Source organism: Paenibacillus sp. H1-7, from assembly GCF_022354825.1.
Classification (GTDB): domain Bacteria; phylum Bacillota; class Bacilli; order Paenibacillales; family NBRC-103111; genus Paenibacillus_S.
In genome coordinates, this window is the sequence record NZ_CP031168.1 from 2,592,837 (window position 1) to 2,650,507 (window position 57,671).

General features: G+C 52.4%; 47 protein-coding genes and 1 other annotated feature (2 of these 48 cut by a window edge). Of the genes, 38 read left to right on the forward strand and 9 right to left on the reverse strand.

Going from position 1 to position 57,671, the window contains the following annotated elements:
* From gap to DVH26_RS11645, 6 genes are all read left to right on the forward strand, one after another.
* Nucleotides 1-939, forward strand: the 3' portion of a protein-coding gene (gene gap / locus DVH26_RS11625) for a type I glyceraldehyde-3-phosphate dehydrogenase (RefSeq protein WP_239633848.1). It extends 102 nt beyond the left edge of the window; the window shows 939 of its 1,041 coding nt (coding positions 103-1,041); its start codon lies beyond the left edge, outside the window; it ends in the stop codon at nucleotides 937-939.
* On the forward strand, nucleotides 912-1,106 hold the full coding sequence (locus DVH26_RS11630) for a GapA-binding peptide SR1P (protein ID WP_239633849.1): 195 nt from the start codon (nucleotides 912-914) through the stop codon (nucleotides 1,104-1,106). Before gap ends, DVH26_RS11630 begins: the two co-directional genes overlap by 28 nt.
* Nucleotides 1,107-1,121: 15 nt before the next feature.
* On the forward strand, nucleotides 1,122-2,717 hold the full coding sequence (gene pckA, locus DVH26_RS11635; protein ID WP_239633850.1) for a phosphoenolpyruvate carboxykinase (ATP): 1,596 nt from the start codon (nucleotides 1,122-1,124) through the stop codon (nucleotides 2,715-2,717).
* A 466-nt stretch (nucleotides 2,718-3,183) separates the two neighbouring features.
* Nucleotides 3,184-3,306, forward strand: coding sequence for a hypothetical protein (locus DVH26_RS37090; RefSeq protein WP_275590467.1), 123 nt, complete (start codon nucleotides 3,184-3,186; stop codon nucleotides 3,304-3,306).
* 97 nt (nucleotides 3,307-3,403) lie between these two features.
* Entirely contained in the window at nucleotides 3,404-3,571 is a 168-nt protein-coding gene (locus tag DVH26_RS11640) for a hypothetical protein (RefSeq protein ID WP_239633851.1), read from the forward strand.
* A 15-nt stretch (nucleotides 3,572-3,586) separates the two neighbouring features.
* Nucleotides 3,587-3,748: a hypothetical protein gene (locus DVH26_RS11645; protein WP_239633852.1), complete on the forward strand. Its 162-nt coding sequence runs from the start codon at nucleotides 3,587-3,589 to the stop codon at nucleotides 3,746-3,748.
* A 726-nt stretch (nucleotides 3,749-4,474) separates the two neighbouring features.
* Here DVH26_RS11645 and hrpB read toward each other — a convergent pair.
* The 3 genes from hrpB to DVH26_RS11660 all read right to left on the reverse strand — a co-directional run bounded on the left by hrpB (nucleotide 4,475) and on the right by DVH26_RS11660 (nucleotide 8,240).
* Nucleotides 4,475-7,015, reverse strand: a complete 2,541-nt coding sequence (hrpB, locus tag DVH26_RS11650; protein WP_239635341.1) for an ATP-dependent helicase HrpB — start codon at nucleotides 7,013-7,015, stop codon at nucleotides 4,475-4,477.
* A gap of 236 nt (nucleotides 7,016-7,251) precedes the next feature.
* The gene (locus tag DVH26_RS11655) at nucleotides 7,252-7,479 is read right to left on the reverse strand and encodes a 3-dehydroquinate dehydratase (RefSeq protein WP_239633853.1); all 228 of its coding nucleotides are present in this window, start codon (nucleotides 7,477-7,479) and stop codon (nucleotides 7,252-7,254) included.
* A 332-nt stretch (nucleotides 7,480-7,811) separates the two neighbouring features.
* Nucleotides 7,812-8,240: a cell wall hydrolase gene (locus tag DVH26_RS11660; protein ID WP_239633854.1), complete on the reverse strand. Its 429-nt coding sequence runs from the start codon at nucleotides 8,238-8,240 to the stop codon at nucleotides 7,812-7,814.
* 487 nt (nucleotides 8,241-8,727) lie between these two features.
* Here DVH26_RS11660 and DVH26_RS11665 point away from each other — a divergent pair, with 487 nt between their 5' ends.
* The 12 genes from DVH26_RS11665 (at nucleotide 8,728) to DVH26_RS11720 (ending at nucleotide 24,964) form a co-directional block, all read left to right on the forward strand.
* Nucleotides 8,728-9,774, forward strand: a complete 1,047-nt coding sequence (locus tag DVH26_RS11665) for a glycoside hydrolase family 88/105 protein (protein ID WP_239633855.1) — start codon at nucleotides 8,728-8,730, stop codon at nucleotides 9,772-9,774.
* A 236-nt stretch (nucleotides 9,775-10,010) separates the two neighbouring features.
* Nucleotides 10,011-12,356, forward strand: coding sequence for a helix-turn-helix domain-containing protein (locus DVH26_RS11670; RefSeq protein ID WP_239633856.1), 2,346 nt, complete (start codon nucleotides 10,011-10,013; stop codon nucleotides 12,354-12,356).
* A gap of 297 nt (nucleotides 12,357-12,653) precedes the next feature.
* A complete protein-coding gene (locus tag DVH26_RS11675; RefSeq protein WP_481857603.1) occupies nucleotides 12,654-13,559 on the forward strand; it encodes an ABC transporter permease in 906 nt (301 codons plus the stop codon).
* Between the two features lie 18 nt (nucleotides 13,560-13,577).
* Nucleotides 13,578-14,462, forward strand: a complete 885-nt coding sequence (locus DVH26_RS11680; RefSeq protein WP_239633857.1) for a carbohydrate ABC transporter permease — start codon at nucleotides 13,578-13,580, stop codon at nucleotides 14,460-14,462.
* 154 nt (nucleotides 14,463-14,616) lie between these two features.
* Nucleotides 14,617-16,161: an extracellular solute-binding protein gene (locus DVH26_RS11685; protein ID WP_239633858.1), complete on the forward strand. Its 1,545-nt coding sequence runs from the start codon at nucleotides 14,617-14,619 to the stop codon at nucleotides 16,159-16,161.
* A gap of 223 nt (nucleotides 16,162-16,384) precedes the next feature.
* Nucleotides 16,385-17,086, forward strand: a complete 702-nt coding sequence (locus tag DVH26_RS11690; protein ID WP_239633859.1) for a DUF1961 family protein — start codon at nucleotides 16,385-16,387, stop codon at nucleotides 17,084-17,086.
* 4 nt (nucleotides 17,087-17,090) lie between these two features.
* Nucleotides 17,091-17,783, forward strand: a complete 693-nt coding sequence (locus DVH26_RS11695) for a rhamnogalacturonan acetylesterase (protein ID WP_239633860.1) — start codon at nucleotides 17,091-17,093, stop codon at nucleotides 17,781-17,783.
* The gene (locus DVH26_RS11700; RefSeq protein WP_239633861.1) at nucleotides 17,741-20,413 is read left to right on the forward strand and encodes an exo-rhamnogalacturonan lyase family protein; all 2,673 of its coding nucleotides are present in this window, start codon (nucleotides 17,741-17,743) and stop codon (nucleotides 20,411-20,413) included. The genes DVH26_RS11695 and DVH26_RS11700 overlap by 43 nt, the downstream gene beginning before the upstream one ends.
* Before the next feature lie 110 nt (nucleotides 20,414-20,523).
* Nucleotides 20,524-21,861 carry an ABC transporter substrate-binding protein gene (locus DVH26_RS11705; protein WP_239633862.1) on the forward strand — a complete coding sequence of 446 codons (1,338 nt, stop codon included), beginning with the start codon at nucleotides 20,524-20,526 and terminating at the stop codon, nucleotides 21,859-21,861.
* A 160-nt stretch (nucleotides 21,862-22,021) separates the two neighbouring features.
* Nucleotides 22,022-23,527 (forward strand): spore germination protein, encoded by a 1,506-nt coding sequence (locus DVH26_RS11710; RefSeq protein ID WP_239633863.1) that lies wholly within the window; start codon nucleotides 22,022-22,024, stop codon nucleotides 23,525-23,527.
* A 31-nt stretch (nucleotides 23,528-23,558) separates the two neighbouring features.
* The gene (locus DVH26_RS11715; protein WP_239633864.1) at nucleotides 23,559-24,716 is read left to right on the forward strand and encodes a Ger(x)C family spore germination protein; all 1,158 of its coding nucleotides are present in this window, start codon (nucleotides 23,559-23,561) and stop codon (nucleotides 24,714-24,716) included.
* Nucleotides 24,713-24,964 carry a hypothetical protein gene (locus DVH26_RS11720; RefSeq protein ID WP_239633865.1) on the forward strand — a complete coding sequence of 84 codons (252 nt, stop codon included), beginning with the start codon at nucleotides 24,713-24,715 and terminating at the stop codon, nucleotides 24,962-24,964. The genes DVH26_RS11715 and DVH26_RS11720 overlap by 4 nt, the downstream gene beginning before the upstream one ends.
* A gap of 12 nt (nucleotides 24,965-24,976) precedes the next feature.
* On the opposite strand, the gene DVH26_RS11725 is transcribed toward DVH26_RS11720, so the two are convergent.
* Nucleotides 24,977-25,660 carry a ThuA domain-containing protein gene (locus DVH26_RS11725; RefSeq protein WP_239633866.1) on the reverse strand — a complete coding sequence of 228 codons (684 nt, stop codon included), beginning with the start codon at nucleotides 25,658-25,660 and terminating at the stop codon, nucleotides 24,977-24,979.
* 149 nt (nucleotides 25,661-25,809) lie between these two features.
* On the opposite strand from DVH26_RS11725, the gene DVH26_RS11730 reads away from it, so the two are divergent.
* Nucleotides 25,810-26,901, forward strand: coding sequence for a GerAB/ArcD/ProY family transporter (locus DVH26_RS11730; protein ID WP_239633867.1), 1,092 nt, complete (start codon nucleotides 25,810-25,812; stop codon nucleotides 26,899-26,901).
* Nucleotides 26,902-26,924: 23 nt separating this feature from the next.
* On the opposite strand, the gene DVH26_RS11735 is transcribed toward DVH26_RS11730, so the two are convergent.
* Nucleotides 26,925-28,106 carry an aminotransferase class I/II-fold pyridoxal phosphate-dependent enzyme gene (locus tag DVH26_RS11735; RefSeq protein ID WP_239633868.1) on the reverse strand — a complete coding sequence of 394 codons (1,182 nt, stop codon included), beginning with the start codon at nucleotides 28,104-28,106 and terminating at the stop codon, nucleotides 26,925-26,927.
* 229 nt (nucleotides 28,107-28,335) lie between these two features.
* Nucleotides 28,336-28,548, reverse strand: a binding site (T-box leader).
* 126 nt (nucleotides 28,549-28,674) lie between these two features.
* Between DVH26_RS11735 and DVH26_RS11740 the strand changes: the two genes are divergently transcribed.
* The 3 genes from DVH26_RS11740 to DVH26_RS11750 all read left to right on the forward strand — a co-directional run bounded on the left by DVH26_RS11740 (nucleotide 28,675) and on the right by DVH26_RS11750 (nucleotide 32,256).
* Nucleotides 28,675-30,210 carry a GMC oxidoreductase gene (locus DVH26_RS11740; RefSeq protein ID WP_239633869.1) on the forward strand — a complete coding sequence of 512 codons (1,536 nt, stop codon included), beginning with the start codon at nucleotides 28,675-28,677 and terminating at the stop codon, nucleotides 30,208-30,210.
* An 84-nt stretch (nucleotides 30,211-30,294) separates the two neighbouring features.
* On the forward strand, nucleotides 30,295-31,125 hold the full coding sequence (locus DVH26_RS11745; protein ID WP_239633870.1) for an amidohydrolase family protein: 831 nt from the start codon (nucleotides 30,295-30,297) through the stop codon (nucleotides 31,123-31,125).
* Between the two features lie 21 nt (nucleotides 31,126-31,146).
* Nucleotides 31,147-32,256 (forward strand): lactonase family protein, encoded by a 1,110-nt coding sequence (locus DVH26_RS11750; RefSeq protein WP_239633871.1) that lies wholly within the window; start codon nucleotides 31,147-31,149, stop codon nucleotides 32,254-32,256.
* 124 nt (nucleotides 32,257-32,380) lie between these two features.
* Here the strand turns inward: DVH26_RS11750 and DVH26_RS11755 are convergent, their stop codons facing one another.
* A complete protein-coding gene (locus DVH26_RS11755) occupies nucleotides 32,381-32,851 on the reverse strand; it encodes a MarR family winged helix-turn-helix transcriptional regulator (protein ID WP_239633872.1) in 471 nt (156 codons plus the stop codon).
* Nucleotides 32,852-33,206: 355 nt separating this feature from the next.
* On the opposite strand from DVH26_RS11755, the gene DVH26_RS11760 reads away from it, so the two are divergent.
* From DVH26_RS11760 to DVH26_RS11790, 7 genes are all read left to right on the forward strand, one after another.
* Nucleotides 33,207-34,547, forward strand: a complete 1,341-nt coding sequence (locus DVH26_RS11760; protein WP_239633873.1) for an extracellular solute-binding protein — start codon at nucleotides 33,207-33,209, stop codon at nucleotides 34,545-34,547.
* Nucleotides 34,548-34,653: 106 nt separating this feature from the next.
* Entirely contained in the window at nucleotides 34,654-35,538 is an 885-nt protein-coding gene (locus tag DVH26_RS11765) for a carbohydrate ABC transporter permease (protein ID WP_239633874.1), read from the forward strand.
* Nucleotides 35,535-36,365, forward strand: coding sequence for a carbohydrate ABC transporter permease (locus tag DVH26_RS11770; RefSeq protein ID WP_239633875.1), 831 nt, complete (start codon nucleotides 35,535-35,537; stop codon nucleotides 36,363-36,365). The genes DVH26_RS11765 and DVH26_RS11770 overlap by 4 nt, the downstream gene beginning before the upstream one ends.
* A gap of 44 nt (nucleotides 36,366-36,409) precedes the next feature.
* Nucleotides 36,410-38,242: a cache domain-containing sensor histidine kinase gene (locus DVH26_RS11775; RefSeq protein WP_239633876.1), complete on the forward strand. Its 1,833-nt coding sequence runs from the start codon at nucleotides 36,410-36,412 to the stop codon at nucleotides 38,240-38,242.
* Nucleotides 38,232-39,857: a response regulator transcription factor gene (locus DVH26_RS11780; RefSeq protein ID WP_239633877.1), complete on the forward strand. Its 1,626-nt coding sequence runs from the start codon at nucleotides 38,232-38,234 to the stop codon at nucleotides 39,855-39,857. The genes DVH26_RS11775 and DVH26_RS11780 overlap by 11 nt, the downstream gene beginning before the upstream one ends.
* A 25-nt stretch (nucleotides 39,858-39,882) precedes the next feature.
* A complete protein-coding gene (gene nagZ / locus DVH26_RS11785; RefSeq protein ID WP_239633878.1) occupies nucleotides 39,883-41,490 on the forward strand; it encodes a beta-N-acetylhexosaminidase in 1,608 nt (535 codons plus the stop codon).
* Nucleotides 41,491-42,490: 1,000 nt separating this feature from the next.
* Complete coding sequence (locus DVH26_RS11790) at nucleotides 42,491-43,264, forward strand: type III pantothenate kinase (protein ID WP_239633879.1); 774 nt, start codon at nucleotides 42,491-42,493, stop codon at nucleotides 43,262-43,264.
* A 421-nt stretch (nucleotides 43,265-43,685) separates the two neighbouring features.
* Here the strand turns inward: DVH26_RS11790 and DVH26_RS11795 are convergent, their stop codons facing one another.
* Nucleotides 43,686-44,357 carry a DUF2642 domain-containing protein gene (locus tag DVH26_RS11795; RefSeq protein ID WP_239633880.1) on the reverse strand — a complete coding sequence of 224 codons (672 nt, stop codon included), beginning with the start codon at nucleotides 44,355-44,357 and terminating at the stop codon, nucleotides 43,686-43,688.
* A gap of 289 nt (nucleotides 44,358-44,646) precedes the next feature.
* Between DVH26_RS11795 and DVH26_RS11800 the strand changes: the two genes are divergently transcribed.
* The 6 genes from DVH26_RS11800 (at nucleotide 44,647) to DVH26_RS11825 (ending at nucleotide 52,548) form a co-directional block, all read left to right on the forward strand.
* On the forward strand, nucleotides 44,647-45,702 hold the full coding sequence (locus DVH26_RS11800) for a CotH kinase family protein (protein ID WP_239633881.1): 1,056 nt from the start codon (nucleotides 44,647-44,649) through the stop codon (nucleotides 45,700-45,702).
* A gap of 142 nt (nucleotides 45,703-45,844) precedes the next feature.
* On the forward strand, nucleotides 45,845-48,037 hold the full coding sequence (locus DVH26_RS11805) for a RelA/SpoT family protein (protein WP_239635343.1): 2,193 nt from the start codon (nucleotides 45,845-45,847) through the stop codon (nucleotides 48,035-48,037).
* Nucleotides 48,038-48,075: 38 nt separating this feature from the next.
* Nucleotides 48,076-48,516 carry a D-aminoacyl-tRNA deacylase gene (gene dtd / locus DVH26_RS11810; RefSeq protein WP_239633882.1) on the forward strand — a complete coding sequence of 147 codons (441 nt, stop codon included), beginning with the start codon at nucleotides 48,076-48,078 and terminating at the stop codon, nucleotides 48,514-48,516.
* A 124-nt stretch (nucleotides 48,517-48,640) separates the two neighbouring features.
* Entirely contained in the window at nucleotides 48,641-48,817 is a 177-nt protein-coding gene (locus DVH26_RS11815; protein ID WP_239633883.1) for a hypothetical protein, read from the forward strand.
* 195 nt (nucleotides 48,818-49,012) lie between these two features.
* Nucleotides 49,013-50,497, forward strand: a complete 1,485-nt coding sequence (locus DVH26_RS11820) for a coproporphyrinogen III oxidase (RefSeq protein ID WP_481857604.1) — start codon at nucleotides 49,013-49,015, stop codon at nucleotides 50,495-50,497.
* A gap of 92 nt (nucleotides 50,498-50,589) precedes the next feature.
* A complete protein-coding gene (locus DVH26_RS11825) occupies nucleotides 50,590-52,548 on the forward strand; it encodes an FAD-dependent oxidoreductase (protein WP_239633885.1) in 1,959 nt (652 codons plus the stop codon).
* Nucleotides 52,549-53,360: 812 nt separating this feature from the next.
* Here DVH26_RS11825 and DVH26_RS11830 read toward each other — a convergent pair.
* On the reverse strand, nucleotides 53,361-53,498 hold the full coding sequence (locus DVH26_RS11830; RefSeq protein WP_239633886.1) for a hypothetical protein: 138 nt from the start codon (nucleotides 53,496-53,498) through the stop codon (nucleotides 53,361-53,363).
* Nucleotides 53,499-53,614: 116 nt separating this feature from the next.
* Between DVH26_RS11830 and hisS the strand changes: the two genes are divergently transcribed.
* From hisS to DVH26_RS11845, 3 genes are all read left to right on the forward strand, one after another.
* Entirely contained in the window at nucleotides 53,615-54,871 is a 1,257-nt protein-coding gene (gene hisS / locus DVH26_RS11835) for a histidine--tRNA ligase (RefSeq protein ID WP_239633887.1), read from the forward strand.
* A gap of 39 nt (nucleotides 54,872-54,910) precedes the next feature.
* Entirely contained in the window at nucleotides 54,911-56,686 is a 1,776-nt protein-coding gene (gene aspS / locus DVH26_RS11840) for an aspartate--tRNA ligase (protein WP_239635344.1), read from the forward strand.
* 85 nt (nucleotides 56,687-56,771) lie between these two features.
* The gene (locus DVH26_RS11845; protein ID WP_239633888.1) at nucleotides 56,772-57,530 is read left to right on the forward strand and encodes a tRNA threonylcarbamoyladenosine dehydratase; all 759 of its coding nucleotides are present in this window, start codon (nucleotides 56,772-56,774) and stop codon (nucleotides 57,528-57,530) included.
* 73 nt (nucleotides 57,531-57,603) lie between these two features.
* Here the strand turns inward: DVH26_RS11845 and DVH26_RS11850 are convergent, their stop codons facing one another.
* Nucleotides 57,604-57,671 carry the end of an AraC family transcriptional regulator gene (locus DVH26_RS11850; RefSeq protein ID WP_239633889.1) on the reverse strand. The gene runs 910 nt beyond the window's last position, so the window shows 68 of its 978 coding nt (coding positions 911-978); its start codon lies beyond the right edge, outside the window — the gene reads right to left on this strand; the stop codon is at nucleotides 57,604-57,606.

Below are 57,671 nucleotides of genomic sequence, written 5' to 3' on the forward strand. Positions count from 1 at the left end.
AATTCCATTTATCCGGCAGAAACGGTTGCTCATTTATTGAAGTATGATTCCGTTCACGGTACCTGGGATGCTCAAATCTCCGTCGAGGAACAAGGGCTTGTCATTAACGGGCACAAGGTGAAAGTGGTCTATGAGCGTGATCCTGTCCATATTCCATGGGCCAGCTTGAATGTTGATCTTGTAATGGACGCTACCGGAAAATTCAATGATCGCCAAGGAGCTTCCAAGCATTTGGAAGCCGGAGCGGCCTCCGTCATCGTAACCGCGCCGGGACAGCAAATGGATTTGACGGTCGTCATGGGCGTCAATGATAAGCAATATGATCCTTCGCGCCATACCATTTTGTCCGCGGCGTCCTGCACGACCAACTGCGTTGCGCCGGTTCTAAGCATTCTCGATCAGGCGTTCCAAGTGAAGCGCGGATGGATGACCACGATTCACGCGTTTACATCCGATCAGAATCATCTCGATAACCCGCACAAGGATTTGCGCAGAGCGCGTGCCTGCACGCAATCCATTATTCCTACGACAACCGGAGTAGGGAAAGCGCTTGCGGATGTGATCCCGCATTTGGCGCCTCATATTGAGGGCATCTCGATCCGGGTTCCTACACAGGACGTATCGTTAATCGATTTGACCGTTCAAGTAGCGAAGCCGGCTGAGCTCGATGAAGTCAAAGCGCAGCTGCGCAAAGCGGCCGAAGGCCCGTTCGCCGGCTACGTTCAATATATAGAAGATCCATTGGTATCCGCCGACTTTGTCGGATGCTCCAAATCCGCTGTTATCGACGGCCTTTCCGTCATGGTGTCGGGCGACCAGATCAAAGTGCTTGCCTGGTACGACAATGAATGGGCCTATGCATGCCGTGTTATTGAATTATCACATACTGTTAGTGAAAGGATGGGACAATTATGCGAAGCATCTCTGGCGGCCATTTAAATTTGGGGGTTATTCTGTGCAAGCATTGCGGAGAAATGATCGACACGGTCGATACGGACAGAGTTATCGTTTACTATAGCCAATGCGAACAGGAGCTATGCAAGCAATCGGCATGCATGAAGCAGCTGAACGATACGAATGACACGACAAAAATGAAAACAGCGTAGGAGAGGGTCCGCATTATGGCAAAAAGCAGAGAAGCAATATTGGAACCGACGGATTTTATGAATACGGAGCTTGTGCACCGCAACTTGTCCGTCAGCCGTCTCATCGAAACCGCTATTCACAAAAAGGAGGCAACTCTTGCCTCTTCCGGTGCGCTGCGCGCCACTACAGGCACTTATACAGGACGCTCTCCGAAGGATAAATATATCGTGCAGGAACCGTCCGTTATGAAATCGGTCGCATGGGGACCGGTGAACCGGCCGATATCCGAGGCTCAGTTCGACAAGCTGTATCATAAGGCACTGGATTATATGCACGAGCGCGAGCTGTTTGTATTTGACGGTTTCGCCGGTGCCGACAACGAGTACAGGCTGCCGATTCGCGTCGTTAACGAGCGGGCCTGGCACAATCTGTTCGTCCGCCAGCTGTTCATTCGTCCAACGAAGGAGCAATTGGAGCTGCATGTACCGGAATTTACCGTCATTGCCTTGCCTGGCTTGAAGGCGGATCCGGCGGTTGACGGAACGAGATCGGAAACGTTCATTATCATTTCCTTTGAGAAACGGGTCGTCCTTATCGGCGGAACCGAATATGCGGGTGAGATGAAAAAATCGATCTTCAGCGTCCTCAACTACCTGCTGCCTTTTGAAGGCGTATTTCCGATGCACTGCTCGGCGAATGTCGGCGAGAAAGGCGATGTCGCCTTGTTCTTCGGCTTGTCCGGCACGGGCAAAACGACGCTCTCGGCCGACCCGAACCGCCGTTTGATCGGCGATGACGAGCACGGCTGGTCGGACCGCGGCGTGTTCAATTTCGAAGGCGGATGCTATGCCAAATGCATCGGCTTGACCGAGGAAAAGGAGCCGCAAATATGGAATGCCATCCGCTATGGCACCGTATTGGAAAATGTCGTCCTTGATCCGGACAGCAAGCAGGCGGATTATGCCGACAATTCGATTACCGAAAATACGCGAGCCGCATATCCGGTCGAGTTTATCGCTAACGCCGTAATCCCGGGAGCAGCCGGACATCCCGAGGTCATCCTGTTCCTGACAGCCGACGCTTTTGGCGTACTTCCGCCGATTGCCAAGCTGACCAAGGAACAAGCGATGTATCATTTCCTGTCCGGCTACACATCCAAGCTCGCGGGAACCGAGAGAGGCGTTACGGAACCGGAAGCGACGTTCTCCTCCTGCTTCGGCGCTCCGTTCCTGCCGCTTAGTCCGAGCGTGTACGCCGAAATGCTGGGCAATAAAATCGACCGGCATCAAGCGCGCGTGTATCTGGTCAACACAGGCTGGTCCGGCGGCAGCTACGGCGTAGGCAAGCGCATGAATCTGGCCTATACAAGAGCTATGGTTACAGCAGCCTTAAACGGTACCTTGGAGCAAGCCTCATTCACCGCCGATCCGATCTTTGGCGTGTGGATCCCCGATCATGTGGACGGAGTGCCTGCCGACGTATTGCAGCCCCGCGGGACATGGACGGATCACACGGAATACGAAACCAAGGCCCGTGATTTGGCGAGCCGCTTCGCTCACAACTTTGAAAAGTTCACAGATGCAGCGGATGCGGTTCGTAATGCCGGACCTAAGCCGGACGCTTTGCTTTGATAAAACAACTCAAAAAGGCCCTTGAGTGCCGCTGCGGCACTAAGGGCCTTTTGCATGTCGCCGTAAGGAACGGTTCCTGTTGTGATGCTGCGAGAGGCGGCCGTATGATAGGATAACCGCTGCTGTCTAGGAGGATGAATCGATGAATATCCAAGCATCGCAAGCTGCATTTACTCAGCTGCTTATTTCGGGAACACTGGCGAAGCTAATTTCAACGAAATGAAGCGCCAGCTCGGGATAGAGCTGAATCCGCATATCGCCATTTGTTTTACGTGGACCGCTATATGATCTGGCTGTAGGCCAGCCTTCCATCTGGCGCGCCGACATCGGGCAAAAGCTTGTTCAATCGATGTACAAGGCGATTACCGTACCGTTTCTGTGGGTATGGGTATCCGAAGGCGTATTGGCCGCCTAGCTGGAGCCGGACCCCGTTCCGAAGGACAAGTACCGGGAGCTGACAGTCCAGATGGTTCGCGATACGCAAAGCATGACCGACCTTCACGGGTTTTCCATATTCACAGGAATCGGCACCTACTATGACAACCCTTACCTGCTCAATTATTCCTTCGAGGAGGATGGGAGTCGATGATCGACCGGTTTTTCCAAGGAAACCGGCTTATTTTTTTTACGAAAAACGGGCAAAAAACGAGAAGAAATGGATAAAAGTCATCTCTCACGAGGAGAGGATGGAGCTTCTGTGGCGGGTCCGAATCGGCGATGAGGAAGGGTCTGTAGCTTATTTGAAAATACTACTGGAGCGGCTGGCCCAAGCATACAAGCATAACATCGACATGTTCAAGTCGGAGACGTTCGATTTGATTATGACCGTGTCCAGACTCGTGCTTGAGGTCTGAGGCGATGCATCTGAGATGCTGAGCGACAGCGCCCGGGTCATTCAAGATTTATACAACACGATCCGTTATGCCAAATACGTGCTGAAGGTATGCGATTATTCTAGCAAGCTGGCCCGTCAAGTAGCAGTAGCGCATGCCCGCGGGGCTTCTCCGGTGATCCGCTCAGCCATCGTATAATCGTATATATGAAGGAGCATTTGCAGCACAAAATCTCTCTGGATGAGATAGCACAATATTGTTATTTGAGCACCTATCATTCTAATGCGGCATTATATCTATAAAAGGAGCGATAGAGCCTCCTTATATTTTCTGGAAATTGCCGTTGGAAAGCGACAATGAAACATGTTCCGTAAGGAAGTCCCCATCGGGATACCCCACTAACTTGATTCAGTTACATAGGGTTCACGCCAAGCGAAGTTAATTAATTCGTTAGTGCATCGTCCGTCGAAGATCGTTCTCATGCTTATTCGGACCGTAGATCCGTTATTTTACCAAAAATGGTTCAAATTGCAGAGTGATCGGACAACAGATCTCTTATTACCCCATAAAACACGGTTTTTTCAGGTGAAATTGGCAAATAACGGACTCCCTGTCCGATCACTACGCAAAAGAAGCATCATTTCAGAAAATAACGGATTTCCTGTCCGATAGGTAGTAGGCCAAACAGTCAGATGGCAGCCGACACGGCACCCTTGACCAAAGAATTCTAGAACCAACAAGTTAGGATCACAAAAAGCCCGATGTCCTGCACTTTTGTGCAGGACGCTAATTTTAGCACGCTAGTTTTATAAGATTCCGAGGTCCTTGGATTTTAAGGACGCTCATCTTTGAAGCGCTTAGTAGAAGTTTTCGCACCAGGAAGCCTTAAGTTCGGCAAAGTGATTCGAGACGCGCATTTGACGATTACGTTCTCGGCTTAGCCCGGTTGGTCGGCATCGCGACGAGAGGGTCATCCGGCCAATAATGCTTCGGATACCGGCCTTTCAAATCTTTTTTCACCTCGAAATAGGCGTTGGACCAGAAGCTCGCCAAGTCTTTCGTTACCTGCACCGGCCGCTGCGCAGGGGAGAGAAGGTGCAGGGTGAGCGGGACCTTGCCGCGTCCGATACGCGGCGTTTCGGTCAGCCCGAACATCTCCTGGAGCCGGACGGCCAGCGTCGGCGCATCCGGGTCGCTGTAGTCGATAGGGATACGCGAGCCGCTGGGGACGACGATATGGGTCGGTGCGTACGCATCGAGCTCCCGCCGCTGATCCCAGGTGATCCACGCCTCGAGCATATCGGCGACGTGCAGCCGCTCCAGCTCGGCGCGGCTCCGCACGCCGTAGAGGTGCGGCGCAAGCCATTGGTCCAGCGCAGCGAGGAGCGCTGCATCGGACGCATCCGGCCATGCCGGATCGACCCGGTGCATGAAGCAAAGCCGCTGCTGAAGCTGCCTGGCGGCGCGAGTCCACGTGAGCAGCGACAGCCCCTCCTGGGCGATGCCTTCGAGCATCGCGGTTAATGCCAGCTGCGGATCGGGATTCGCCACCTGAGCGTCCTTCAGCAGCAGAGCGCCCAAATAGAGGCGCTTCCTTGCGCGGACGGACTGCGTGGCCGAATCCCACCGGACCGCGGTCTCTTCCATGAGCTGGTCGCTCAGATGGCGCTCCAGCTCATGCTGCTCTACCGGAGCCGCCAAATAAATGCGGCTCTCCGCCCCGTGGTCGTCCAGCTCCGCGGCGACCAAATATGACGTGCTTGCCAGCGGCTGCACGTCCAGGAAAGCGGCCCCCCTGCCGTTACGCAGCAGGAAGCGCCCGTTCGGCCTTCGCTGCCCGATGCGGTCGGGGTAGGCGAAGGCCAGCAGGATGCCGCAGGCGTCGATGTCGCCATCCCCATCGCCATCGGCGCCTGCGGGGTAGAGCCTAAGCGAGCGCTGCCACTGCGCGGCTTCGGCCAAGATGCGCCGGCACGCCGCGGTGTCGACGCGGAAGCCCTGGTAAGCGGCAGGCTGCTGCCGTTCCGTGCGCTCGCGGGCGTGCCGCCGGAGCGCCTCGATCCGAAGGCGCAGGTCCGCGTCGGGCGCGGCGCCCTCGGATCGCAGAATGTCGCGCTCGTTCAAGAGCGCGGCAAGCTCGCAGGCCAGCCGGCCGAAGCCAAGGCTTGCAGCCTGCAGGAGCATGTGCGCAAGGCGCGGATGCAGGCCGAGCTCGGCCATGCTCTTGCCGTGCGGCGTGATGGCGCCTCCGTCGCCAAGGGCGCCAAGCCCTCGCAGCAGCTCGCGCGCCTGGGCGTAAGCGGCAGCCGGCGGCGGATCGATCCAGAGCAGCTCCTCTGGATCGGTCACGCCCCATTGCGCCAGCTCCAGCGCGAGCGGCGCCAGATCCGCCTCCGCAATCTCAGGCACGCTGCGCGGGTCCAGATTGCGGTCGTCCTGCTCCGTCCAGAGCCGGTAGCAGACGCCGGGCGCTGTACGCCCGGCGCGGCCTCGGCGCTGATCCGCAGAGGCGCGCGAGACGGGGACGGTCACGAGGCGCGTCATCCCCGTCCGCGGCGAGAAGCGGGGGACGCGCGCAAGCCCCGCGTCAATGACGATCCGCACGCCCTCCACCGTCAAGCTTGATTCGGCTATGGCCGTGGCAAGCACGATCTTGCGCTCGCCGGGCTTGCTCGGCGCGATGGCGACATCCTGCGCTTCCTGCGCGAGGTTGCCGTACAGCGGAGTGATTCGAACCGAACGGCTGCGCAGCGATGCGGTTTCGTTGAGAAGTGCCTCTACCCGGCGAATTTCCCCTTCTCCGGGCAGGAAGACGAGCAGGTCGCCGTCATCGTTCTCCAGCGCCTCGGCGATGCATCGTGCAGCCGCAGGCTCGATGCGGCCTTCCGGTTTTCTCGCGGCATATCGCGTTTCCACCGGAAAGCTGAGGCCCTCGCTCGTAATCACAGGCGCATCGTTCATCAATGAGGCCACCGGCTCCGCCTCCAGAGTAGCGGACATCACCAGGATGCGAAGATCTTCTCTTAACACAGCCTGGGATTGCAAGCAGAGCGCCAGTCCCAAATCGGCATGGAGGCTTCGCTCATGAAATTCGTCGAAAATAACGGCACCGACATCCTCCAGCGACGGGTCCTCCTGCAGCATTCGGGTCAATATCCCTTCGGTAATAACCTCGATCCGCGTCCGCGGTCCGACCTTGGTATCGAGCTTCACCCGATATCCGACGGTTTCCCCGACGCCTTCTCCCAAAGAGGCGGCCATATAACGCGCGGCGGAGCGCGCCGCCAGTCTTCGCGGCTCAAGCATCAGGATTCTCCGTCCTCCAAGCCATGGCTCGTGCAGCAGCGCAAGAGGAATGCGGGTCGTTTTCCCTGCTCCAGGCGGTGCGACAAGCACCGCGTTGGTATGGATCATCAGCGTCTCCTTAAGAGACGGCAGTACGGCTTCTATTGGCAGCTTTGTCATCATTCCACATCTTCCTTACCAGTTTCAGTGCATAACGTCTGAGTTCATAGCGTATATTATACCGTTACTATCGGAGATAGAAAAATAAGAATCTTACAAGCCCGACCCTTTCTATCAAGCTAGCATTCATGAACAGCTTTCGGGATGGCAGCAAAAAGAAAAACGCATGCACCAACAACTCGGGCGTATGGCTACGTACGAGCAGTTGATTCATGCGTCTATGAGAGACTTGCCGATTAATAAAGCGACAGAGCGAGAGTATCCCGTTCGTTGAATGAATGCAGGATCGCTTCACAGCCTACAATTTCAATGCTGATGATAGAATCCAGACATTTCTTGATGGCTTTTCGTCCTTTGCTTACTTTCGCTTCCAAGGCGGATTTCAGCAAATTGAATTTTTTACTTGTTTTATCATCGGTGTAAACGGGAATTGTTTTGTTATGGATAGTAATAAACAGCTTCATCAATGATCACCAACCCTAATATTGGATATGTAAATAGGATATATTACGATTATTAAAATAACATTAAAAAAGTTTTACAATTTGGCTACAGCCTCTACTTTTTTTTGTTATTTTACTAGTAAGACGGATAATAGCGGAAAAAGGTTACAGATTGTAGAAATATTTTTCGCTAATATCCCCACTAAGTGGAGCATTGGCATCGAAGTCAATCAGATACTTTGCGGGGAGCCCCGATTATAAATTCTATAGAAGTAAAAAACCCGGGAAGCCGGCGGGGAGGCAACAGCTCCGATATGCCGCTTAACGGGTATTCGCTTTTTGAACCTTCGGCTCTAAAACGTATTGTAAATATCGTCACATTCTCCCGGCTTCGGCTGGTAAAAGCAATGCTTCTTAAACCGTCCGACCAGCGGCTGATTATACCATGTGTCCGGACAATCACCCTGAGGGCGAAAATACCATAGGCTGAATTTGGACGGCCACACCCGTTCGCCGTTAACGGCTCTGCGGGCAAGCCGTCTCTCCCTGTCTCTCGGCGACTGATAGAAATACCCGTGCTGCACCGCTTCGAACGCATGCTCCTGATATATCATTTGGGGAATCGTTCGAATCCCTTTAAAATCGGAGCAGTCCCCGCGAATCCGGTTGATTCCGACATTTCCCACCATCAGCATTCCCTGCTCGCCTTCACCCTCGGCTTCCGCACGAAGCAGTCTGGCCAGCAAGTCGATATCCTGCTGCCTGGCTTTGACAACGGCCATCGCTGCACCTCCCTGAAGTTGATGTATCCCTATCCTATGTGGGCTAAGACTGAATTATGTGATATGGTACAGCCTTATATCGACACGTTTCTTGGCAAGGAAGTCTTAAGCATTACAAAATAGTACAAACGCGTTTTGCTCCGTAAGCAAAAGAGTGCGATTGTAAACCAGCTCTCGTTCGAATAAGGTGGAAGCAGGCAAGATGCGGTTAGTAAACACAACGGCAGTTCGCTTGGAACTGCTTTGTGCTTCGAGAAACCATTTCAAAATTTGTACAAGAGTAGGTGTGGGAATGTCCTGGAGGAGTTTACGTCCGCCTTTGAAATCTGTGAAAATACCTTTAATTCTAATCGAATTCACAGGTTTCAACAGCGGCCGGAGGGGCATCCCACACCGGAGCGTGCTATCAAATTACGACATACCGGTTTTCTCAAAGCACGGCAGTTCCAAAGAACTGCCCCACAGCACAAGGAGAGGAAGATACAAGTTGCCATTACTACAATTTGACGAACAGCTTATTAAAGAAACCATCGACCGGATCGTACATCGTACGAGCAATATGGATTTCACATGGGACTGGCCGGCAGGCGTTGCCTTCTACGGGATCAGCCGCGCTTACGCCGCTACGAAGAACGAGGCGTATTTAGAGATTATGACCCGCTGGGTCGATGAGCAGCTCGAAGAGGGGATTCCGCCGCTTACCGTGAATGCGGTATCGATCGGCCATACGCTGCTGAGCCTGTATGAGGAGACGAAGCAAGAGAAATATTTGGAGACGGCCATCGAAATGGCGGAGCATTTGAAGAACGATGCGGTTCGTTTCGCCGACGGCATTTTTCAGCATACCGTATCCCAAAATTACTATTTCCCGGAGCAGGCGTGGGTCGACACGATGTTCATGGCCGGCTACTTCCTGATTAGGATCGGAACGCTGCTGGGCCGCGAGGATTACCTGGAGGACGGGCTGCTTCAATACCACGGGCACGAGAGATTTTTGCAAAATGCGGACACGAATCTGTATTTCCACGGCTGGGATCACACGGTGCAAAACAATATGTCGGCCGTCTATTGGGCGAGAGGCAACAGCTGGGCGGCTTATACGATGGGACAAGCTCTGGCTATCGTCGAGGTTACGCATCCGTCCTACATGAAGATGTACGATTCCCTGAGAGACCAGCTTAGCACAGTCGTACGTTTGCAGGCGGAAGACGGACTGTGGCATACGGTGCTGAACGATACGTCCGCCTATACCGAAACCTCCGGTTCGGCTGGCCTGGCTGCAGGGCTTGTCCGGTTCAACGAAGCAATCGGATCGCCGCTGTATAACAAGCAGATTCAAAAAGCGATCGCAGGCGTGCTTGGACGCGTAAGCGCCAACGGAACGGTAACAGGCGTCTCCGCAGGAACGGCAGTCATGAAGGATGCGGAAGGCTACAAAGGGGTTGCGCATCAACGAATTCAAGGCTGGGGACAAGGACTTGCGCTTGTATTCCTGTCATCGCTGTTGACGTACAAATGGAAAGATAACGAATAATTTTCCATCAAATCCTGCCGTGATAATCCGAGTAGAATAGTGTATATTAAAAACCTACGACTTTCGTAGGTTTTTCTATTTTTCTGGAAATCAATCATTTTCAGACATCATAGATTATTTTTCAAAATAAAACGGTTGAAAACAAAAACAAATAAAGGTATGTTTATAATGCACATGTTTGTTTTGCGATATTTCATTATTTAACAGATAGATTCTACTATATGGCTTGGTGGTGAATGGCATTGTTCGGTTCGATCAAATCACGGCTTGGCAGCTGGGGATCTCATTTTTATGGCGGCAAAGGAACACATTACCGAAAAATGCTCATCATGATCCTGCTGATCGCCAGTATCCCTGGTTTAATTACAGGCGCGATCATATACTGGTTCGTCGGCGGCCGGATTGAGAATGAACTGCTGCAGCTGCATAAAAATCAAATTATCAAGAGAGCGGAGAACATAGACGGACAGTTCGCCAACATGGAGCTTTCGATGTCTCACGGCGCTCTGGATACCAAATTCGATTACAGTCTGAAGGAAGTGGACTTCTTTCGTCAATTTTCCATAAGCCGCGATATTTCCAAAACGATAGTACTGATGCAGGGCGCTATGCCGCTGGCCAAACGGCTCGATTTGTATATCGACGGCATGCTGCCGGTCCATTTCAACCCGGAAATCAGTGTAACAAGCGAGAATACGGCGGAATGGAACGAATTTAAGCAGCTAAAGGATAACGGTCCGAACGTGTATTGGACGAACGTGTCCTCTCTTAGCAAAAATCCGGATGACAAGGATTTGGCCCTCGTTCATAAAATTCCTGGCGGCACCTCCGAGCCGTTCGGCTTGATGGTCGCCCGGCTGGATCACGATAACGTCGTTTCATTGCTGAAAACGGTTGCTCCCTACGATGAAGGCGAAGCCTTCATGATGCAGGAGGACGGCAGCATCCTTGTTTCGACGGGGGAGAAGAGCGATGCTTCTCCATTGATCGAAGCCGTTAAGCAGGAGGTGCTGAGCAAACATTTCCAACAAACGTCCTTTTTGTTCAAATGGGAGAAGAATACGTATTCCGTTTCCGCCGGCGCGCTGGAGAGGATCGGAAACAAATGGATTTACGTATCCATTGCGCCAACAAGCGCGATCAAACGGCCGATCGTGTTTATGTCCCAAGCCATCGTCCTAGTAAGCTGCGTAGGATTATTGCTGGCCGCGGTGCTGGCCTGGATAGCTTCCAGACGAATTTATTCCCCGGTCAATCAGCTGGTTCGGCTGTTAAGCGGCGGCAAATCGACCCAAGGCAATGAATTCGAGCTGATCGAGAAGCATTGGGAGCATTTGAACCGCGAAAGTCTGGAGCTGCAGAGCAAGCTCGCGAATCAGCTGCCGCAGGTGAAGGAAGGCTTCCTGCTCCAATTGATTCAAGGCTATTTGACGGCGTATTCCGAAGAAGATTTGATCGACCGCATGAATCATTACGGCTGGAATACGGCCGACAGGCAGTATAGCGTGCTGTATATTCAATTAATCGGCATGACGCAGCTTGATACCGTAGGGCGTTTTTCCCATGGGGACGAAGGACTGATTACGTTCGCGGCGGCCAATATGGTGGAGGAGCTTGCCAAAGAACGGTTCGAGGATTGCCATGTCATTAACTTCCACGATCTGACCGTCGGATTGCTCGTCAGCATGCCGCGCGGACAAGCCTATAAAACGGAAATGTACCAATTAAGCGATACGCTGATGCAGACGATCAACCAAATTCTCAAAATGCAGGTGACCATTACTTTAGGCAAAGCGACGCCTTGCGTAAGAGAAATTCCACTGTTGTTCGAGGAATCCAAGCTGGCCCTCAGCTACCGCAACTTCGGCAACGAGAATCAGATCATCGATCTGGAGGCGCTGAGCAAGATGGAAGAGCAGCAGCCGTTCCAGTACCCGTTCTCGCTGGAGAGGGAAATCATTCAGTCGATGCGGATGGGGCAAGAAGAAGAGACGGACCAGCACATTCAAACGTTCATGGAAGCTCTGACGGCGGGAGGCGCCAAGGAGATGGACGTGCAGCAGGGAATCATGAATTTGTTAGGGTCTCTGGAGCATGCCATCATGCAGTCGGGGATGAATCCGAACCAGCTGTTCAAGTCCTCGAACATGTTCGAGCAGCTGTCTGCGCTGAAGGAACCGGAGCAAATCCGGGCATGGTTCATGAATAAAGTGATCCGTCCGTTCATTACGGCCATGGAGAACCGCGCCGACTTCCAGCTCAAGAAGATGATCGAGCAGGCGATGCTGTATATTCAGGCGAACTATATGAGCGATATCTCTTTGGACAGCTGCGCAGAGCATTGCGGCACGAATGCTTTCGTCATGAGCCGGACGTTCAAGCAGGTGTCCGGCAAAAACTTCATCGATTATTTGACCGATCTGCGGATGGAGAAGGCCAAGGAAATGCTGCGCAACTCCGAGCTGAAAATCAACGAAGTGTCGGAGAAGGTAGGCTATCAGCACAGCTATTTCAACCGTATTTTCAAAAAGTACGAGGGTGTCACTCCAAGCCAATATCGTGAGATGAGCCGCAAGGCATAACGCTAAAAACCCGCTCTGTGAGCGGGTTTTTAGCTCCTTATCAAGAAAATAGTAGTTCTGCAAAAGAAGCGCAACCGCCCTAAATCTCCGAAACAAGAATGTCTAATTGCAAACAAATGGCCCATGCAACACAATGTGGCTATAGCACAACCGAATGACGAATCGAGTCGAAAGAGAGCGTTGTACATCGGAAAATGTCGTCACCGGAATTAGACTTTTGAATCAAGGAGTGAAACTATGGGGCAAACAACTATGACTGACAGCATCCGTATGCGGGAGCAAAATAAGGACAGCGCGATGTCGCGATTCCTCAAAAGACTGAAACGGGACAAATGGATGTATATTCTTCTGCTTCCCGGCTTGTTATATTTCGCCATCTTTAAGTATGTTCCCATGTGGGGCGTTCTTCTTGCCTTTAAGAACTACCAGCCTTTTACAGGCTTCATGAACAGTGAGTGGGTAGGGCTCGACCATTTCCGCGACTTCTTCCAGAACCCTGACTTTCCAAGACTGCTGCGCAATACGCTGCTGCTGTCGTTCTACAACCTGGTCTTTTTCTTCCCGGCGCCTATCGTTATTGCGCTGATGCTTAATGAGATTCGCAAAGACTTCTACAAACGGACGATCCAAACCCTCATTTACGTTCCGCACTTTATTTCGATGGTTATCGTCGCCAGTATTTCCTATGTGTTTTTAACGACGGAAGGCGGTATCGTCAACAGCCTGCTGGAGCAGTACACGGGCCAAAAAATCGATTTCCTCTCGAACCCGGACTGGTTCAGACCGCTTATCATTCTGCAAACGATGTGGAAAGAGTGCGGCTGGGGAACGATTATCTTCCTGGCGGCATTGGCCGGAGTCGATACGGAGCAATATGAAGCCGCTATCGTGGATGGAGCCAACCGTTGGCGCCAAATGTGGCACATTACCTTGCCGTCGGTACGCAGCACCATAATTATTTTGCTGATTCTTCGCGTAGGGGATGTTCTGGAGAACGGCTTCGAGCAAATTTATTTGATGACGAACGCCCTGAACCGGGAAGTCGCCGACGTATTCGACACCTACGTGTATATGATGGGGATCACGCAAGGCGCATTCAGCTACAGTACGGCAGTCGGCTTATTCAAGTCGATCGTAGGCGTCATCCTAGTGTTTACAAGCAACTATTTGGCCAAAAAATTCGGTCAATCGGGCATTTATTAGTAGAGGAGGCCGAACACTATGGTCAGACATCAAAAAACCTTGCTTGGCAATTTGTTTGACGGATTGAACTATACCATTCTCGGACTGCTCGGGATTATTACCATCCTGCCGTTCCTGTATGTTATCGCCGGATCGTTCGCGTCGGAAGCGGAATTGACTCAAAGATCGTTTTTCCTCATTCCGAAGACGTTCTCGCTTTCCGGATATCAGTTTATTTTCTCCTCGGACACGTTATTCCGAAGCATTCTCGTATCGATCTACGTGACGGTCATGGGGACGCTGGTCAATCTCGCATTTACAGTAACGATGGCGTATGCGCTGGCCCGCCGCGATTTGATGGGGCGCAATACGATCTTGAATCTGGTTCTGTTCTCGATGCTGTTTTCGGGCGGGATGATTCCTACTTATCTGGTTGTTAAAAACCTAGGTTTGCTCGATTCCTACTGGGCATTGATGCTGCCGGGAGCCATTAGCGCATTTAACCTTATTGTCGTCAAAAACTTTTTCCAGGAGCTGCCGCCGGGTCTGGAAGAAGCGGCAAAAATCGACGGCTGCACGGAGCTCGGCGTGTTATGGCGGATTGTACTGCCTTTGTCCAAGCCGGTCCTCGCCACCTTCGGCCTGTTTTACGCGGTAGGCCACTGGAACAACTTTTTCACCGCTTTGCTGTACATTAACGATCCCGAGAAATGGCCGCTGCAGGTTATGCTTCGACAGCTCGTCATGCTCTCCCAGGGCAACATCGGGGATATGAGCCAGCTCGATCCGACCTTCGTGCAGCCGCCGGAGCAGACGATCAAAATGGCGGTTATCGTAGTCGGTACGATTCCGATCCTGCTGGTGTATCCGTTCCTGCAGAAGCATTTTGCCAAAGGGGTTCTTATCGGATCGATCAAAGGCTAATAAGAGTCGGCATCGCAAGTATGAAACAGGGTTTTCTTTCACATGGCTAATAGGAGCCGGCGTTACAATTATTGCCTGACTATCTTAGAGAGTCGACTCCGGCCATGCGAGTATCCATATATAACGTTTACTAGATAAAGGGAGGCAATGATTCATGAAATCCAATAAGAAAGCAATGAAACGATTGGTAAGCGGTGTAGTGATCTCCAGTATCGCTATTACAGCAGCAGGCTGTGGCAACAACAAGGCTCCTGAAGCCAGCAATGGGGGTGGAGCAGCACAAGGCCCTGTCGAGCTTAGCATTATGCTCCCGGCCTTTAAGCCTACATTTCCAAAGGACGGCAGCCCGGTAGTAGCTGAGCTGGAGAAATTCACGAACTCGAAAATTCACCTGGAATGGGTTCCGGATTCCTCTTATGCCGACAAAATCAACATTACGCTCGCATCCGGCAAGCTGCCGACCATCATGGTTATTAAGGATAAGACGGCAAGCTTCATCAATGCCGCAAGATCCGGCGCCTTCTGGGAAGTCGGCCCTTACTTGAAGGACTATCCGAACCTGAGCAAAGCGAATTCGATCGTATTGAACAACATTTCCGTCGACGGCAAAGTATACGGCATCTACCGCGCAAGACCGCTCGGGAGAAACGGTATCGTATACCGCAAAGAGTGGCTGGATAATCTTGGAATGCAAGAGCCGAAGACGATTGACGACTTTTACAACATGCTGAAAGCCTTTACAACGAAAGACCCAGACAAAAACGGCAAAAACGATACGTACGGCATGGTTATTTCCAAGTACAACGGGCCTTTCGAGATTATGCAAACCTGGTTTGGCGTGCCTAACAAATGGGGTGAGGATGCAAGCGGCAAGCTAGTTCCGGCCCATGCGACACCGGAGTATTTGGAAGCTCTGAAGTTCTTTAAAAAGCTGTATGACGAGAAGCTGATCAATGCGGATTTTGCGGTTATGGATTCGAACAAATGGACCGATCCGATTGTTAACGGCCAAGCCGGCGTCATGGTCGACGTAACGGACAACGCGGCAAGGATCGACGATAAGATTCATCTGGCATTGCAGCAAGCGGGCAAAGACCAGAAGGACAAATATTTCATGGATATTTTGGGCTCCGTATCCGGTCCTAAAGGCAACCGCGCGCTTCCGACTTCCGGATATGCCGGTATGGTAGCTATCTCCAAATCGACGGTGAAAACCGAAGCCGAGCTTCGTCAAGTGCTTAACTTCCTGGACAAGCTGAACGAAACGGAAGCGCAAAACCTGGGCTTCAACGGGATCGAAGGCAAGCATTACAAGAAAGTAGAAGGCGGCATCGAGCCTACCAAGGACACGGCTTTGATGGATCAGGAAGTCAGCGGCTTGAACCAAATGTTCATGGGTATTCCTGAGAACCGTTACCTTGAAGTCGTTCAAACGCCGGTTCGCAAAAAATCGAACGACGTGCAAAAAGCGAACGAATCCATCGTCGTGCCTAACCCTGCAGAACCGCTTGTATCGAACGTATACGCTCAAAAAGGACCGCAGTTGGATAACATCATCAACGATGCCAGAACGAAGTTCATCGTGGGACAAATCGACGAGGCGGGCTTCAAAGCGGCTGTAGAGCTGTGGAAGAAGAGCGGCGGCGACGACTATGTCAAAGAAATCAACGATCTGTATGCAGCTTCGAAAAAGAAATAATTCACTCCGGGCTGTGTTGTGAGACACAGCCTCTTTTTCTGCATTTTTTAGGGGAAAAGCGCCCTGCGGCGCCCGCTTAAGCTGTTGACAGCAGCTGGATGCAAGGAAGTGAAAATCGCTGCAACAAAGTCTAAGGCCGGATGACGGCCGTCACAAGAATATCCAATGGCTGGAAAACAGCCCGTCAAGTACAGTAAAGCAATAAAGCAAGGAGGAAGGCAATATGGCAGCTCAAACGGAGACCGCACAATGGAAGCTGGGAGAACAGCTTTATCAGAATCCATTGTCGGGCGAACACGATGTAAGTGATTTTATTATGGAAGGGCAGGCGGCCATCAGCTTTCCGCAGCGAAGAATGAGAATGGAGAACGTGCTCGATCCGAAGCTGGGTCAGCAGGCGAACTTCGTCTTCTGGTGTCCGGTCGAGTTCCCGGATTCGATTGCGATTTCCTGGGATTTCTGGCCGATCCGCGAGCCCGGGCTTTGCATGACCTTTTTCTCCGCCAAAGGGGCTAACGGAGAAGATTTGTTCGATCCGTCGCTGGCGGAACGAACAGGCATTTATCCGCAATATCATCACAGCGATATCCATGCGTACCATGTATCTTATTTCCGCCGGAAGGAAGCGGACGAACGCAGCTTTCATACGTGTAATTTGCGCAAAAGCTACGGCCTGCACCTGGTAGCGCAGGGCGGAGACCCGATTCCTTCGGTTCAGGATGCCGCCGGTCCGTACCGTATCCAGCTTTTGAAATGGAAAGATGAAATCGTATTCAAGATCAACGACATGATTGTGTTTCGATGGCATGATGACGGAACGGCATACGGCAAGAGGCTGGAGGGCGGCAAGATCGGATTTCGCCAGCTGGCTCCGATGATCGGGGAGTATGCCAATTTAAGCGTTCATGCGCTGGAGAGGGGATAAGCTTGTGTCAAGACCGACTCGAATTTATATAAGCGGAGATTCGACAGCCGCGAACTATCCTGCCGAGCAGTCTCCTATGGCCGGATGGGGACAAATGCTCCCCGAGCTTCTCCAAGGGGAGATTGCGGTATTCAATGAAGCTTCCTGCGGCAGAAGCTCCAAGAGCTTTCTTGACGAAGGCCGTTTGAACCCCATCGCCGAATCGATACAGCAAGGCGATTATTTGTTCGTTCAGTTCGGGCACAACGACCAAAAGCAGGATGCCGCGCGGCATACCGATGCGGATACGACCTATTTGGACCATTTGATGCAATATATTGCACTCGCACGTAAATCCGGAGCCACACCCGTATTGTTCACATCGGTAGCGAGAAGACACTTTAATGCGGATGGAGAGCTGGTCCCTACCCACGGGGCTTATCCGGAAGCGATGAAAAGGCTCGCGAGAGAGCAGCAAGTACTGCTGGTGGATTTGGAAGCGAAGACCGAAGCGCTGTACCGCGCTTTGGGTCCTGAGAGCTCGAAGAAGCTGTTTGTCTGGCTTGAGGCGGGACAGCATCCCAATTATCCCAAAGGAGTACAGGACAACACGCATTTTAACGAGTACGGAGCAAAAGAAGTGGCGGGGCTCGCGGTTGCCGGGCTGGCCGAAGTATGTCCTGCATTGCGTCCATTTGTGAAATCCATACAAAGCTAACAGTTAAAGGAGCGAACGAAACAGTGACTATACAAGCAGATCAAATCAAGTTGAAATGGCTGGGTACAAGCGGGCATGTACCTGATGGAGCGGGCGTTACCTGGGGAATTCCGTGGGCGGAAGGGGTTCTGCAGCGCAGCGAATCGCTGACACTGCTCGGAACGGATGGAGAGGAGCTTCCCGTACAGACTTGGCCTACGGCGTTTTGGCCCGACGGAAGCGTCAAATGGTCCGCGCATGCGGTATCCATTGCAGGGGAGCGCTCCGATACTTATTCCATTGTAAAAGGCAAGGCCGCCGCTGCGGCTGAATCCGTTGCAGTAACGGAATCGGACGATACCATTACCGTAGATACAGGCAGCATCATCTGCCGTTTGAACCGTGAAGGAAGCTCGCTGATCCGCTCGATTCACCGTGAAGGATCCTTGGTATGCTCCGACGGTAAACTGCAGTGCATCCGGGAGGAGCGTCATACCACCTCCGGGATGAAAACAACGAAGGAGCATCATTTTACAAGCCGGATTTCCAAAGCTGTTGTCGAGCAGAACGGCCCGATCCGCGCCGTTGTACGCATCGAAGGCAATCATAAGCTGAACACCGGCGTGCGGGAATGGATTCCGTTCACGCTGCGGCTTTACTTTTATGCGGGACAGCATACGATCAAAGCGCTTCATACGTTCGTATTCGACGGCAACCCGCACATGGACTTCATCAAAGGGATCGGTATGACGTTCCGCGTACCGATGCAAGGGCCTTTGTACAACCGTCATATCCGCTTTACCGGAGACAGCGGGCTTTTCGCCGAATCTCCGAAGCATCTGATGACTTTCCGGACCAACGGGAAGTATCAAGAGATTTTCAAACGCCAGACGGCTGGTGAAAAGGTAGGGTTCGACGCGGAGGAAGACGAGCGCTTCATCGGACTGATCGAGGAATCGGCCGTATGGGACAGCTTCAAGCTTGTTCAAGGCACCGCCGATTCCTATACGATTACGAAGCGGACGCAGGAAGGCTGCACATGGCTGCGCTCGGCGTTCGGACAGCGCTCGCTAGGAACGGTCTATGCCGGCGGAGAAAACGGAGGATTGGGCGTAGGCGTCCGCAACTTCTGGAAAAAGTACCCTTCGTCCATGGAGCTTCATCATACGTCCAAGGACGAAGCGGAAATGACGGTATGGTTCTGGTCTCCCGACGCCGAACCGATGGATTTGCGCCATTATGACACGACGACGCACCTTCAGTCTTCCTATGAGGGCTTCGATGAAATGCGCAGCACTCCTTACGGCATCGCGAACACAAGCGAGCTGGCGATCTGGTGCTACGACCAGACCCCTTCTCACGAAACGTTGTATGCAGCGGCATTGGAGTGCCAGTCTCCATCCCTGCTTGTATGCGAGCCTGAATACTATCACGAAGTCAAAGCGTTCGGCGTCTGGAGCCTTCCGAATCACAGCACGCAAGCCCACGCCCGGCTGGAAGACCAACTGAACGCCGGCATCGAGTTCTACAAGGAAGAGATCGAGCAGCGCCGCTGGTACGGGTTCTGGGACTTCGGCGACGTCATGCACGGCTACGATCCGACGCGTCATGCTTGGCGTTACGATATCGGCGGCTGCGCATGGCAGAATACGGAGCTCGTGCCGAACATGTGGCTCTGGTACATGTTCCTCCGCTCCGGCCGGGAAGACATCTTCCGCATGGCGGAAGCGATGACGCGGCATACGAGTGAAGTCGACGTGTACCATTTCGGCGAATACGCGGGGCTCGGCTCCAGGCACAACGTCGTTCACTGGGGCTGCGGCTGCAAGGAAGCGCGGATCAGCATGGCTGGCCTGCACCGCTTTTACTATTACTTGACTGCCGACGAGCGGATCGGGGATATCATGGACGAGGTGACCGATTCCGATTATACGACGGTGCATCTCGATCCGATGCGCTATTACTTCCCGAAAGACGAGTATCCGACACACGCCCGTGTAGGTCCGGATTGGGCGGCGTTCAGCTCCAACTGGATGACCCGCTGGGAACGCTACGAGGATACAGGATATCGTGACAAGCTGCTTACAGGCATTGAAAGCTTGAAGAACATGCCGAACCGGATGAAAAATCTCGCCGTTCACGGCTACGATCCGAAAACCGGCAAGCTGTACGACATGGGCAACAATGCCGGAGGCCACTTGGCTATTTGCATGGGCGGTCCGCAGGTTTGGATGGAGCTCGCGCTGATGCTGAAGGACGCCGAATGGCAGAGCATGCTCGTGGAGATCGGCGAATTCTATAATTTGCCGCGGGAAGAGAAACGCCAGAAGCTGGCTGGCGATCTGGGCAACGGAGGCTATGCGTGGCCGATGTTCTCCACTGGCATCGCAGCCTATGCAGCGTTCCACAACAAAGATGAAGCCTTGGCTAAGCTAGCCTGGGACATCCTGCTGAACGACGAAGTAGGAAAGGTCACCCTGACGGAAATTACGAAGCCTGTTCCAACGCTTGAGTATATACGTCCGATCAAGGAAATCCCTTGGATCGCAACCAATACGGTCTCGCAATGGTCGCTGAACGCCATCGTTTGCCTGGAGCTCATAGGCGATGCGCTGGTCAACGCGGAAACCGTTGCGGCAGTTCACAACTAAGACAGCCTAGATGAAACACAAAAGCTCGTTGTGATTACCGGTGCGGGCTTTTGTGTAAATCTTTACTGTAATATTTTCTTATTTTTGGATGATTTAAGGGGGATGTTTCAATGAAAAAGAAAATGGCAGGCACCTTGGCCGCATTGGCGGCGGTAAGCATGGTGGGCACCGCTTGCGGGGGCAACAATGGAAGCGGTCCTGCAGGTGCGACGCAAGAGCCCAAGGAGGCAGCGGTAAAGGAAAACAAAGAGCCGGCCGAGCTCGTATTCTACTCGATGAGCCGCGATTCCGAGGCCAGCTTCAACGACCGATACGGCGATGCGATCCGCAAGAAATTCCCGAACTACACCATCAAATACATACAAAGAGCGCAAGGAACCGATCTGCCGGATTTGATCAATGCAGGCACACGAATCGATATTCACTGGGATTCCATCGGCTCGTTTCCGTCCAGCAACATGGTATACGAGCTCAGCTACGATATGACCGATTTGCTCAAAAAGCATCAGGTGGACTTGAGCCGCTTCGAGCCTTCCCTAATCGACGTCATGAAGCAGCTGGGCAACGGTGCAATCTATGGTCTGCCCGTATATAACGAGCGCATGGCTTTGTTCTACAACAAGGACATCTTCGACAAGCTGAACGTTCCTTACCCGAAGGACGGCATGACGTGGGTCGAGCTGAACGAAATCGCCAAGAAGCTGAATGTCGAGAAGGACGGCATCACGTATACCGGTTTTTCACCGTCGGTAAACCATCTGTTCCTTGTTAACCAATATTCGCTGCCGTTAATTGATAAGAATAAGCGCTCCACCATTACGAACGAGAAATGGAAGCAAGTATTGGACCTGCAGCTGATTCAGCCAACGAACAACCCGGTGTACCAGAAGGCGATGGCTAACAACAAAGGGAAAATCCTTGATTTGAATTTCTTCGCGAAGGAGCAAACGACGGCGATGTACATCTCCTCGCCGGTTATGCCGCAAGTAATGAAAGAGGAGCTGTCCAAGTTCAACTGGGATATCGTCTCCGCACCGACCATGCCGGATATGCCGGGAGTAGGACCGCAATCGTACCCGGGCTATTTTGCCATTACGAAGATGGCCAAGGACAAGGACGCCGCCATGGAAGTGCTCAAATATTTGACGTCGGACGAATATCAAATGGAATACTCCAAGAAAGGCATCATGACAACGTTGAAAAACGAATCGATCCAAAAGGCGCTCGGACAAGAAAGCGCTTTTAAAGGAAAGAACTACGCAGCCTTCTTCTACAACAAATTCCCAGCCATCGCCGACAAATCGGTTGCGGAAAGCCAGGTTCCGATTCTTGGCACCTACACGAAAAACTTAAACAAGGTTTCATCGGGTGAAATGGATATCAATACGATGATGAGAACCGCCGAGGAAGAAGCGAATAAATTATTAGACGGATTGAAGAATAAATAATCGTTGCTTAAACAGACGCCTCTGAGCTGATTGCTCAGGGGCTTTTGTCATTGTCTCAAGAGGACGCAAAGACAGCAGGGCGAAGGCATTGGATGCATATCATTCCCATTTTGAGAAATGATAACAAGACCAAGGAACCATAGGAAAAAGGGGGAGCGAGATGGATAACAAGCAACCCGGTAACCGTACGGATGACGCCATTTCTTGCAGCCTGTACCAAAATTACGAGCGGCTGGACAAAGCGTTCGCCAACTGCTCGGATATTATCATAACCCGGTACCGTTTCGGTCCCCGATTCGAATATGAGTCCATCGCTGTCTATTGCGAGAGTCTTATTGATTCGCACAAAGTGAACTTTCTGCAAACGGTTCTGCAGGATTTGTCCGAACGCGAGAACAAGCCTATCGAAGCTGTAAATATCGAAGAGGTGAAGCTGTTCTTCAGCAGGCAAGGCGTGTCAACAAGACCTGCTGTCGTATGGACCCATTTCCCTGAAACGGTACATGCAGTGCTCAACGGGGAGGTTGTCATTTTTCTGGACAGCTGGGAATTTGCCCTTGGTTTCCCTGCTTATGCAGTAGAGACGAGACAAGTCGGCGAACCGATTAATGAACCCGTTGTCCGCGGCCCGCATGACAGCACGGTCGAGAGCATAACCAAAAATATCGGTGTTCTAAGGTCGCGGCTGCGGGACTCCCAATTCAAAATCCAGACCATCACGACCCAAGGCCAGACTAAATCGGTGGTAGCTTACGGGTATATGGACGGAAATGTGAATCCCGAAACATTGGCTGAATTCAAACGAAGAATCGTCCAGGTTCAAGATTTAAATATTTTGGAAACGTCATATGTAGAAGAGCTTATCGAGGATTCGACCTATTCGCCGTTTCCCCAGTATCGATATACCGAGCGGCCGGATGTTGCCATATCGGCACTGCTTGACGGCAAAATCATTGTTCTGGTGTCCGGAACGCCCTCCATTCTTATATGTCCCGGCCTGTTCGTTGAGTTTCTGTCAACAAGCGAGGATTATTATGAACGTACCGTTTACTCAACGCTCGTTCGCACCATCCGGTTCGCCGCTTTTTTCATGGCGCTTACGCTGCCGAGTCTTTATATCGCTTTTTCGACGTATCATCCCGAATTGATCCCGACGGTATTATTGCTCGCCATTCTCGATACAAGGGAAGGAATTCCTTTTCCCGCTTATCTGGAGGCCCTCATCATGGAGTTTTTCTTTGAGATCATGAGGGAAGCGGGCATTCGTCTGCCAAGACCCGTAGGCTCCGCCGTCAGCATCGTGGGAGCGCTTGTCATAGGACAAGCTGCCATTCAAGCAAAGATTGCATCGCCGATCATGGTTATCGTCGTAGCGCTTACAGGGATCGCCTCGTTCTCAATGCCGCAATACAACCTGGGAATTACCGTAAGGATACTGCGCTTCCCTCTCATGATATTTGCGGCGACGCTTGGTGTTTTCGGCCTGATGATCGGATACTTGCTTATTCTGCTGCATTTGACTGCTTTGAGATCGTTAGGCCAGCCTTATTTGTCAGCCTACGCTCCGCTGCATCCCGGACAGCTGAGAGACGTGCTGATTCGCGCTCCGTTAAAGTATTTGCTCCGCTCCTCGCGTGTCCGCAGGATGGGCGGCGGGCGGCGTTAGATCAACCGGTAGATGGAATGAGGGAATATCGATGAGAACATCCTGGCTAACTATTGGGTTCATGGTATTTTCCGTCCTGCTGACAGGATGCTGGGATAAGGCGGAGCTGCCGGAGTACGGCTTCGTACAAGGAGCGGCGATAGACGAGAACCGGGTGGGAGATACCGAGTTGACGACACTGTTTTACAAGCCAGGCGGAGGGGGGATGGAGTCCCATATGGCGGCCAAAGGAGGGCCTTCCTCATTCCAAGTCAAAACGACAGGCCATTCGGTATTTGAAGCGATTCGCGATATACCCATTCATCTTGGCCGGAAAGCGAAATGGGACCATATGCGCGTCATTCTTGTGAGTGAATCGCTGGCCAAATCGCAGGGACTCGGAAGTGTCCTGGACTTTTACTCACGGGATCACGAGCCTCGCGGAACGATACTCGTATTTATTACGGAAGGGGAAGCACGCAAATATATAAGCATAAAGCCCTTCATTGAAAATACAATGGCGCAGCAGCTCAAGCGGATTCAAGAAACGGCATCCCGCTTTTCCTCCAAAACCGTCAAAACGGCGCTTATCAACATCGCACTGCAAATAAAGAGCGAGACCGGCTTCGGAACGGTTCCTTATTTGCGCTTTCATGGTGAGGATGCGACGGTCGACGGGATTGCGGTTTTGAAGAAGGGGAAGATGGTCGACCTCCTCACTTCCAATGAAGCTCAACGGCTCTCGATGCTGACGAATGATTACGAGAGCGGGGTTATTGACCTGCCCTGCAGCAAAAATGACAGCGGGCAGCATTTTGAAGACGAATCGGTGGAGGTGTTCAACTCCTACACGACATCGGAGATGAAGATTGAAGGGGAGACGTTGACAGTTCATTACATAACCAATATAGAAGGGGCGGTAGGTGAGATGCACTGTTCCACGATTAAAACGCGCGAGCAGGAGATGGCCTTTACCCGGAAGGTAGAAAAGAAGGTTGTGCAGGAAATGCGGGAGCTAGTCCGGCATTTGCAGCAGAGGAAGGTGGATTCCCTTGGACTTGGCAACAAAGTGTACAGGCAGCATCTGAAGCTATGGAAACGCTGGAAGCCGGATTGGGAAGAGCGGTTCGCTCATGTGAAATTTGAATTTGACGTCCGGGTCGTTCTTCGAAATACGGGAACAACCTCCGGCAGATCGATAGCGAAATGAGAACCATATTCGAAAAATTGTTGGTCATGCTCCTATGCTACAGCGCAGTATTGGCCTGCGAATTTCCAAAGCTGCGAAAGCTTCGCCGCCATGAGCGGATGGTTTACAGTATTCTAATGCTATGCTCTCTGTACCTGGTTGTGATTTATGTTCTGGATTTGCCATGGCCCAATCTGGACGAAGCCGTAGATTATTTGTTAGAGCAGCCGGGCAAGCGGATTGTAGAAGCGGTAAAAGCACCAGACTAATGAAACGTAAAGCTATCGGGACGCCCAATTCATGCCACGCTTCATTAGTATCTCGACCTGAGGCAGAGTAACCATGTTCAAGGTGTGGCCGAGGGAGCAGTACATAATCCTTCCGTGTCCATAGCTTTTCGTCCAGGCCACGGGCATTTCCACTTCGCCGAAGCACGTCCATGCCAATACGCAGATCGCCGGATCCAGCATCATATAGTATTTTTCCGTCGTTACAGTAAAGTCGGACAGCCCTTGCGTTATTTGCGGGTGATTGCCAGACATGTGCACGGTATAGGTCGTGTCCGCGCCCCCCGGATGCGCCAGAAACTGCCCTCCGATCATATGATGAAAGTCGATCTCTCCGCGAAAGGCGCCTATGGTGCTGTGAATTCCGGTAAATCCGACGCCATCGCGAACAGCGGATAACAAATTGGCCAGCTGCTGCGGTTGAATCGTTCCTCTAGTCCAGATCAGTACAATTAAATGCATCGATTTCAAGCGGTTCGTCTCCAAAAAGCTGTCCAGCGTATCGGAAAGCGTGACATCAAAGCCTTCCTCCCGAAGCCAGCCGCCCATGACTTGAGCGACATCTTTGTGTCGGTGCCCCTCATCGTCTCCGTAGACGATGAGCGCTTTTTTATATCGGTCCGAGCGCTTCGGCATCACTGACGAATCATGGATTCGGATGGAAAATGCCCTTTTCACGTATTCCGCCACCCCTTCGAACGAAATGTACAGAGCTTTCGCTGCTGTCAGTATATGCGGTCTCTTCCGCATCAGCACAATTCTTCGATCCGGACGCAAATATTTCCAGCCATAATGGCAAATACTAGCTACCAAAAGGGGGGAAACGCTTGAGAAAAGAAACGATCAGTGTAGCGCAGTTGAGCGCTCTGTTTCTCATTTCGCTAACGGGTTCCTCCATTGTCAACATTCCTCAGCCTCTCATAGGTGCGTCTTCGAACGCTGCCTGGATATCCATTCTTCTCGCCTATGGGCTGGGATTGCCGGCGCTCATCTGTATTTTGTATTTATACCGCCGCTACCCGGGATTGACTATCGTCGAAATCTTGAAGCAAGCGATAGGCCCAGGCTGGACGGCTGTCATTATTATTCCTTTTATCAGTATGCCGCTCATGCTGACAGCCAATATCGTAAGAGATATTTCCGCATTCTTCACCACGTCGATGATGCGACTGACTCCCGATTACGTCTTTGATGTGCTGATACTGATGACGGCGGCATTGACTGTAAAAGCAGGTATTGAAGTTATGGCCCGAATGTTCATCTTGCTGATCATGGTCATGTTCACTTTCATTATAGCGGTCCTGTTGCTGGTCCTGCCTTATTACCAGCCGGAATTCCTTACTCCCTTGCTTCCGAAAGGCTTCAATCCCGTTCTTCACGGCGCCTATATGGCGTTTGGAGTGCCTTATGCAGACGTGGTGCTGCTGACCATGTTAATGCCTTACGTCCGCACGGAAAAAGGAAAATCACCGGGGGCATCGTTGCATATTGCCTTGCTTCTCCATACGGTAGGGCTGCTTATCGTTACGGTATGCACGATCATGGCGTTTGGCCCGATGGCTGGAGATTTGCGGTTTTCCTTGTTCCAGATTGCCCGGATGGTTAGTGTCGAGAGTATTTTCGAACGAGTGGAATCCATTATCGGCGTTTCGCTGATAGTCGGTTCTTTTATGAAAACAACCATCGTGCTGTTTGTTTTGACAAGGGTGGCGGCGCAGCTGTTTCAGTTTCAAGATGAAAGCATAGTAACCTTCCCCATCACACTGATCGTTCTGCTGCTCGCCCTCACCATGTTTAGAACCGATGCGGAGTTCCGCGACAATGTTGCCGTCGTAAGGCCGCTGATGAGCTTTGCTGTAGCGTACGTTCCGTTAGTGCTCATTACGATTGCGGCCATGTTCAAGAGAAAAGCTCGTTAACTGGATGCGGCCGAAGCGTCAGCCTACACTTTTTGCGTCAAGCTCTGTAAAAAAGTACCCATCCGTTCCAGCGCTTCGGTCAGGTTCTGAACGGAGGAAGCATAAGAGCAGCGGATATGACCTTCACCGCATGCGCCCAGCACATTGCCGGGGACAATGGCTACCTTGGTCTCGTTAAGCAGCTGCTCGGCGAATTGCTCGGACGTCAGTCCCGTATGCTTAATGGAAGGGAAGGCATAGAACGCGCCCTTCGGCTCGAAGCAGGGCAGCCCGATCTCCTCGAACCCTTTCAGTACAAGACGGCGGCGCTGGTCGTAGGAAGCGACCATTTCCTTCATCTCCTCCGTGCCGTTGCGCAGCGCTTCGATAGCAGCCTTTTGTGTCGTCATGGGAGCGCAGATCATCGTATATTGGTGGATTTTGGTCATGGCGCTGATCACTTCCGGATGGCCGCATGCATACCCGAGTCGCCATCCGGTCATGGCGTAAGCCTTGGAAAATCCGTTCAGCAAAATCGTCCGGTCTCTCATGCCGGGCAGCGCTGCGAAACAAGTATGCTCGCCTACATAAGTCAGTTTGTCATACACCTCGTCGGAGATGACGATCAAGTCGTGCTTCTCCACCACCTTGGCGATTTTCTCCAATTCCTCGCGCGGCATCGTAGCGCCGGTCGGATTGTTCGGATAATTGATAAGCAATGCCTTGGTACGCGGTGTAATAGCAGCTTCCAGCTGCTCTGCGGTAAGCCGGAATTCATTGTCGGCATCGGTGCTCAAAGGAACGGCCACCCCTCCGGCCATGATCGTGCAGGGCGCATAGGACACGTAGCAAGGCTCGGCAATCAGCACTTCATCTCCCGGATGGAGGATGGCGCGGAGTGCAAGGTCTACCGCTTCGCTGACACCGACCGTAACAAGCACTTCATTGCGCGGCTCGTACTTGACTCTGTACCAGTCGTGCAAATGGCGGGCGATTTCTTCCCGGAGCTCCAGCAGTCCGGCGTTGGAAGAATACATCGTATAGCCTTGCCTTAACGATTGAATGCCGTTTTCCCGGATGTTCCAGGGAGTTACAAAGTCGGGCTCGCCGACCCCGAGCGATATGACGCCTTTCATTTCGGAAGCCATATCGAAAAAACGGCGAATTCCTGAAGGGGGAATGTTCTGGATGGTAGGAGAAATGCGATCGGACCAATTTGTAATCATGGTTACACCAGCTTTCTTTGGAATGAAATATGGATTGAAATACAAAAAGCCCTCGCCCCTATAAAGGGACGAGAGCCTAAAACTCACGCGTTACCACCCTAATTGACATCATGACGCGCCTCCGGTTGCGCCAACCTCGCACTTAAAAACAGCGCAAAAGAAGCGTAATAGAGATAGGGAGGCAGGTTATTTCCGGTAAGGAAGCAACAAAAAAAGCCCTCCATCCCCGGAAAGGGACGAGAGCTTTGGCTCACGCGGTACCACCCTAATTGACATCATCATGTCCACTCATTCCGATAACGGCGGAAACCGGCCTTCTCTTACTGCAATGTTCAGAGGGCGACTCCGGGGCGGCTTTCGTCATGGCTTCAATCCCAGGCTCGCACCGTCCCTGAGTCGCTTAGAAATTCACCGTGTCTACTTTCCCCATCCACGTCTTTGAAGAACTAAATTACCCACACTATACCACGCTGTTTTTTCTCTGTCAATCCGGTATCGATGGAACAAAAGCCCATTTTCGGCTCATATAATGCTCTAAGGCAACTCAGGATAAGGAAGTGGCGCGAGGGTGAACATTCGTTTTCATGCACGGAAGGATAGGCCAATTAACGAGGCATCGGCGGTAGATGGAAAGTTACCGGTTTACTGTCCTCTCCCCGGGCCGGACTACCTGAAATATTGGATTCCAACCGTAAGTCTGGAGCAAATGGCGGCGACGCAATACGATGCTCTCGTAATAGGCAGCGGAGCGGGGGGAGGAGCCGCCCTATGGAGATTGTGCGAGCGGTGGAGACAAGAGGGGAAACGGATAGGGATGATAGAAGCCGGGGAGCCTGTTATTCCGACGCACGTCCAAAATATCTCCACAATGAACGAGGAGCTTGCGGAAGCTTACCTGCTCAATCCTCGGGTGTCAGAGCCGCTCGGTGAGGTCTTGCCTGAATTCCGGGGATTCCGGCGGTTTCGGCTGCTTGGGGGAAGAACGATATTTTGGGGCGCGGTCACTCCGCGCAGAAGAGGGTTCGAGCTGGAAGGGTGGCCTGTCACCGAATCGGAGCTGGAGCCATATTACAACATAGCCGAGCAATTCATGCGGGTGACGAGGCAGTTTTCCGGGGAATCCCCCTATACCCGAATTTTGCTGGAGCGGCTGCGTGAGCAGGGTTATCCCGATGCTGAGGCCTACCCGATTGCTGCGGATCTGGAGTCGACCACATTCGGGGTCATCCACTCGAATGTATTTTTCAGTTCGATTCAATTTTTGGCCGCTGCGAGACATGCGCGTCCGTTCGATCTGGCGGTCAATGCCAGGGCGGTGCGGCTCTTTACCGAAGACGGCAGAGTAACGGGCGTTAAGGTCATGTCAAAAGACAAAAAATCGTATACCGTCCGGTCACCGATCATTATTTTGTCCGCAAGCACTCTGGAGACACCAAGGATTCTTCTGAACTCAGGAATCGGGGGAACGAGCGTCGGTCATTACTTAACCAATCATACTATCGTTACGACCCAAGCTTCAATTAGCCGAAAGCAATTTCCCGAGATGCTTGGAGGTCTTGGCATTCTTATTCCTTCAACGGCCGAGCGCCATTTCCAAATTCAAATCAGCGGCAATTTCTGGACCCAGTCGCTTAACGGGCCGCTGCAGGAGAAGCTCCTGTTTGACTTAAGCGGATTTGGCGAGGTGGAGTCCCGTTATGTGAACCGGGTCGAATTGGACCCTCTGAAGACCGATGCCTATGGCGTGCCGGAAATCCGGGTCCGCTTCTCCTACAGCGACAAAGACCGTCTTGTGATCACCCGGATGGCCGAAGAACTCATGAAGAGCATGGCCGCCTTGGGAGCGGCACCTGTGCCAAGAGATGGAGAACCTGATCTCTGCTTGCGACTTCCCGGCAGGCCGTACCATGAATGCGGCACATGCCGCATGGGCACGGATCCGGCGTATTCGGTCACGAACGCCCACGGCCAGGTCCACGGTGTCACTGGCTTGTATGTGGCTGACAATAGCGTGCTGCCTACATCCGGCGCCGCCAATCCTACCTTGACTACGGCAGCGCTGGCCATCAGAACGGCGGACGCTATCGCCGGCGGCCTGTTGTGAAATGAAGTGACTTCGTTTATTATCAGACATGTAAGTGACAAAAATCGGTAATCGATCGAAGGAAACGATAGGGAGGATGCGGCTGTGAGAATCGATGCACATCAGCATTATTGGAAGCTGGACCGCGGGGACTATGATTGGCTGACGCCGGAATCGACGGTGTTGTACCGGGATTTTTTGCCTGAGCAGCTCAAGGAGCATTTGCAAGCTAACGGTATCGATAAGACGATCGTCGTTCAAGCTGCCGCAACGGTAGCGGAGACCGAGTTTATGCTCAAGCTCGCCGAGGACAACGATACGATAGCCGGAGTAGTAGGCTGGCTGGATCTGGAAGATGCGGGCTTCCGCAGCGACTACGAGCGTTTGAAGCCAAACCGCTATTTCAAAGGCATTCGGATCATGCTGCAAGATATTGATATGGAATTTGCTTTCCGGCCTGCCGTATTGGAAGCGCTGCGCTTTTTCGAACGGGAGCAGTTCCCGGTCGATCTGTTAATCAAGACGCATCAGCTGGAGAAGACCGTCAAGCTGCTGGAGCAGCTGCCTAAGCTGCACGCTGTAATTGACCATATTGCCAAGCCGGTCATTTCCGCTCAGCAGACGGAGCCTTGGAAAGCCTTAATGGCACAAATCGCGGCGGAGCACCCGAACGTATATTGCAAGCTGTCCGGCATGGTAACGGAAGCCGATCATGAGAATTGGCAGGAGGAGCATTTCGTTCCTTACGTGCGCCACGTTGTGGAACATTTCGGCCCGCAAAGAGTCATGTACGGCAGCGATTGGCCGGTCTGCCTGCTCGCGGCGGAATACAGCGAAGTGTACAAGCTGCTGGAGCATACGCTGCCTTCCGGCTTGACCTCTACGGATCTTGAAGATATTTTCGGCAACAACGCGGCGCGTTTCTATAAGCTTTAAAACCAAGGAGGATTCCTGACGATGCCAAGTAAGGATAATGCTCTTATCATGTATGTCGGCTGCTATACGAACAAAAAGGAAGCGGCCATATCCGTGTTCCGCTGCGATTCGTCTCTGGACAAGCCGGAGCTTGTGCAGCAGGTGACGGGAATACGCAACGCTTCGTTTCTCGCCGTTGATGCTGAGGGCGGGAAGCTGTATGCCGTAAGCGAGGTGCACGAAACCGACGGCCAGCCCGGCGGTGCGGTTGCCTGCTACCGTATCGATCCCGAGTCGGGCAAGCTGACGGAGCACGGACCGAGGCAGCTTACACATGGCAACGATCCTTGCTACGTGATCGTAGATCGGCACGGAGCGCATGGCGCAAGCTTGCTCGTTGCCAACTACTCCGGCGGCAGCGTCGCTCGATTCCCGCTGCGGAATGAAGATGGCGGGCTGGAGCCGGCCTCGCAAATCATCGCGCACAAGGGAGCAAGCCTAGCGACGGACCGTCAGGAAGCGCCTCATCCGCATTCCGTTGTGATGGATCCTTCCGGCCGCTATGCAGTGGTACCGGATCTAGGGCGCGACAAGCTCGTCGTTTATTTGAACGCTCCGGAGCAGGGCGGACTTGTTCCGCATGATGAAACGGAGACGGATGCCGGCGCAGGTCCGCGCCATTTCGTATTTCACCCGGATCAGCCGAGAGCTTATGTTATCAACGAGCTTAACGGCACGATAACAGCCTACGATTACGATGCGGGCCAAGGAAGCCTGAGCCCGGTTCAGACGGTACCGGTGCTGCCCGCCGATTTTCAAGGAAGCAACACCTGCGCCGATCTGCATTTGTCTCCGGACGGCAAGTTTCTGTATGGCTCCAACCGCGGCCATGACAGCATCGCCGTCTTTGCGGTCGAGCCAACATACGGCCGGCTGACGCCAATCGGACATGTGCCGACCCGCGGCAGGACACCGAGAAACTTCGGGATCACTCCCGACGGTAACTTCCTGGTTGCAGCGAACCAGGAATCGGATAATCTAGTTACATTTCGGATCGACCGGACAAACGGCATGCTGGAATGGACAGGGCAGGAGATTGCCGTTTCCGAACCGGTATGTGTAGCGTTCATGACAACAAATTTCTTGAAATAAGGCGTCGAATAAACATACGAATAGACCGCCTCCTGCCGGTATCCGGCGGGGCGGTCTTACTAATTTCCTTTTTTTGATAACGGTTTCAAAAATATCCGGTTATTTCGGCTCACATAAAGCGCCTTTACTGCTGCTCCTGGCATGATTTTTCCCCGACACAGCCGTTGTACTCGCCCAAATGTCTGGTTATCCGATCGACCGTCTGAATATACTCTTGCATTTGCTCCTCCGGCAGGTTGGCAAAAATCGTATTCGCTTCCGCCCAGATGTGTTCCCGCAGCGAATTCAGCTTTTCCTTGCCGGTATCCGTTAATTGTACGTAAATGATGCGCCGGTCCTCTACCGAGCGGATCCGTTCGACAATGTTCTGCCGCTCCAGCTTATCGACAAGGCTTGTAGCCGCTCCCAAGGTGATGGTTAAATAATCGGCAATATCGTTCATTTTCATAGATTGATGCTCTAACTGAAACATAACGGATATGGTCGAATTGTTTAATTGCGGATCCATAATGATGGTTTGAAGCGACCGCTTCATTTGGCGTCCCATTGCGAGCAAGCTTTTTAACAACATGGAAGCATCCTGTGCTCTACTCATTAGCGATTCTCCTAACCTTTATATAAATTGATGTTATTATACCACATAGGGTAAGCAATAAAGCGTATCGAAGATCACATCTATTGGCAATAAAAACAGTTGGCTAAAAAAAATAAATGACGCAAATCGACATACAGCGGTTTCATTAGACTTTATCTGTGTGTGATCTCGCCAAAATAGTACACACAATATAAGTAATACGCAAGAGGGTGCGAATGCGTTTCAAAAATTTTTACGACAGTAGATAAATTTATCCCCTTAGTATCGATTTCATACCCTGTTGTGAACCGCGGTGCGCCCCTATAATCAACCTTATCAAAGCAAATTCTTACACTTTGAATCGCGGAGGGGTCATATGAAGAAGAAAGCGGCCGCAGGGCTGGCATTATTGCTTCTCGTATCAAGTGTCGCAGCAGGCTGCGGCGAGCAGCCGAAGACGAATACGAATCCGGCTCCAGGCAGCAATACGGGGGAGAAGAAGCCGGAAGCCAAGGCGTTTACCGTATCGCTCAGACATACCCAGGTCAGGGACGATGCGAAGCTCCGGTTGAAATTGCTCGAGGATGTAGCCAAGAAGATGGAAGCCAATGTCCCCGGTCTGAAAGTGGAGCTTGAAGGCGTAGAGGATAAGGTCAACCGATTCGAAAAGCTCCCTGCGGAAATGGCCGCGGGAACGCCGCCCAAAATATTCGATTTATTCGGCGGAACCGATACCCAGAAATATGTGAAAGCGAACAGACTGCTTGATTTGACCCCGATTTTGAGCGAGCTCGGTTTGAAAGACAAGTTTTTCAACCTGGACGAATTTATGGTCGACGGGAAAGTGTACGGCTTGCCTACGGCAGGCTTCGTAGAGGGCGTATTTTACAATAAAAAAATATTCAAGGAGCTTGGCGTAGAGGTTCCGAAAACTTGGGACGAATTTCTTGCTGTAAGCGAAAAAGCAAAAGCGAAGCAAATTACGCCTCTGGCACTCGCTTCGGCCGACGGCTGGGTTATCAACATGATGATGAATACGCTGTGGGTGCGAACCGCAGGAGCGGATTCCGTAGCCGGGTTCTTAAGCGGCAGCAAGAAATGGACGGACCCCGATGTGCTGGACGCATTCAAGCGATATGAAACATTGGTGAAAAAAGGATATTTCCAGGAAGGCAACCTGGGCTTGAAATATGCCGAGCAGCAGAACAAGTTCCGCATAGGCGAAGCAGCCATGCTATTTGACGGCAGCTGGGCCAACTCGGCGGTCGTCGATCCGGAGAAATCGAAGATTCCGAACGACGTCGGCTTCTTCAACTTCCCAGGTGTCGGCGGCAAGGGCGACGGGCTGATCAACGGCAGTTATTCCAACGGCTACGGCTTCTCGGCGGCATTGAACGATTCCGAGCTCAAAGCGGTTAAGGAATTCATCAAGCTGATGTACAGCGAGGAAATGCAGAAGCGCCAGCTGAAGGAATCCGGCTTCCTGCCGGCCATGAAGCTGTCCGATTTGTCCGGTGTGAATCCGATCGTCGGAGAAATTTTGAATGCGGCCAATGCGAAGCAGTTTCCGGCATTCGATTCCGTCGTTCAGGCGAAGGTAAGAGAAGCGCTGGAGGCAGGAATGCAGGAGCTTCTCGGGGGCAAATCCACCGCTGAGAAAGTGACGGAAAAGGTGCAAAAGGCGCAGGACGACGCGAACAAGGATACGAAAAAATAGTCCCTACCACGGATGCGGGTATCTCGCCATAACGGGATACCCGTTCTTGCTGCCGGACGGTAGGCCCATCCTTTCGCAAAAGGCAGGAAGTAAGGAGGACTCCGCAATGAATAAGACGATGCGCAATCCGCTCACTTATACACTATTCATCATCCCTACGATGTTGTTTTACATGATGTTTTTCATGATTCCTCTGCTTCAGTCGCTGCAGTACGCGTTTACCCGCTGGGACGGGGTTAATCAGCCCGAATTCAACGGGCTCGACAATTTCATTCAAGCGTTCCAAGACGAGCTGGTCTGGCATTCGCTGCTCAATAACATCTGCTTCATTCTGTTTGCCGTCGTGGTGCAAATTCCCGTTATCATCGTGCTGGGCATTGCCATCTCCTCGATCCGGCGCTGGAAGGGCTTGTATAAGACGACCGTGTTTGTTCCGAGCATTTTGTCCACCGCCGTCGTCGGCATCCTGTTCTCCTTCATCTACCATCCGGAGATCGGATTACTGAACCAGCTGCTCAAATCGGCCGGAGCCGGCAGTCTGGTCCATACGTGGCTTGCCGACGACAAGACGGCGATGCTCGCTATTCTCGTTACGAACGCCTGGCAATGGACCGGATTCTATGTCGTGCTTGTATTGGCGGCCATTCTTGGCATTTCGAAGGAAGTATACGAGGCCGCAGAGCTCGACGGGGCTACCGGCTGGTCCAAAGCATGGCATATTACGATTCCGCTTATTCGCTCGGTCATTATGGTCATTATTCTGTTGTCGATAACCGGAGCGATGAAGGCGCTTGATATTGTAATGGTCATGACCGGCGGAGGGCCTGCGAACCAGACCGAAGTGCTGGCCACCTATATGATCAAGCAAGGCACGCGGCTGAACGAATACGGGTACGGCAATGCGATTTCTATTCTGATCGTGCTGTTCACCCTCGCATTAACGGTTCTATTTCAGCTGGTGTCCAAACGATTCGGGGAGGTGGAGACATGAAAACCGCAATGATGAAACGCGCATTGATCCATTTGATGCTGTGGTGCTATCTGATCTTCACACTGTATCCGCTTGTATGGATATTGAACTCCTCGTTCAAAACGAATAAAGAAATCATCTCCAATCCGTGGGGATTGCCCCAGCAATTCACGTTCAGCAATTATACGAACGCCTGGACGGGAGCGAAAGTCAGCACTTATTTTTTCAATAGCTTCTATGTTAGTATATTGGCAAGTGTAGTAACGATGTTGCTCGCAGCCGCCGCGGCTTATGCGCTTACAAGAATGAGGATGAAAGCGGTTAACAAAGCGGTCGGCGGATTGCTGCTGCTGGCGCTTCTCGTTCCGGGCGGGACGCTGATTTTGCCGTTGTTCATTTGGCTGCGCGACCTTCATTTGTACAATACGCATTTCGCGCTGTTGTTTCCATATATCACATTCGGCCTGCCGTTAACGGTGTTCATAATCTCCGCGTTTATGAAATCGATCCCGCAGGAGCTGGAGGAAGCGGGGGTCATGGACGGATTAAGCGCCTTCGGCTTGTTCGCCAGAATGATCCTTCCTATTACCGTTCCGGCGCTGGTGACGGTGTTCATATTGAACTTTTTGTCCAATTGGAACGAGTTTGTCATGGCTTATTTATTTCTCTCCAAAGAAAAGCTTCGAACGCTTCCGACGGGAATGGTTGCGTTCATGAACCAGTTCAACATGAACTATGGCAGCTTGGCCGCATCCATCATGTTCAGCGTGCTGCCGGTCATTGTCGTATATGCCGTATTGCAAGAGAAAATTATCGAGGGAGTTACCGCAGGCAGCACGAAAGGATAGCGGAGCCGCGGCCTTCCTTGGCCGGTTGGGGGAGACACGGCTCGATGAATCTTCGCAAGAAAGTGTTTATAGCCTTCATGGCTTTCATCGTCATTCCGCTGTTCGTGCTCGGGCTGATCACCTACCTCGTATCGCAATATATTATCGGGGAGAATTATGCGGAGCAATCGGAGCTTACGTTAAAAGCGGTTGGTCGCAATCTGACTTATGTGCTCAAAGAGGCGAATTACTTTTCGGAATCTTACATGCTGCGTGAGGATATCCAGAGTGTGCTGGGGACGGGCCAAACCTTTGATGCGGTTGCCTTGACCGAGTACGGAAGGCTGCTGCAGCGGACTTTTTTATCCTACACACCGGCCTATTCCGCGGCTTTATACGATTTTGACGGCAAGGTGTTCAGCGAGGGCAAGATCGGATACCGCAGATTATCTTACGAGGAGCTGTTCCGGCAGCCGGTGTACAAGGAAGCGATGAGGCTGAACGGGATACCGGTGTGGATAGGCCCCCACGAGGAACCGGAATTGACCGGTGACGGCCCGTTTTTTACGATGCTGCGGGTGGTCAACGATAAATATACGCTGGATAACAAAGGTATATTGCTTCAGCAATTTCAATTTCAGGAATTGAACAAAATTTTTAACGATTACGATTCGGGTCGGAATGCGGATAACCGGTATATGCTTGTCAATCAGGACGGGCTCGTCATGGTCGACAGCAAGTCGGAGCTGCAGGGTCTCCTTCTGTCCGGGCTGCTTAGCTCGAGTATGGATTGGAGCAAGGACTATGACAGCAGGAAGCTCGAGTTCGGTGGCGTAGAAAGCGTCGTTTCCGTGCACCATCCGGAGCTTGACCGCTACGGCAAAATGAACTGGAGTGTCGTCTCCGTCACGCCATGGCGGTATTTGTCCGGCAAAACCGAGCAGGTGCTGCGGTGGATCGGAGCGATTACCGCGCTATGCTTGCTCAGCGCTCTGCTGTTTAACCTGTTGTTCGTAAACCGGAACATTCGCTTTATTCTATATGTCGTGCAGCTGATGAAACGGGTGGAGATCGGAGACCTCCGCATCCGCGCGGAGGCGGCCTCGAACGATGAAACGAGCGTGCTGGCGCGCGGCTTCAACAGTCTGGTAGAGCGGATCAGCGGTCTGCTGGAGGAGGTGAAGCGCGAGCAAGAGCGTAAAAACAAAGCGGAGCTGATGCTGCTGCAAGCCCAGATCAAGCCGCATTTTTTATTCAATACGCTCGAATCCATCAACGCGCTGGCCGCGCAAAACGAGGGGCGCAAAGTCAATAAAATGGTGCGTCAGCTCAGTACGATTCTGCGCATCAGCTTTCAGACTTCAGAGCAAATACCGCTCTCATTGGAAATGGATCATTTGCGCAATTATTTGGAAATCCAAAGCTACCGGTTCGAGGAGCTGTTCGAATATGAGCTTGACATCCCTAATTCGCTGCGCGATAGTCTGATTCTGAAGCTGACCTTGCAGCCATTGGTGGAAAACAGCATTCAGCACGGGTTCGAGGGGATTGCCTATAAAGGTCGGGTTCATGTCAAAGCGGAGGACCACGGGGAGCACATCGTCCTCTGGGTGGATGACAACGGCATCGGCATCGATTCGGCCGTGCTGTCCCGTTTACATTATAAATCCGGCATAAGCCAGTCGGCGGCAAAATTACATGCGGCGGCTATTGCGGCTGCCGTTCGGGAAGAAGGAGCCAGCGCAAGAACCGGTCTCGGTCTACCCAATGTGGCGGACCGGTTAAGAATCCGCTACGGCTGCCGGTACGGGCTATGGCTGTGCAGCGAGCCGGGGCAAGGCACGCTGATTCGGATCGTCATTCCTAAACAAACGGCGGGTGAACCGGATGAAGCTTAAAGTGATGCTTGTGGATGATGAAATCAATATTATCCGGAATTTGCAAAAAGTCATTTCTTGGGAAGCCATGCAGTTGGAGCTCGTAGGGATGGCTTCGAATGGTTCTATGGCTCTGGAGCTGGCGCAAGAGCATAATCCGGACCTGATTCTGTCCGATATCCGCATGCCGGTGATGGACGGCATTACGATGCTGCAGCGGCTAAGGGAGCAGGGCTTCCAAGGAGAGGTCATTATGCTGACCGGCTTCCAGGAGTTCGATTATGCGCGGTCCGCCATCAAGTACGGCGCGAAGGATTATATCGTCAAGCCGATTGATTACGACGAGCTGCAGCAGGTGATCGAACGGCTGTCCGGGGAGCTGAGAAGCAAGTTCGCCGGCAGGGAAAGAGACAGCAACCGGTGGAAGCAGCTGTCGGGCATCGCATACGAGAAGGTGCTTCTCGACGCGCTTATGAATTGTCCTGCGGGGATAAGCCGTCAACTTCTCGATGTAGGTTCCATAAAATGGAACAATACGAGGTTTATATTGTATGTAATCGATCTGGATGATTATTCACAGCTTACCGTCCAGGATGAGCGGGAGCGGAGGCTGATGCATTTTGCCGTTCGCAATGTGCTGCAGGAGGTGCTGCTCGACGATTGTCCCGATTACTCGGTTCTGCAAATGAGAGAAGGAGAATGGTGTCTGCTCGCAGCAGAAGAACGATCGCTGGGCAAGCCGTCCGGTCAGCTTAGGCATTGGGCGGAACGGATGCAGCAGGCCGTGGAACGCTACACCCGGCTCTCGGTCAGTATAGGCGTATATCCGGCATTGTTGTCACTGGAGGAGCTCTCGGGTGCTTACCGGAGCGCCAAACAAGCCATGCGGTTATCGTTGCAGGCGAAGTATATCGAAATTTTCGGAGAACGGGCCGAAGCCGTTCATTCGGTAAGCTCCTTTTGGACTATGGCCGACGGTCTCGTTGCGGCTTTGCTGCAGGGAGATCAGGAGAAGGCGCACGAGCTGCTTGAGCGGCTCTTGAGAGAGCTGGCGGAGCCGTCGTCCTTGCAGGCGGAGCCGATGCTCCATTTTCTAAGCATCCATTTGCTGCGGGAAATGAGAAGCGTCGGCATCCTGACGGCCGAGCAGGAGCAGACGCTCTGGCTCGAGCTGAACGGGAGTCGTCACATCAAGCTGCTGGTGCAGACGATCTACCGCATCGCCTCCGAATGCGCGAACGGATCCGCAGGGAACAGCCGCAAATCCATTGAGCTGCTGATGGCTTGCGCCAAAGACTATATTCACCGCAATGTTACCCGCGACTTGGGAGTGGAGGAGCTCGCATGTCATCTTGGAATCAGCACGAGCTATTTCAGCCAGCTGTTCAAGCAGCATTTCGAAGAAACCTTCGTCGAGTATGTGACGCGGCAGCGGATAGAGCTTGCCAAGACGCTTCTCTCGTCGAGCGGCAAAAGCGTAACGCAAATCGGCAAGCTGGTCGGCTATGCGGAACGGCGCTATTTCACCAAAGTGTTTCATAAGCATGAGGGCATGAGTCCCTCGGAATATCGGGAGTACCTTTCACAGCCGAGTTCCTGTCCAAGTGATTCCAGTCCGTTGAATTCTAGCCGGTAAACCTGAGGATGGAAGGTGAAAAAGGATGATGGCGGATCACTATTGGACCTTAAAGCGGAAAATCGGCCAGATGGTCATGTGCGGCTTCCATGGAACGGAGCCGTCGGATGATATCGCCCGGTTGATTCGCGACGAGCATATCGGCGGCGTTATTTATTTCCGCCGCAATTTACGGGATGCTGCCCAAGCGCGGAGGCTGTCTACGCAATTGCAGCAGCTTGCAGGCGGGAAGGTGCAGCTGCTCATAGCCATCGATCAAGAGGGAGGCATGGTGAACCGGATTGACAACGGTGTCACGATCATGCCGGGAGCGATGGCTCTGGGCGCGGCGCGTAACGCCGCCTTCGCCCGGCAGACGGCATGTGCGGCTGGTGAGGAGCTGAAGCGCCTCGGCATCAACATGAACTTTGCCCCTTGCCTCGATGTTAACAATAACCCGGCCAATCCGGTGATCGGAGTACGATCTTACGGGGAAAACCCGCAGCTTGTAGGCGAGCTGGGTTCCGCCGCGGCGATGGGCTATCAGGAGGCGGGCGTGGCCGCGACGGTCAAGCATTTCCCTGGCCATGGCGACACCGGCGAGGATTCGCATCTCGCGCTGCCCTTGGTACCGCATGGCCGCGAGCGGCTGGAGCGAGTGGAGCTCGCTCCATTCCGGCAGGCGATTGCGGCCGGCGTCGACGCGATCATGACGGCTCACGTCATGTTTCCGGCCTTCGAGCCGGAGCGCGTGCCGTGCACGCTGTCGGGCAAGGTCTTAACCGAGCTGCTGCGCAGGCAGCTCGGGTTCACCGGCGTCGTCGTCACCGACTGCCTGGAAATGGGCGCGATCGCCGATCACTTCGGCGTCGCGGAAGGCGCGGTGCGCGCCGTCGAGGCCGGGGCTGACCTCATTCTGGTCAGCCATCGCATCGAGCGGCAGCAAGCCGCGCTAGCCGCCCTGCTCCGTGCCGTGGAGCAGGGGCGCATCCCCGAGCGGCGGATCGACGAATCCGTGACACGGATTCTGGCGATGAAGCGCCGCAGGGGGTTGTTGGGCGGGGGCGGTGTGCCTGCCGCCAGTGATGTGCCAGCCGCAGAAGCTGCGCTGCGGCTTGCGGAGACAGTCAGCGAGCGGAGCGTCACGCTGGTGAAAGAGGCCGGGCGGCTGCCGCTCGACGCGGGCAAGCCGGTCTTCGTCGTCTGGCCGGAGGTTCGCGTCGGCACCGAGGTCGATGAAGTGATACCGCAGACGGAAACATTGAGCTTCTGGCTGCAGCGGCTCGGATATACCGTTCGTGAGGAACGGATCGGCGTCAACACGATGAAATGGGAAGCCGACTATTTATTGCAGGAAAGCTTGGGTTACGAGCAGGTGGTTGTATTGACATACAACGCTGAAGCTTCGCCTCAGCAGGTTCGGCTTGTCAAGAAGCTTGAAGCCCGCGGCATTTCCTTGATTGTCGCCTCCGTGCGGATTCCTTACGATCTGAATGCTTTTCCCCATATCGGGACGTACATTGCCTGTTACGAGAATCGGCCTTCCGCTATGAGGGCGCTGGCTTCCGTGCTGGCTGGGCGGATTCAAGCGGTCGGCAAGCTGCCTGTTACGATACGACCCGCCTATCCGTATGGATGGTCGTGGAACGGTTGAGCGGCAAGGACCGCCTTTGTTGGCGGCAATAGCTTTGCCGAGAAAACCAATGAATGTAAAGCTGCTGCTGGGTATCCCGGTGGGATACCTCCTTTTATCCGCTGTTGTTTTCGGGAACTTATCCGTCCGTGCGATAACTTCCGGTGAGAACAAAGGCGGGCGCTATCGCTCCTCCAAGAGATACACCACCTTCTCACCAAGCTTTCAATAACCTGGCTTTCTCGACAAGACAGTGGCCGCCTTCTGGCGGCCCTTCAGATTGTTGACAAAGCCCCATGGATTAAAGGGTTTAACTGTTAGAACTCCAGAGCGTGCCTTCTTATGAGCAATGTTGTTTCGGACATCAGATCCGTTATTTTACCAAAAATGCCTCTATTTGCAGGGTGATCGGACCGTAGTTCCGATATTTCGCCAAAAACCACTGTTTTCGCATGCAAAATTTGCAAATAGCGGCCTCTGTGTCCGATCACACTGCAAAAGAAGCCTCATTCCAAGGAATAGCGGAACCTCTGTCCGATAGACCGCCACCAGCCACCATGCCCTAAGCTCTCTCCATAATCATACGCAAATGGATCCCAGGACAACTATTTACTATGTAATAATGTGAGGTCGCAGTTGGATATGCCATCGGGCCTGATACCTTGCAGCAGCTTCAACAATCCTATAGGCTTCTCGACAAGCAAAGGCCGCCTTCCGGTTGCCCTTGGAGTTTGTTCAGAAACTTATCAAAACTGAAATTTTGTTGCATACCCCGATGCAGTATGCCTCTCCAGCCGCTGTTGAAACCCGTGAATCTGTTTAGCGAAAGTGGTATTTTTACAGGCTCAATGGCGGACTTACACTCCTCCGAGCTATACCCAACCTACCTATTACAAAAATCTCAATGAAATAAGGCTTCTCTACAACCCAAGGGCCGCCTTCTGGCGGCCCTTGATCGCTTTGTATATAATAGAGAGGCAATGGAAATAGCCGGATACGCCCCCTAAGGAGAATCGAATAGATGCCAGCCGTCATTTTAGTTATAGATGTAGGTAACACCAATACGAAGATTGCCGTCTACAACGGAAAGCATATGGACTATTTCTGGAGAGTGACAACCCAGCGGGGCATGACGCCGGAGGAATTCTGGATCGTGCTTCATCAGCTGTTTCTGCAAAGCCGCTTTGCATACGAAACGCTGCAAGGAGTCATAGTGAGCTCCGTCGTGCCTCCGGTCATGTCGGCGATCCGCGAAGCGTGCCGCAGCCACCTCGGGATGCAGGTGATGGAGTTCGGCCCCGGCCTCCGGACCGGGCTGACCATCAAGACCGATCATCCGGCGCAGGTCGGCTCCGACCGGATAGCTCTGGCTATTGCGGCGCTGCAGCTCTACGGCCCGCCAGTTATCGTCATAGGGCTCGGCACGGCAACGACGGTCAATGTAGTCGATGACCGGAGCCAGTTTATCGGCGGAGCCATACTGCCCGGCGGATTCATCTCTGCCGAAGCGCTGTACCAGCAAACGGCACAGCTGCCGACCGTCAATATCACGAGCCCTTTAAGAAAGCTTACACATGATACGGCGTCCAGCATGACCTATGGCATTGTGAACGGAATAGCCGGACAGGTAGACGGGATCGTCGACCGCATCCAGGAAGAAATGCACCTTCCGTTCACGGTTATCGCGTCCGGCGGACTTGCGGAGCTGATTTCTCCGGAGTCCCGGACCATCCAGCATACCCATCCCGATCTCGTACTGGAAGGCTTGCGGATTACTTGGGAGCTAAACCAATGAGAAAACCTCTATCGAGGCTTTTCAAGATGAGCGACCGTGTTCAATGGTAGGTTTTATCGCCAATAGGAAAGATCCTCTCTTCGCTTTATCACTTTGCCGAACTTATGCTTTCCTATATGGTGAGCAAACCTCTATCGAGGCTTTTCAAGATGAGCGACCGCATTCAATGGTAGGTTTTATCGCCAATAGGAAAGATCTTCGCTTCGCTTTATCGGTTTACCGAACTTATGCTTTCCTATGTGGTGAGCAAACCTCTATCGAGGTCTTTCAAGATGAGCGACCGCGTTCAATGGTAGGTTTTATCGAGGCTTTCCAATGAGCTTCGCTCCGATGACCTCGGAATCTTCTCAATTTTATTGTGGCAAAACGAAAGGCCGCCCGCTTCTTGAGTGAAGCGGACGGCCTTATTTTTATGCAAACTTTATGGAATATGGACGGTTCTTATTTGCTCCATATGGAGAAAAACCGTTTCTCCTCCGGCAGCGACAAGCTCGACCATTCCGTTTCGGATCGATTTGAGCTGACCTATTGTGCGGGGATCGTCCCCCGAATCGAGCACAACGAGGCGGCCTTCCAGCTTTTTCAGCTGCTGATCGAACGTCCGCGCCAAGGTTAAGGAAAGCGGGCTTAGAGGGAAGCGTTCGAGCATCAACGCATACGGCGTAACATTCGGTTCGTACGGAATCATATATTTTAACTGCTGCATCGGAATGTAAACGACCTGATAGACAGGGGAGTAGAAGGCGAAGTAGTCGTTCATGACACTGGTTACATAGCCGTGGAGCGGCTGGCTGCCGGTAATAACCATTTCGGTAAATACGCCTTTTGCATTCATTAACATTTTACGATATGAGATATCCTTCTCGTCGTCGAACAGCGGTTCTGTCAGCATGACGCCGCTATCCCCGGTTCTTTGATCGTCATCCAATACCAGCTGCCGCAAATGCAGCAGCGGGATGTATATATATTTCCGCCCGTTATTAAGTATGATCATGTCGTTGCCAAGATGGTCCAGATTTCCGCGGAGCGGAGCATTAATTCCGGAAATCGTAAGTATTACGTTTTGTCCTAGCAAATCGGTTAAAGCTGCCATATCGCACCTCCTCTACATTTGAAGTTTCCGACGGATTCCGGCTTTTATAGCAAACTGATACTCTATTAATATGTTCCCGGTCGTCCTTCGGACTGGTTGGCCAACTAGGATCAAGTTAATTTCCACTTCCAACTAGCAAAAATTAAGAGAGGCGGACGCTGAAATAGATCCCCGAGACACGGGCGGAAGCCGTGACGAGCGGCTATACGAAGGCATAACGTAAAGTACTACAAAAGTCTATCATCCGTTGATAGGCTTTTTGCTTTTCAAGGAAAGGCGGAAACATTCCATGGATATTCGCACAATGCATATTTTGATCGGCGAAAAGGAGCTTTCGGAGCTGCAAAAAAATGTATGGAGCGATAAATTCGAACCGGCGCAACTCGTCAGCCAAGACAAAAAGGAACCTGTCAAAATACGTATCCGCGGCGGACATACAAGGGAATATCCCAAAAAATCATACGAGATCGTGCGAAACGGAAAGACGTATCATTATAATGCCGAAACCGACGATCCGTCCATGATCCGCAATGCGCTCTCTTTTCGTTTCTTCGAAATCATAGGTGTGCCTTGTCCCAAAACCCGGCATTGTCTTATGAAGATTAACGGCAAAAGCCATGGCTTGTATTTGGAAATCGAAGGGGTAGACCGGATTTTTTTCCGCAAAAGAGGCATTGGCGTTCGTTCCTTAATGTACGCCTCCAACGACTTGGCCGATTTCAGCCTGCTTCACCCTGATACAGGGCGGAGAAAAGCCTCCTTATTCCAGGGCTATACGTTAAAGATCGGCAATGAAGCCGACCGTACCCATTGGAAATCGTTCATTTTAAAGCTCAATACGCTTAAAGGCCCCCGTTTGGGGCGATACTTGAAGCAACGATTGCATATTGACAACTATCTCCGGTGGCTGGCCGGCGCCGTTTTGACGGGCAACTATGACGGCTTTGAACAAAACTATGCGATATTCCGGCATAAACCGAGCAATAAATATTGGATCAGCCCTTGGGATTACGAAGGCACCTGGGGGAGAAATTGCTACGGAAAGAAGGTCGACAGTGACCTGGTACGCGTGACCGGATACAACAAGCTGACCAAGATGCTCTTATCCTTCCCACCGATTCGCAAACGGTACAAGAAAATACTTCACGATTTACTGAACCGCCATTTTACACTTAAGAAAATAGAACCGATGGTGCAGGACATGTATCAATCGATCGCCCCGCATATATACCGGGATACGACGCGGAAATGGTCATCCTCCGTCTTCGATGGAGAGCCTCAAATCATCCGGGATTATATTATTGAACGGCGGAATATCGTTGCCGAAGAGCTGAAAAAGCTTTGATACGTAAGCATCTGCGGTCGTTTTATGAAACGGCTCGGATGGTATTCGACAAAGTTTGTCGATTCCAGTGCAAATAAGTTGACGTAAAGCATCATTCAAAGGCATAATGAATTAAAATCGATTTAAGGGAATGGATAAACGAATGGGCATTGAGCAGCTTCTTGAGAAGGCGTCCAGCTATGTAAAAGAAAATGATCTGAAGCGTATAAGAGAAGCCTACGAGTTCGCTGAACAGGCTCATTCGGGCCAGGTTCGCAAATCAGGGGAGCCTTATATACTTCATCCGTTGGCTGTAGCGGAAATCTTGGTCAACATGCAGATGGATACGACTTCTATCATAGCCGCACTGCTTCACGACGTGGTGGAGGACACGACCGTTTCTCTGGAAACTGTGAATGAGAGATTCGGAAAAACCTGTGCCATGCTGGTGGACGGTTTGACCAAGCTCGAGAAAATCAAATTCAAAACAAAAGAAGAGCAGCAAAACGAAAACTATCGAAAAATGTTTGTAGCGATGGCTCAGGACATCCGCGTCATTTTGATTAAACTGGCCGATCGCTTACATAATATGCGCACGCTCAAGCACCAATCGGAGGAAGCCCAGCGGAGAATTGCGGATGAAACGCTGGAAATCTTTTGCCCGATCGCCCATCGGCTCGGTATTTCTGCGATCAAATGGGAGATGGAGGACATCGCCCTCCGTTATTTGAATCCTCAGCAGTATTACCGGATCGTGAATTTGATGCAGAAGAAACGAACCGAGCGGGAGAAATATATCCAGGATGTCATCGAAACGGTGAACGGGAAGCTGTCCGAAATGGGGATCGACAGCGACATCTCGGGACGTCCAAAGCACATTTACAGCATTTACAAAAAAATGACCGCGCGCAACAAGCAGTTTAACGAGATTTACGATTTGCTGGCGCTTCGGATTATTGTAGACAACATCAAGGATTGCTACGCAACCCTGGGTATTATTCATACATTATGGAAACCGATGCCGGGACGGTTCAAGGATTATATCGCTATGCCGAAGCCGAACATGTACCAGTCGCTGCATACGACCGTGATCGGTCCGAAAGGCGAGCCGCTAGAGGTGCAAATTCGTACCTTCGATATGCACAAGACGTCGGAATACGGGATTGCCGCCCACTGGGCTTACAAGGAAGGCAGTATGGTTCCGTCCGGCAGCTTCGAGGACAAGATGAACTGGTTCCGCGAGATTTTGGAGCTTCAGCAGGATGCGCAGGACGCTTCGGAGTTCGTCGAGTCGTTGAAGATGGACTTCTTCTCGGACCTCGTCTTCGTGTTCACGCCGAAGGGCGAGGTAATTGAACTGCCGGCCGGCTCCGTTCCATTGGATTTCGCCTACCGGATTCATACCGAGGTCGGCAACAGGACCATAGGCGCCAAGGTGAACGGACGCATTGTACCGCTGGACTTCCGGCTCAAAACCGGCGATATCGTCGAAATATTAACGTCCAAACACTCTTATGGTCCAAGCCAGGATTGGATCAAGCTGGCGCAATCCTCCCACGCCCGGACGAAAATCCGGCAGTGGTTCAAGAAGGAGAAGCGTGAGGAAAACGTGGAAAAAGGCAAGGAAGCCATCGAACGCGAGCTGAAACGCCTCGGGATCGATCCTCCGACGCTGATGAAGGACGACGAGCTGATGGAGGTTGCCAAAAAGTTCAACTTCAACGAAATTGAAGATATGTATTCTGCCGTAGGCTTCAACGGGATAACGGCGGCGCAAATCGTTACCCGCCTCACCGAAAAGCTGCGCAAGCAGCAGGAAGAGGCGAGACAGCAGGCCATGCAGCTATCCGAGGAAGTCAAAGAGCTCAAATCGGCTCCGACTGAGCGCAAAGGAAGACCGACTCACGGCGTCCGCGTCAAAGGCGTGGACAACGTATTGGTTCGGTTCGCGCGCTGCTGCAATCCGGTACCCGGTGATCAGATCACCGGATATATTACCCGGGGGCGCGGAGTCTCCGTGCATCGAGTCAACTGTACGAACATTCCCGTTACGGACAATGGGGATGACGGCAATCGTGTCATTGACGTAGAATGGGCGGATTCCATCGAGGCCAACTATAACGTAGAAATTGAAATTACGGGACATGACCGCTTTAACTTCTTGAACGAGGTGCTGCAGGCGGTATCGGAAAGCAAAACGGCGATTTCCGCCGTCTCAGGCCGCTCGGACAAAAACAAAATGGCGATCATCCATATGACGATTCTGATCCGCAACATCGAGCATTTGCACAGTGTCGTCGAAAGAATCAAGCGGGTGAAGGATGTCTATTCCGTTCAGCGGATTATGCAGGCATAGAACCTGTTCAATATAATGAATTGAGGGTAACGATAGTCATGAGAGTAGTCGTACAGCGCAGCAAGCAGGCACAGGTCACGGTTGACGGTGCGGTCGTCGGCTCCATCGATCACGGGCTCGTCCTGCTGGTCGGTATTACACATGAAGACACGGAGCAGGATGCCAAATTTGCTGCAGATAAAATCGCAGGGCTGCGAATATTTGAGGACGAGTCAGGGAAGATGAACCATTCTGTCCAGGACGTAAAAGGACAAATATTGTCCGTTTCGCAGTTTACTTTATACGGGGACTGCCGCAAAGGGAAACGGCCCAATTTCATGGCGGCCGCCCGTCCGGAGCAGGCGAAGCCGTTATACGACCGCTTTAATGAGCTGCTGCGCGAGCAGGGCTTGCAGGTCGAAACCGGCATTTTCGGGGCTATGATGGACGTCTCGCTTATCAATGACGGTCCGGTTACGCTCATTGTGGAGAGTAAATAGCAAGCCGAGCGGTACAAGACTGCTTGGGCTTGAAACATATCGAAACCGTACACTGCCGAATGGTTAGGTTTATGCGGATTTGGACAAAATAAGCATATACTTACCACAAGGAGATTTCTTGCTCATGCACCAGTCCGGCAAAGAGAAAGTAGCGGTACTGCCCGAGCAGCAGCTGTTGTATTGCAGTGTGGAGGAATCCATGGGGATGGCTGCCGCTTATTTAGTCGACAACGAGCTGTCCGCAGGGTTTTCATCCGTCCACGAGCAAATCAAGCGGCAGCCTCGCAAGACGTTCCGATAATAACCGAAAGACCCTCGGATATCCGGGGGTCTGTTTCTTTTCTTGGTAGCGGGCCATGTGGTACACTGAGACTAGTTTTTTTCGACGCATGTCGACTCATACAATATGTTTTAGGTTATAGAAGTACGGTAACGGAGGGATTCGGCTTTGAAAATCTATTTAGAGCGGGATGGCTTTGAAGGCTATTCTACCGATATGTTTCATATATGCAAGCTGTTTTTTGAAGAAGTGGAGCTCATTTACGAGCCGTCTGACGACGCAAATCTGCATATGAAGATTACGATTCGGACTGACGAATCGGCGCGTCTCGCCTACGGAGACATCCGCCTTAGCAGCCCGGCGGGAGGAGAAGTCTACACCTCCCGTTACGAGAAAAAGCTTGGAGCGCGAGAAGAGACCTACAAGCGAGCAATCAAGCGAGTAATCGGTTTCTGCATGCTGCATGTTCTGCGGGATTACACCGGGCTGGAGCAAGCATGGGGAACGCTTACCGGCGTCCGTCCTACCAAGCTCATGCACAACATGATGATGAAGAACAGCTTGGAGGATTGCGTTCAAATGCTGCGTGACGAATATTTGGTCACCGAGCCCAAAGTGCAGCTGCTTGCCGGAATAGCCGAACGTCAGCTCAAGGTCATTCCCGATTTGTTCCGGCTCGACCGGGAGGTCAGCATCTATATCGGCATTCCGTTTTGTCCGACCAAATGTGCTTATTGCACATTCCCTGCCTATGATATCCGCGGCAACAACGGATCTGTTGAAGCGTTCCTTGAAGGTCTGCACGACGAGATCCGGATTACGGGCCAATGGCTCCGGGAGACGGATTTGAAAATTACGACGATCTACTGGGGCGGCGGCACTCCGACAAGTATTACGGCCGAGCAGATGGACGCACTGTTCGTAACGATGAGCGAAACATTTCCGCACTGGGATGAGGTGCGGGAGCTTACCGTCGAAGCGGGGCGGCCCGATACGATCACGGAAGATAAGATTGAGGTTATGAAGAAATGGAATGTCGACCGGATCAGCATCAATCCCCAGAGCTTCACGCAAGCTACATTGGACGCTATCGGCCGTCATCATACGGTAACGGAGACGCTGGATAAATTTAAGCTGGCACGTCAAATGGGCATGAACAACATTAATATGGACTTGATCATCGGCCTGCCTAATGAAGGAATGATAGAGCTGCAGAAAACGCTGGACCAGACGGAACAGCTGCTTCCGGAATCGCTCACTGTTCATACGCTTTCTTTTAAGCGCGCCTCACGAATGACGAAGAACAAGGAAGATTACGAGGTAGCAGAACGCGACGAGATCGAGGAAATGATCCGCACAACGGCGGAATGGACCGAGCAGCAAGGCTATGTGCCGTACTACATGTACCGGCAGAAGAACATTCTCGGCAATCAGGAGAACGTCGGCTACGCCCTGGAAGGCTATGAGAGCTTGTACAACATCCTGATGATGGAGGAAAGACAGACGATCATTGGCCTCGGCTGCGGGGCGGTGAGCAAAATTTTGTTCCCCAAAGTCGAGCATGAGGACGGCTATGAGCAGCGAATCGAGCGGTTTCCGAATCCGAAAGAGCCCGCGCTCTATAATCAAGCTTACAAGGAATATGTCGTGAAGAAAATCAAACTGCTTGATGAGGCTTACAAAGAAGCTGCGCTAAAATGAAACATAATTCGACTCTGCTACGTATATACAAGTTGGGGAATTGTTCCTTTACTTATAAAAACGCAAGACAATAACAAGTTACGAGGTGCGCAATGGGGAAAGCAGGTTATTCGACCGGCAATGCAAAGGGCTGGCTGTTAGCAGTTATTGCTCTCGTATTGGTGGCTGCTTTGGGAGCCGCGGTCTACGTATTTGCATCAAAGCAAGGGGGCTCGGTCGCACCGGGCAAGGCGAAACCGCAATCGCTGCAAGAAGTCAAATCCGTCAAAGACATCAAAAACAGCTATGACGTTATCGTCGTTGGCACCGATCCCGAGGGCGTTGCCGCAGCGGTTTCCGCAGCGCGCAACGGAATGAAGACATTGCTCGTGGACGGCAGAGACCGGACGATTCTGGGCGGTCTTATGACGGAAGGCTGGCTCAACAGTATCGACATGAACTATGAGCCGACCAAAGGAATTATCGGCAAGCACGATATTATGAACAAAGGGATTTTCAGCGAGTGGTACGGCAAGATCGAAGGCGATTCGTTCGATATTACGACGGCCGCCAATGCGTTCTATGACATGGTATCCAAGGAAAAGAACATTGATCTGCTGATGAAGACGAAGCAAATCGTTCCGGACGTGACCAAGAGCGGGGATAAAACGACCGTAACCGGCGTCACGATTACTAAGGCGGACGGCAGCAAGCAGACGGTAAAAGCGAAAGCGGTTATCGATGCGACGCAGGACGGCGATATTGCGGATGCCGCCGGCGTTCCTTTCACTCACGGACGTGAGGATCTGGGGGATGTGAAAAGCCGGATGGCCGTTACCGCGGTGTTCCGTCTGAATAACATTACGCCGGAGCGCTGGAAGCAATTCGGCAAGACGATTCTCGCCGAGGACAAAGGACAGCAAAAATATGGTATCAATGAAATGAGCCTTTGGGGCTTCGATAAAATGCAGGATTACCCGGCTGTCAATAAAGAGCGGGTAAGAATGCGCGGTTTGAACGGCGGCCGCCAAAACGACAACACGATGCTGGTCAACGCGCTGCAAATTTTCAACGTGGATCCGTTCGATCCGAAATCAAGGCAGGAAGCGATACAAATCGCCAAGGACGAGCTGCCTCATGTTCTGGCTTATTTGAAGAAAAATTACCCTGATTTCGAGGGTGTGGAGCTGGACGCCATTGCTCCGGAGCTGTATGTGCGTGAATCCCGCCATATGATAGGGGAATACCGGCTGTCGATCATCGATTTGCTTGAAAACCGCGATCAGTGGGATCGCATTGCGTTCGGCGGTTATCCGGTCGACATTCAACGGACGAGCCCTAAAGACAACGGGGCTGTCGTAATCGATCCGGATAAATATGCGGTTCCTTTCCGCAGCATCGTTCCGCAGAAGGTAGACGGCATCCTGGTCGTCGGACGTGCAGCCAGCTACGATACGCTGCCTCACGGCAGTGCGCGCGTCATTCCGGTTGGAATGGCGGAAGGGGAAGCGGCTGGAGCGGCGGCTAAGCTTGCCGCGGATCAGAACATGACGTTCCGTCAGCTGTCCGCTTCCAAGGAGTCGATCGCCAAGCTGCAGGATATGCTGAACAAGCAAGGAATGGATTTGAAGCCTTACTCGATCAAGCCGCTCCCTTATATGGAGCATAAATCGTACGAAGGCTTGAAGACAGCTGTTACGCTCGGTCTTTCCACGGGCGGCTACAAGAACGATTTCGAGCTGGACAAGGCTTCCAACCAGCAGCGGATGGTCAACCTGCTGGAAGGCATGCGCAGGTCCAAGCCATCGGCCATGACCGGCAGCCCTGCTACCGTCATCGCCAATGTGAAGGAGCCTCAGAAGCAGCCGATCTCGCTTGAAACTGCAGCGCAAATGATCGCGGCTCTGTTGAAGCTGGATTCTCCGCAAGGCAAAGCGATTGATACGCTGCAGGCAAAAGGCTTCTTGACGAAGCAAACCGTCGACAGCATTGCGAATAAGCAAGAGCTGGTCAACGGCGATGCGTACATGCTCATTCACGATGTATATAATCAGCTGAAATCGGCAAAATAACGACAGCTTTGGCGGAAATTGTTCGCCTGGGCGAGCAATTTGCTTGACTTTGCCAAATTTCGATATTACAATTATGCAAAGACTTAAAAGTAATATGGATCCGTTGAAGGGACAAAGTACTTCGAGAGCCGCATAACCAGAGAGGGAAGCCTTGGCTGAAAGCTTCCTTATGTGAACCGGACGAACAGACCTCCCCGAGGACAGGCAGGGAACCATCGGCAGCTTGGCCGGTGCAGTAGCTGCTTTGCGTAGCGCGGGCGTTAACCGCATGAGTGTGAGCCTTGATCAAGCTGTTAGTTCGATGAGCAGCATGGCACAGGTTCAAATCGTGGGTGGTACCGCGGGATGATTCCGTTAATCGAATCTCTCGTCCCTGACTATGCTGTCAGGGGCGGGAGATTTTTTAGTTTCCGTGCGTCAATCCCCCCATACCCCCCTTCCTCTTAAGGGGGGCCCCGGGCGCTGCGCCCCTGGACCCAGCAAAGTTTGGTGAAAGGTGCGAAGTCAGCGGCTTCGATGGGGGGGGATAAGTGGTGGGAGAGCGTCCGTTTTGTTTATACCCATGCTGAAGCATGGATAAACAAAACACGCTTTCATACGTGCCTGAACGGTTAGTCTTAGGAGGTACGCGGCACGGGAAAAGCGCGTTTGTCCGGCTCCGCCGGACACGCTCTACTGAGGCAGGATTACGAGCATGAAGGCAAATTTCGGAACGAAAGAGCCCATCATGCGAGAGGGATTCCTTTGCACCAACGTAAAGCGTGTTCTGAACTGGCTTTGCGAAGCAAATCGGTTCAGAACCGACGCGAGCTCTATCGCCGCAACGTAATGCCAAGCTGCAGCCCGTTCCCGCACGTATGGCAAGCGTGTCCGATTCCGGCATGCCGCAAGGCATAAGCCAAACCGGACGAAAGCGATCCTACCGCCACCATACCTTCGAAGTCGCACACAGCAGCTCCCTCCGCCAACTTTACGGGGTCCAGGGGCGTAGCGCCCTGGGGTCCCCCTTTAGGTAAAGGGGGATTTAGGGGGATCCGATCTAAGCCAATTGAAAGGAGTCCAATAGATGAGCATTCAAAAGCCAAAAGGAACGCAGGATCTGCTTCCAGGAGAAGTGGAAAAGTGGCAGTATATCGAAGCCAAGGCAAGAGAACTCTGTCAAAGATTTAATTACCGCGAAATCCGCACGCCGATCTTCGAGCATACCGAGCTGTTCCAGCGAGGGGTAGGAGAAACGACGGATATCGTCGAGAAAGAAATGTATACGTTCCTCGATAAAGGCGACCGGAGCATCTCGCTTCGTCCGGAAGGAACCGCAGGCGTTGTCCGCGCCTATGTCGAGAACAAACTGTACGGCGAGCCTGACGTCAGCAAGCTGTACTATATCGGACCGATGTTCCGTTACGAGCAGCCGCAGGCAGGACGTTACCGTCAGCTGCATCAATTCGGCGTCGAGGCATTCGGCTCGGTGGATCCGAGCATCGATGCAGAGGTTATTGCTCTCGGCTACAGCTTCTACAGCGAGGTTGGAATCAAGGATGTGACTGTGGAGATCAATTCCGTAGGCAATCCGGCTGTCCGGGCGGTATACCGGGATAAGATCCAAGAATTTTTTGCGCCGGTCAAAGATAAGCTGTGCAAAGATTGCCAATCGCGATTTGACCGCAATCCGATGCGGATTCTCGACTGCAAAATCGATCAGAAGTACGGCGAAGGAGCTCCGACCATTTTGGAGTATCTGGATGAGGAATGCAGCACGCACTTCCAGGCGGTGCAGGAGCATCTGAAGGCAATGGATATTCCGTTCCGCGTCAACCCGCGTCTGGTGCGCGGCCTGGATTACTACACTCACACCGCCTTCGAATACAAGGCGTCGGGCATCGGAGCCATCGATACCATCGGCGGCGGCGGCCGGTACAACGGCCTGGTCGGCCAAATCGGCGGCAACGACCAACCGGGCGTCGGTCTTGGTCTGGGGCTGGAGCGCACCTTGCTCATTTTGCAGGCACAGGGCGTTGAGATCCCTACGACGAAGCCGCTCGATGTATATTTGATCGGACTGGGCGAGGCGGCCGAGAAGGAATTGCCGCGCCTGCTTCATCAGCTTCGCAAGGAAGGCCTGAGAGCGGAGAAGGATTACTTGGGCCGTAAAATCAAGGCTCAGATGAAATCGGCTGACCGTTACCAGTCTAATTTCGTTGCGATCTTGGGCGAAGACGAACTGGCACGCGGTGAAATTACCGTCAAGACGATGGCCAACGGCGAGCAGCAAACCTTGAAGCTCGATGAATTCGCAGCTGCAATGCGAAAGCTTACCGAATAAACAAATTTTTGAATCCATTTGGAGGTTGATGAAATCATGATGTTAAAAACGCACCATTGTGGAGCTTTAACGAAAGCGAACGTCGGAGAAACCGTCGTTCTGAACGGCTGGGTCCAACGCAGACGCGACCTTGGAGGCGTATTGTTTATTGATCTGCGCGACCGCAGCGGCATTGTTCAAATCGTATTCAACCCTGATTTCTCGGGCGACGCGTTGAACATTGCAGACCGTGCGCGTAACGAATACGTGTTGGCTGTAAGCGGCAAAGTAGTAGAGCGCGACCCGGCTACTATCAATCCGAACCTGGCAACAGGTGAAATCGAGATTCGCGTAACGGAAATCGAAATCATGAACCAGGCTAAAAACCCGCCGTTCTTCATTGAAGACGGCATCGAAATCGACGAGTCGCTGCGCCTGAAATACCGCTACCTGGACCTGCGCCGTCCGGAAATGCAGCGCACGCTGATGCTTCGTTCCAAAGCGGCGAAAATATTCCGCGACTTCTTGGACGACAACGGATTTTTGGAAGTGGAAACACCGATCCTTACTAAGAGCACGCCGGAAGGCGCGCGTGATTATCTCGTGCCAAGCCGTGTGCATCCGGGCGAATTTTTTGCACTGCCGCAATCGCCGCAAATTTTCAAACAGCTGCTGATGGTAAGCGGACTTGAGCGCTATTATCAAATCGCCCGCTGCTTCCGCGACGAGGACCTTCGTGCCGACCGTCAACCGGAATTTACGCAAGTCGACATCGAGACTTCCTTCTTGTCCCAAGACCAGCTGCTGGACTTGATGGAGGAGCTTGTGGTTCGTTTGATGAAGCAAACGGCCGACGTGGAAATTTCCCGTCCGTTCCAACGGATCAGCTACGCCGACGCCATGGGCAAATACGGCTCCGACAAGCCGGATCTGCGTTTCGGTCTGGAGCTGCAGGACGTATCGGATATCGTATCCTCGTCCGGCGTGAAGGTGTTCGCATCCGTTGTGGAAAATGGCGGCCAGGTTAAAGCGCTGAACGCCAAAGGCTGCGGAAGCTGGAGCCGCAAGGAGATCGACGATCTCGGCACGTTCGCTGCTCGTTATGGCGCCAAAGGCTTGGCATGGGTCGTTCTGAAGGACGGCGAAATGAAAGGGCCGATCGTGAAGTTCTTCTCCGAGCAGGAGCTGGAAGCTTTGAAAGAGCGTCTTGGAGCGGAAGAAGGAGACTTGCTCTTGTTCTCCGCCGACACGAAGAAAGTGGTTGCCGATGTATTGGGTAACCTTCGCCTTAAAATCGGACGCGAACTCGGTCTTATCGACGAGAGCCAGTTCAAGTTCGCATGGGTTGTTGACTTCCCGCTCTTGAGCTACGACGACGAAGCCAAACGTTATGTAGCCGAGCACCATCCGTTCACCCGTCCGAAGGAAGAAGACGTTCACTACTTCAACACCGATCCGGGACAAATTCGCGCTCAAGCGTATGACCTTGTTCTGAACGGTTACGAAGTGGGCGGCGGCTCGATGCGGATTTACAAACGCGAAGTACAAGAGCTGATGTTCCAGGCTCTGGGCTTCTCGAAGGAAGAGGCGCAGGAGAAATTCGGCTTCCTGCTCGAAGCGTTCGAATACGGCACGCCTCCTCACGGCGGTATTGCTTTCGGCTTCGACCGTCTGGTTATGCTGATTGCCGGTCGCACCAACCTGCGTGAAACGATCGCATTCCCGAAAACGGCAAGCGCGACAGACTTGTTGACCGACGCTCCGGGCACGGTAGACGACAAGCAGCTGGAGCAGCTGTCCATCCGTTTGGCGTTAAAGCAGTCGGCTTCCAAATAATTAAGAAACAGCGCAGGCCGGATCACGAGGTCCGGCTTGTCCGCCTGTTTCTCAACCGATATATGAATAAGGAGGGCAGCCCGTTATGCTGCACCAGTTTTCAAGAACGGAGCTTGCGATCGGTCCCGAAGGCCTGGAGGCTATGCGCAACAGCAGCGTAGCCGTGCTTGGCGTCGGCGGTGTCGGCTCCATAGCTGCAGAAGCTTTAGCCCGCACGGGCGTCGGCCGGATCGTGCTGATCGATAAAGACGTTGTCGATATTACAAACGTCAACCGTCAAATCCACGCTCTGTTATCGACCGTAGGTCAGCCGAAGACGGATTTGATGCGCGACCGGATATTGCAAATCAATCCAGAGTGCGACGTCATTTCCTTGCGTATGTTCTATACGGAAGAAACGTACGAGAAGCTGTTCGAGTATCCGCTTGATTACGTCATCGACGCTTCCGATACGATCAGCTACAAAATCCACTTGATCAAGCAGTGCCTGCATCGGAAGATTCCGATCATTTCCAGTATGGGCGCGGCCAACAAAATGGATCCGACGAAGTTTCAGGTAGCGGATATTTCCAAAACCTCGATGGATCCGCTGGCTAGAGTCATCCGCCAAAAGCTGCGCAAAGACGGAATCAAAAAGGGCGTGAAGGTCGTCTTCTCGACGGAAGAGCCTATCAAGCCTCGTGAAGACGTAACGCAGAAAATCGTGCCGGAAAATGCCCCTGAAATTCGAAAAGCGCAGCAGCCTCCGGCGAGTAATGCATTCGTTCCGCCGGTTGCAGGCTTGATCGCAGTAAGCGTCGTCGTACAGGATCTGTTGGCGGCAGCGGCCAAAGCCAAATCGTAAAATAGAAATTTAAAAAAGAGCTTGGCAAACCTGAGGAGCAGGACTCCTTCTTGGTTGCCAGGCTCTTTTCATTTCATCGAACGACTCCGATAGAAGCTTTTCTAATCTCATAAGGCTGAAAGGAATACTTCATGTCCCTGA

Bases quoted from the DNA above. Each gene is read 5' to 3' on its own strand.
- DVH26_RS37090 (WP_275590467.1), top strand. From the start codon at position 3,184: ATGGTTCGCGATACGCAAAGCATGACCGACCTTCACGGGTTTTCCATA.
- DVH26_RS11825 (WP_239633885.1), top strand. From the start codon at position 50,590: ATGGGGAAAGCAGGTTATTCGACCGGCAATGCAAAGGGCTGGCTGTTA.
- DVH26_RS11715 (WP_239633864.1), top strand. From the start codon at position 23,559: ATGAGAACATCCTGGCTAACTATTGGGTTCATGGTATTTTCCGTCCTG.
- DVH26_RS11670 (WP_239633856.1), top strand. From the start codon at position 10,011: ATGGCATTGTTCGGTTCGATCAAATCACGGCTTGGCAGCTGGGGATCT.
- DVH26_RS11710 (WP_239633863.1), top strand. From the start codon at position 22,022: ATGGATAACAAGCAACCCGGTAACCGTACGGATGACGCCATTTCTTGC.
- DVH26_RS11655 (WP_239633853.1), bottom strand. From the start codon at position 7,479: ATGAAGCTGTTTATTACTATCCATAACAAAACAATTCCCGTTTACACC.
- DVH26_RS11845 (WP_239633888.1), top strand. From the start codon at position 56,772: ATGCTGCACCAGTTTTCAAGAACGGAGCTTGCGATCGGTCCCGAAGGC.
- hisS (WP_239633887.1), top strand. From the start codon at position 53,615: ATGAGCATTCAAAAGCCAAAAGGAACGCAGGATCTGCTTCCAGGAGAA.
- DVH26_RS11630 (WP_239633849.1), top strand. From the start codon at position 912: ATGCGAAGCATCTCTGGCGGCCATTTAAATTTGGGGGTTATTCTGTGC.
- pckA (WP_239633850.1), top strand. From the start codon at position 1,122: ATGGCAAAAAGCAGAGAAGCAATATTGGAACCGACGGATTTTATGAAT.
- dtd (WP_239633882.1), top strand. From the start codon at position 48,076: ATGAGAGTAGTCGTACAGCGCAGCAAGCAGGCACAGGTCACGGTTGAC.
- DVH26_RS11780 (WP_239633877.1), top strand. From the start codon at position 38,232: ATGAAGCTTAAAGTGATGCTTGTGGATGATGAAATCAATATTATCCGG.
- DVH26_RS11800 (WP_239633881.1), top strand. From the start codon at position 44,647: ATGGATATTCGCACAATGCATATTTTGATCGGCGAAAAGGAGCTTTCG.
- DVH26_RS11735 (WP_239633868.1), bottom strand. From the start codon at position 28,106: ATGATTACAAATTGGTCCGATCGCATTTCTCCTACCATCCAGAACATT.
- DVH26_RS11675 (WP_481857603.1), top strand. From the start codon at position 12,654: ATGTCGCGATTCCTCAAAAGACTGAAACGGGACAAATGGATGTATATT.
- DVH26_RS11685 (WP_239633858.1), top strand. From the start codon at position 14,617: ATGAAATCCAATAAGAAAGCAATGAAACGATTGGTAAGCGGTGTAGTG.
- aspS (WP_239635344.1), top strand. From the start codon at position 54,911: ATGTTAAAAACGCACCATTGTGGAGCTTTAACGAAAGCGAACGTCGGA.
- DVH26_RS11805 (WP_239635343.1), top strand. From the start codon at position 45,845: ATGGGCATTGAGCAGCTTCTTGAGAAGGCGTCCAGCTATGTAAAAGAA.
- DVH26_RS11770 (WP_239633875.1), top strand. From the start codon at position 35,535: ATGAAAACCGCAATGATGAAACGCGCATTGATCCATTTGATGCTGTGG.
- DVH26_RS11775 (WP_239633876.1), top strand. From the start codon at position 36,410: ATGAATCTTCGCAAGAAAGTGTTTATAGCCTTCATGGCTTTCATCGTC.
- DVH26_RS11700 (WP_239633861.1), top strand. From the start codon at position 17,741: ATGTCCTGCATTGCGTCCATTTGTGAAATCCATACAAAGCTAACAGTT.
- DVH26_RS11705 (WP_239633862.1), top strand. From the start codon at position 20,524: ATGAAAAAGAAAATGGCAGGCACCTTGGCCGCATTGGCGGCGGTAAGC.
- DVH26_RS11640 (WP_239633851.1), top strand. From the start codon at position 3,404: ATGGAGCTTCTGTGGCGGGTCCGAATCGGCGATGAGGAAGGGTCTGTA.
- nagZ (WP_239633878.1), top strand. From the start codon at position 39,883: ATGATGGCGGATCACTATTGGACCTTAAAGCGGAAAATCGGCCAGATG.
- DVH26_RS11795 (WP_239633880.1), bottom strand. From the start codon at position 44,357: ATGGCAGCTTTAACCGATTTGCTAGGACAAAACGTAATACTTACGATT.
- DVH26_RS11755 (WP_239633872.1), bottom strand. From the start codon at position 32,851: ATGAGTAGAGCACAGGATGCTTCCATGTTGTTAAAAAGCTTGCTCGCA.
- hrpB (WP_239635341.1), bottom strand. From the start codon at position 7,015: ATGACAAAGCTGCCAATAGAAGCCGTACTGCCGTCTCTTAAGGAGACG.
- DVH26_RS11660 (WP_239633854.1), bottom strand. From the start codon at position 8,240: ATGGCCGTTGTCAAAGCCAGGCAGCAGGATATCGACTTGCTGGCCAGA.
- DVH26_RS11820 (WP_481857604.1), top strand. From the start codon at position 49,013: ATGTTTCATATATGCAAGCTGTTTTTTGAAGAAGTGGAGCTCATTTAC.
- DVH26_RS11750 (WP_239633871.1), top strand. From the start codon at position 31,147: ATGCCAAGTAAGGATAATGCTCTTATCATGTATGTCGGCTGCTATACG.
- DVH26_RS11815 (WP_239633883.1), top strand. From the start codon at position 48,641: ATGCACCAGTCCGGCAAAGAGAAAGTAGCGGTACTGCCCGAGCAGCAG.
- DVH26_RS11720 (WP_239633865.1), top strand. From the start codon at position 24,713: ATGAGAACCATATTCGAAAAATTGTTGGTCATGCTCCTATGCTACAGC.
- DVH26_RS11690 (WP_239633859.1), top strand. From the start codon at position 16,385: ATGGCAGCTCAAACGGAGACCGCACAATGGAAGCTGGGAGAACAGCTT.
- DVH26_RS11645 (WP_239633852.1), top strand. From the start codon at position 3,587: ATGCTGAGCGACAGCGCCCGGGTCATTCAAGATTTATACAACACGATC.
- DVH26_RS11680 (WP_239633857.1), top strand. From the start codon at position 13,578: ATGGTCAGACATCAAAAAACCTTGCTTGGCAATTTGTTTGACGGATTG.
- DVH26_RS11790 (WP_239633879.1), top strand. From the start codon at position 42,491: ATGCCAGCCGTCATTTTAGTTATAGATGTAGGTAACACCAATACGAAG.
- DVH26_RS11765 (WP_239633874.1), top strand. From the start codon at position 34,654: ATGAATAAGACGATGCGCAATCCGCTCACTTATACACTATTCATCATC.
- DVH26_RS11760 (WP_239633873.1), top strand. From the start codon at position 33,207: ATGAAGAAGAAAGCGGCCGCAGGGCTGGCATTATTGCTTCTCGTATCA.